This is a genomic window from Mesorhizobium sp. M0195, assembly GCF_040322115.1.
Classification (GTDB): Bacteria; Pseudomonadota; Alphaproteobacteria; order Rhizobiales; family Rhizobiaceae; genus Mesorhizobium.
Genome location: NZ_JAMYSV010000003.1, coordinates 395771 through 453441, shown reverse-complemented (window position 1 = coordinate 453441; position 57671 = coordinate 395771). Strand labels below are relative to the sequence as shown.

Sequence of the window (57671 nt, the reverse complement as noted above, 5' to 3'; positions counted from 1 at the left end):
CAAACCCGCACCAACCCGGACTACCCGCTGGTACTTAACACCGGGCGAGTTCGCGACCATTGGCACACCATGACGCGGACCGGCAAGAGTCCGCGCTTGTCGCAGCACATGGCCGAACCGTTCGTCGAAATCCACCCGGCGGATGCACAGCACTATGGTATCGGCGATGCCGAGATCGTCCGCGTCTCGACTGCCCATGGCGAGGTGCTGGTCCGTGCCCTGGTGACGGTGCGTCAACGCCAGGGCTCTGTATTCGTACCGATGCACTGGACCGATCAGTTCTCCGCCCGCGCGCGCGTCGATGCGTTGGTCGCGCCGACGACCGATGCGATTTCAGGCCAACCGGCCTCGAAGAATGTTGCCGCCCGCATCGAGCGGTTCGCCGCCACAGCCTTCGGCTTCGCCGTGCTTGCCGAACGGCCCGCATCGATCGACGCCGATTACTGGAGCCTCGCCCGCAGCCCCGCCGGCTGGCGGCTTGAAATTGCGCTGCAGGACAGCCGCGACTGGACCGGGTTGGCCGCCGCGCTGTTAGGCATGGAAGGCGAGACGCTCGCCTATCACGACATCGCCGGCGGGCACCATCGCTTCGCCCGTTTCGCAGGCAATCGGCTGGTCGGCGCGCTCTATCTTGCGCCTACGCCGGTAGCGGTGTCGCGCGGCTGGGCGGTCGAACAACTTGGTGCTGACCATGCCGATCGGCAGGCGCGACTGGCGATTGTCGCCGGGCGCCCGGGCGGCAACGGCGTCGACCGCGGTGCCATCGTCTGCGCCTGTTTCGGGGTCGGTGCCAACCAGATCGCGGAAGCGGTACGCGGCGGCTGTACCAGCGTCGCGGCAATCGGCGCCGCCCTTCACGCCGGCACCAATTGCGGCTCTTGCCGCGCCGAGATCAAGATCATTATCGACGGGCGGCGTCTGCAAGCTGCGGAGTGATGCGCCGAGGAACTCTGCCGCGCCGCTGCATGCTGCATGATGCTTACTAGCAATTTACAAACCATGGGCTACCAACGTTCTGACTTCGATTCGCTCGGAACGGGAGCCTCATGAGCAAAGCCCTGACCTCATTCGCGCTTGCCGCCGTGCTGACGGCCTTGCTGATGGCGCTCAGCCTGACGGTGGCCAGGCATGGCTATCCCTATGGCGCGATCGGCGCCAAGCGCCTGAGCGACGTTGCCGATGCGGGGACGTTCATTCCGCTCGCGGCAGTCTATTTTTTCAGCGCACTGCTGATGATGGTTCTGCCGATCAGGCTCGCCGGCGTCGTCCTGACACATGCCGCCGATGCGATCTTCTGGACGGTCATCGTGTTGTTTGCGGTCATCGTTGGATGTCTCGCCGCGAGGTTTGCTTTCGGTCAGCGCGATGTGCTCCCGGCACTGCTGAACTGGCGGTTCCTGTTTGTCGCAGCCGTCGTCGGATGCCATCTCTTCATCAACGAGCTGCGCCGCAACATCCTGTTGCGAAGCCTGTTCTTCGTCGTCTTCGCCGCAGCGACACTGGCCTGCCTGTTTTGGTCCTTCACCGTCTGAGCATGTGCGACGCGTCGGGCCGACGGCCTAATTCTTGTCGACCGGCTTCGAACGCATGCGCGAAACGGTCTCACGCTCGGCCCGCTTCGAACGCATCGGCGGCAGGCCGCGGTCGACCAGGTCCATGTCTTCCAGCACCATGTCGCCCATCCGCTTGAAAGCGATGTCGAGCGCACCGGCCCGGTGGGCGGAGCGCAGGAACCCCGGCAATGTGCGGACCGGGTGATCCTGGGCAAGCGGCTCCTCAGGAAAAACATCGCTGGCGGCGACGATATGGCCGCTGCGGACGGCGTCCATCAGTGCCGGGAAATCGACCACGCCGGCTCGGCTGAGCAGGATGAAAGCGGCTCCCTTGCGCATCCTGGCAAACGCCTCGGCGCCGAGGAAGCCCTGGTTTTCGCTAGTCACCGAAGCGACGACGAAGACGAAATTGCTGTTCGACAGAACGTCGTCGAGAGAGGCCGGCTCGACGCCGTTTTCGGTCAGGATCGACGGCGGCAGCCACGGGTCGAAGACTTTTGTCCGCGTGCGAAAGCCCGACAGCAGCCGGTTGAGCGCACGGCCAAGATCGCCGAAGCCGATGATGCCGACGTCCGCGCCGGAAAGAAGCCGCGCCGTCCGGTTGCCGTCGCCGCCCCAACGCTCCTTGCCCTGTCGAAAGGCGAGGTCGGCGTCGACGATGTCACGGGCGAGGTTGAGCGCCATGGCAAGGCCGAGTTCGGCCACCGGTTCTGCAAACACCAGCCCGGTGGTGACGACATGGATGCCGCGCGAAAACAGCGTCTCGTAGGGCATGTTGTTGATGAGGTTGCTCTCGACATTGAAGATGCAGCGCAGCGCCTTCATTTTTTCCAGCGTCTCCGGCGCGATAGGTGGCTGGCCGACGATGTAGCGCGCCTCGCCAAGGATATCGGCCTGCAGCGCCGCCACCGCTTCGGGCGATGTTTCGACGATGCGGTATTTCGATCGAAAGTTCGCCAGCGCAGCCGGCGTGAAGATCAGGTCGAGCGTGCGCGGTTCGGGTGCGCTGATCACCAGGGGCAAGGCGCTGTCGGACATGATACTTCACCTCCCGTGCGATCCGCGTCGCACCACACTAGAATCGTCTTTTCCCGCCCCCGACACCTATCACATGCCTGTCGAGAAGGAGAAGTTTGCCTTCTTCGGCCTTGCGGTGCGGCGGTCGGTGGTCCAGATAGACGGCGATCGAAGGACGACAAGGAAGACAGCGACATGATCCCGTTTCGAAAGAACCTCATCGATGGCGAGTGGGTAGGCAATGCCGGCTCCCGTAACATCAACCCGTCCAATCTCGACGACGTGGTCGGCGAATATGCATCGGGGGGCGCGGAGCACGCTCGGCAGGCCATCGCGGCGGCGAAAGCGGCATTTCCGGCATGGTCTCGATCGGGCCTGCTGGCCCGCCATGCGGTGCTGAGGAAGACGTCCGACGAGATCACCGCGCGGAAAGATGAAATCGGCCGGGCCTTGGCGCGCGAAGAAGGCAAGACGCTGGTCGAGGGCATCGGCGAGACCGTGCGGGCCGCCCAGATATTCGATTTTTTCGCCGGCGAGGCGTTGCGCCTGTCGGGCGAGCTGGTGCCGAGCGTGCGGCCCGGCGTCGGCGTCGAGATCACCCGCGAAGCGGTCGGCGTCGTCGGCATCATCACGCCGTGGAATTTCCCGATCGCCATTCCGGCTTGGAAAATCGCTCCGGCGCTGGCCTACGGCAACACCATCGTCTTCAAGCCGGCGGAACTCGTTCCGGAGAGCGCCTGGACTATTGTCGACATCCTGCACCGCGCCGGGCTGCCAAAGGGCGTGCTCAACCTGGTGATGGGCAAAGGTTCGGTGGTCGGCCAGGCCATGCTCGACAGTCCTGACCTCAACGCGATCACCTTCACCGGATCGGTCGGCACCGGCAAACGCGTCGCCGCCGCCAGTGTCGAGCACATGCGCAAGTTCCAGCTCGAAATGGGCGGCAAGAACCCGCTTGTAGTGCTCGACGATGCCGACCTTGCCGTCGCCGTCGACTGCGCTATCAACGGTGCCTACTTCTCGACCGGCCAGCGCTGCACGGCGTCGTCCCGGCTGGTGGTGACGGACGGCATCCACGACCGCTTCGTCGAGGCGCTCAAGGACCGCATGGCCAAGCTAGTCGTCGGCGACGCTCTCGACGCCAAGACCCAGATCGGGCCGGTTGTCGACCAGAGCCAGCTCAAACAGGACGAAGACTATATCGCCATCGGCCGTCAGGAAGGTGCGGACCTTGCCTTCGGTGGCCAGCGGCTCGATCGTGAAACCCGCGGCTTCTATTTGCAGCCGGCGCTGTTCACCGAAACCACCAACGCCATGCGCATCTCGCGCGAGGAGATTTTCGGACCGGTCGCCAACGTCATCCGCGTCAAGGATTATGACGAGGCGCTGGCGGTGGCCAACGACACGCCGTTCGGGCTGACGTCCGGTATCTGCACCTCGAGCCTCAAGCATGCCACGCACTTCAAGCGCAATTCGGAAGCCGGCATGGTCATGGTCAACCTGCCGACGGCCGGCGTCGACTTCCACGTGCCTTTCGGCGGACGCAAGGGATCGAGCTACGGCCCGCGCGAGCAGGGCCGCTATGCCGCAGAGTTCTACACCACGGTGAAGACCGCTTACACGTTTGCCGGCTAAGAAAAGGCGGCAGACCAGCCAGGCAGGCGAGCAAATCGATGACATCTGAGAATACGGCCCTGACCTGGCTCAATCCGCCGCCGCACCACGCCTTCGGCAACAATACGGTGCATGTACGGACCGGCAAGGAGACCGACTTCTGGCGCGAGACATTCTACGGCTTCTGGCGCGACAATGGCCATTTCCTCTATCGTGAGGTCGAGGGCGATTTCAGCGCCGAAGTCACGGTCAAGGGGCACTATGAGGTGCTTTACGATCAGGCCGGGCTTATGGTCCGCCTGAGCGAGACGCACTGGATAAAGGCCGGCATCGAATACACCGACGGGCTGACGTATTTTTCCGTCGTCGTCACCAACGATGCCTCCGACTGGTCGCTGGCCAGCATTCCAGCCGACCCCGACGGGGTCAGGATCCGCCTGACCCGCCATGCCGAGACGATCCGCGTCCAGTATCTGGACGCGTCCGACAAGCACTGGAAACCGGTGCGGCTTGCCTATTTCCCGCCGTCGAAAACGGTCGATGTCGGCATGATGTGCTGTTCGCCGCAGCGCGAGGGTTTCGAAGTGACATTCAGCGATTTTTCGATCGGCCCGCCGATCTCGCGGGAGCTTCACGACTGAGGCGCCGCGATGCCGTCGGGCGGTTTGCGTCGGGCCGGCCTCAGTAGGTCGCCCGGCCGCCGGAGACGTCGAAGACGGCAGCCGTCGTGAACGAGCATTCCTCGGAGGCGATCCAGCAAATCAGCGCCGCCACCTCCCCGACCTCGCCGAAGCGCGCCATCGGTATTTTGGACAGCATGAAGTCGATGTGCTGCTGGCTCATCTGCTGGAAGATCGCGGTGCGCACAGCCGCCGGCGTGACGCAGTTCACCGTCACCTTGGTCTTGGCCAGTTCCTTGCCGAGCGATTTGGTCATCCCGATCACCGCCGCCTTGGAGGTGCTGTAGGCCGAGGCGTTCGGGTTACCTTCCTTGCCGGCAATCGAGGCGATGTTGACGATCCTGCCGTAATTGCGTTCGAGCATATGCGGGACCAGCGCCTTGTTGCAGAAGAAGACGCCGTTGATATTGATGTCGATGACCCGGCGCCAATCCTCTACGGAATACTCCCAGGTCGTCATGTTAGGCCCGGTGATGGCAGCACTGGTGACAAGGATGTCGACCGCGCCCAGCGCTTCGATAGTCTCTCCTGCGGCGGCTTCGATCGCTATGGGGTCGGCGACGTCGAGGGTGACGCTGTGCAGGCCTGTAACAATGGCCTTGGCCTGTTCGATCTGAGCGGCATCGCGATCCCAGACCGAAACACGTCCGCCTTCGTCAGTGATCCTTTGCGCGACGGCCAAGCCGATGCCTGAGGCGCCGCCGGTGATAACAGCGGATCGTCCGGCAAATCGTCCCGCGAAACTCATCGGCATGTCGTCTTCCTCCCAATCGGCGGCGAATGTGAAGTCAACGGCGGACAAGTTCAAGCACGGACTCGCAGCCTCAGAACAGCTTGTGATGGGCCAGCACCGGGCAATTGGACGGCACTGCCTCCTGGCCAAATCGTCCCGTCCGGTATTGCGAGAACTGCAGGAACGACGCGCCCAGTTGGCATTCGGGTGACAGGCGGCGCCGGATGCGTTATATTGCACTGCACAATGCGAGCACCTGCAGGCGAGGCTCCCATCGATCCGATGAATCGGCCCATGAAATAGGGCCATGAATCGGCATTGAGCTGCAAGGACGGAAAACCGATACCGAGATGAAGATTCCAAAATCTCTGTTGATCGATCCGGACAAGAACACGGTCTATGGCAGCTTTGCCGTTGCCGTCTCGATCTGGGCGTTCTCCTACTCGACCATTTTCGGCCAGGCCATGATCCTGGCCTACTATGCAGTCTGGCTGCCGCTCATCCTGGTCGACTACCGCAAGATATTAAGGCACGCTTCCAGCGCCTGGCTTCCGCTGGCCTTTGCAACCTATGTCTGCTTCTCGGTGTTCTGGTCGGCAGCTCCCGGCACCACGGCAAGGACGGCCGTCCAATATTGTTCCCATATCGCCTGCGCCTACATTGCCGCACGCACCGTCAGCGTCCGGACCTTGACCATAGGCGCCCTGATCGGGATTTTCATCGTCCTGCTCTACTCGCTCAAGGTCGCGAGTTATTCCTACGACGTTCTCGATGGGACGTACAATTTCGTCGGCGCGTTCAGCTCCAAGAACCAGATCGGCTTTGTCGCATCGCTTGGCATTTATTTCTGCGTTGTCTACCTCGCCTTTCTCAGGCGGGGCCGGACAAGCTTTTTGTTGATCGTACCGATTGTCCTTCTATCAGGCTATCTACTGGTCGTGTCGCATTCGGCCACTTCGATGGCATCGACCCCGGCGGTTCTCGCTCTGGTCGCCCTGCTTTCCATCGGCAAGGTGCTTTCGCTCCGCCATCGCCGGGTGATTTTCATGATCGGTGCGGGCGGGCTGGTCGCCTGCACCGTGATTGCGCTGAATCTCGGGCTGATGGACTTTGTCCTTGGCCTTTTCGGCAAGGATTCGACGCTCACCGGACGAACCTACCTCTGGCAGCAGGGCTGGAATGCCGCGCAGCAATCGCCCATGCTCGGCGTCGGCTACGCCGCCTATTGGGTGCAGGGCTTCTCCGAGGCCGAGCGGCTGTGGAACGAATTCTACATCGCCGCGCGAAGCGGCTTCCACTTCCACAACACCTACATCGAGACCTTGGTGGAACTCGGCTTCGTCGGCGCGACACTGCTTTCGCTGATTATCCTGCGCACGCTCTGGGGTCACGTCTCGGCGCTGATATTCAGGACATGGCAAGCCGACTCCGTGATTCTTGCCGGCGTCATGGTGCTTCTGTTCATCCGATCCTTCGTCGAGGTCGAGACCCTCAATCCCTACATCATGGGATCGTTCCTGCTGTACTATAGCTACTTCAAGCTGGTGAGGGTGCCGGCCGTCGCTGCTTCCCGGTGGAACGCCGTGAATCATCTGGAGGAACCGGACGCCGTGCGAGGTTAGAGCGGGCGGATCCCAAACAGCAAAAACCCCGCAGACCGCTGCCCACGGGGTTGGTGCTTCGCTCCGGTGGAAAGAAGCTACTGGATGGCCAGGGGCGCCGGTTTGACCTTGATCACGTCCCCTGGCAGCACCGGCGTGTCTTCATCGGCGGTGATTTCGCTGGTCTTGCCGTCGACCACCCGCACCAGGGAAAAAGACAAGGCCGCTGGTTCGTTGTTGCCATAGAATTGCGGCATAGGGCTGCCCGACAAGGCTTCGGACATCAGGGCCTTTTCCATGTTCAGCTTCAGCGTCACCTCGTTGAGATCGGCTTCCGTCTGTTGCCGGTCGGTCGCGAGGCTGGAGTTCTGAGTGTTCTCGAGATCGATGGCGTCCTGGGTGGCCTTGCTGATCGACTGCTTGGCCGTGAGAATCGCCGTTTCGTAATCCAGGATCTGGCCCTCAAGGTCGGCGATGGTTTGCTGCGAGTTCAAAACCCGCGTGTTGACGACCAGGCCCTTTTGCGCCAGCGAGCCGATGCCGTTGAGCTGCTCCTTCGCCAGATCAACCTGCTTCTGCTGGTTGACGATCTTTTTCTGCAGCGAATCGATCTCGCTCTGCAGCAGCGCCTTCAAATCGTCGAGCGCCTGCAAGCGCAGCTTGAGTTTCTTCTGGTCGGCTGCCAGGATCGCCGTCTCATCGGCAACGATGCTGGGCAGCTTCGGATCGTCGGCCACCTCTTTCGGCACCGCGAATGTCGGCTTGTCCGCCAGTTCCGCTTCGATGCGGGCGCGCTTGACGGTCAGCCTGACCAATTGGTCTTGTAGTACGTCGAAATTGCCCTTGGCATTGATCAGGTCGCGATCGTAGCGCTGTCCGCTCTCCGGGGTCCGCCGGGCTCCGCCGGCAATGCTCATCGCTTTCAGCACGGTCAACCCAGGCACACAAGGATACTGGCCAGGCGCTTGCACCTCGCCGGAGATGTAGAATGGCCGGTACTGCGCCATTTCGACGGAAGCCTCCGGCCTGTCGGCCAGAGCGAGCTTGCGCTGCAGCGCCTCGCCGAGCGATGCGGCGATCTCCGAAGTCGTCTTGCCGGATGCGGGCATCTCGCCGACGAAGGGAACCGACAAGGTTCCAGCGGGCCCGACCGTGTATTCTCCATTGATGGCCGACCAGTCGCGGAACGTGCCTTCGACGGTCTGCCATTCCGCCACGCGGATGGTCAGCTTGTCCTGTGCTCCAAGCCGATAGTCGTCGGCGAAGGCAAACTGTGGCAGGGCTAGCGACAGCGTCAGGCCGGTCGCCACTGTAAGGCAAGTCGTCAAAAGTCGTACTCGCCGCATGCGTCTGGAGAGAATGCCGGTGCAAAAAATATCGATTATATCTGCTTTCAACTGAGCGTTTCCGATCTGGTTTGCCCCGCCCGATGAACTGCCGATGCCTGAGTTAGGGGCCTGAGTTTCGGGCCCGAATTCTGGACAGCTGCTCCTCGATGTACGGCCAGCAAGCGGCCGTCAGTAGCAGCCTCGCGACATCCAGACCGCAGGTACGGTCTTGATGATGATGCGAATGTCTTCGAACATCGACCAGTTCTCGACATAGTGCCTGTCGAACGCGACGCGGCTGTCGTAGGAAACGTCGTTGCGTCCGCTGACCTGCCATAGCCCGGTCAGGCCGGGGCGCGATTTCAGGTAATAGACGGCCGAATTGCCATAAATCTCCAGCTCGTCGCGCACCACGGGACGAGGCCCGACCAGGCTCATATCCCCCTGCAGGATGTTGATGATCTGCGGCAACTCATCGAGGCTGAGCTTCCTCAGCACCGCTCCGACGCGGGTGATCCGCGGGTCGTTCTTCAGCTTGCGGGTCGCGATCCATTCGGCGCTGGCCTCCGGATTCGCGGCGAGATAGGCAGCAAGCACCCGCTCGCCGTCTGGAACCATGGTGCGGAACTTGAGGCACGGAAAAATCCGTCCTCCGCGGCCGATCCGGCTATGACCATAGAAAATCGGCCCGCCATCGGAAAACTTGACAAGCAGCGCTATCATCACGAACAGCGGGCTGAGAGCGACCAGGCCGATCAGCGAACCGGCAATATCGAAGCTGCGTTTGAGCAGGCCGCCGATCGGTGGCGGAAAATCGACACCGGCCTGCGAAAAATCCGCATCGGCCGGCTTGGCTACGTCCCTCATGCGTAAACTCCATACGTTGAACGGATGGTTTACCGCACGATACCAAAAAAATGCTGCAGCGCAACACACAATTTCCCAGACGGCTGTAATAGTCGCGTCATGAACTGACTAAATAATAAACTCGTCCTGCACAAAATTTCGCCTTTATGTCGCAAAAGAGACGGATTGTGGGCAATTTTGGAAAAGCTAGTCCAATTTTGAGGCTGATTTTAGGCGAATCGCTCATTATACCCTGTTGTGGAGCTTTGTCGTCATTTAGAATTTCGAAATAACGACTGATGTTGTGATAAAATACTAGTCGATATCATAAATCTTACTGGAGCGAGTCGATATCCGGCAATCAGTGGTGATGCCGACGTGTGCATTGCACCATGGCAGAGTCGATCCCGAGGATTCGTTTAAAATTTATTCCGCAGCTGCCCTTGCCGGCTATTGCGCGGCTCAATAGAGTTGCAAATTGTTTCTGTCGGACTAATGGACAGATTGGGCTAGGCCGGAAGCAACCGGCCAGAAGCGGGCAACCTAAATAAGCTCGCAGAGTTTAAGGGAGGTGCTCGGGGTGGGCTTGTCGACATTTTTTCCCGAGCCGGTGGATGGGCTATCGGGTATGTCACTGCCAAAGTTCATTATCGGAATGTGTTTTGCGCTGGCGATCGTGATCGTCTGGTCCTATTTGGGCGGCGCCTCGCTCGGTACGACGCTGTTTCGCGTCATCGGCTGTGCCATAGTCATCCAAATGGGTTATTTTCTACTGGTCTTTGCCATGGTCGCCAGAAATGCCCCGACCCCGGCCGACAAAATTCGCGACGCTGAACGAAAGCTGAGTTCGAACGAGGCGGCCGAAGGCGAGAAATTCAGCGCAAGGAGAGGCCTTCACTGATTTCGGGCCTGGCCGGGTCTGCGATGTCCATGTGACCTATGGTTAAGCTCGCCGGTCCTCTGACGAATTGCTCGCCTCGACAACACCGGCAGTCGGCATTCCTGTTCTTTCGTTTCCTTGACACTGCGGGCCTCGACGCGCTCGCTCCGCCCCGCCGCAGTCCGGTCGGCCAGGACCAGCAACTGGTTTTCCGCCAGTCGAGCGCTCTGATGGAGCGTGTAGGAACGGCTCTGCCAAGCGGCGCATTTCTGGAGCCATCCCGATTGAGGCTCGCCGCCTGCCCAGCCGGGCCATGACACCCAGCAAAATGAAAAACTGGACGGCGCCGATGATTTTGGCGATGCTTGCTTCGCACTTGCAGCATAGGCGTTTGGGCCGATGCATTTCAGGTTGGGCGGTGGGTCATTGAGCTGTCGGGCGAGGAAATCCGCAACGACTTCTGCAATCGAGAGGCATGTCCATGACATCATTCCAGGTCTGCGTGATCATCGCCGCCCGCAATGCGGCGCGGACAATCCCGGCTGCCATTGCATCGGCATTACGCGAACCTGAGGTTGCGGAAGTTGTCGTCGTCGATGACGCGTCCACCGACGATACGGCGAAAGTCGCCCACGCAGCCGGCGACGGCACGGGCCGCCTGTCCGTCATCCGCTTCGACGTCAATCGCGGCCCCTCCTTTGCACGCAACGCCGCGATAGCCGGTTCCAGGTCGCCGTTCATCAGCATTCTGGACGCTGATGATTTCTTTTTCGAAGGCAGGTTTCACAGACTGTTCGCCAGCACCGATTGGGATTTCGCCGCAGACAACATCATGCTTGTCAGGGATGACGCGGCAACCGACGTTTCGAAAATCGTTGCTCCACCGTTCTCGCCCGAGCCGGAATTCCTCGATTTCGAGGGCTTCGTCGATGGCAATATCTCCAGGCGCCGCGTGCAACGAGGGGAACTGGGCTTCCTCAAGCCAGTGATCAGCCGCGCCTTCCTCGATCGGCATGGGCTGCGCTACGACGAGAAGCTGCGCCTGGGTGAAGACTATGAACTCTATGCGCGCGCGGTTGCCCATGGCGCGCGCTTCAAGGTCATCAAATCCTGTGGCTACGGCGCGATCGTGCGCGCCGATTCGCTGAGCGGACTGCACAAGACCCAGGACCTGAAGCATCTGGCCGATGCCGACCTGGCACTGCTTGCGATCGACAGTTTGCCGGAGGCATCGAAGGCTGCGCTGAGAAGGCACGAGCGGCACATCCGCGACAAATACCGGCTGCGGAAGTTTTTAGACGTGAAGGCTGAGCGCGGGTTGGCACCGGCCGCGGCCTACGCCTTGGCCGGCTCGTCCAACCTCACAGCCGTCGTCCGCGGCGTTGCCTCCGACAAGCTGGATGCGCTGTTTCGCCGCGCTGGCCTCGCCGCGAAGCGTCAGCATGTGCCGCCGCTGCGCTTCCTCATGGCCGGAACCAGCACGGCCAGCGATAGCTAGGCCCGTCAACGTGCGATGGCAGTAGCCACTCCGTTACCCTTAGGTCGGCTCGCACCATTTCAACGAGATTCATGAGTTTACGATCTAGGTGGTTGCCTATGGGCGCCGGGAATGGCAATCTATGTTGCGGTGCAGCAATTGTGGACGGCCAACGGAACTGGCCCGAGACATACCCTGTCGGAGGAGCTGGACGATGCAAGAAATGTCTTTTGAATGTGGACGGGCTCTAAGGCCGTTCACCAGCTCGACGATGACGGGGCGCTGACTACATGGCCTCGATCTTTCGCTTCCGATCGAGAGATCCGGCGCGCGACACGCAGACCGACACCTCGCGCCTCGATCGCTTGGCAAAGCTGCTGGACCAGGTCGCGGCCGAAATCGAGGCGGAGAAGAGCGGACTTGAGAACCGCTACAGGACAACGGCCACCAATGCCGCCTTTCTGGTCGAGGCGATGGAGAACGGTTCGGTCTCCTCGCGCAGGTCTTCCGAAGTCGGCGAACTGACCAGGTCGATTCTGAATTGCGAGCGGCGCATCGCAGCGCTGTCGCGCCAGATGCAGATGATGAAGGATCTCCGTCATTCACTGGATGAAATCTTCGAGCCGAAGCGGCAGAACGGTCCCGACATGAGGACTGATTTTGTGAAGCCCGCCGATTCCGGCACAGGCTGAGCGAACACCCGGGTCGGCGCAATGGTTTAGGCACAACACGGAGCTTGGGAGCGACAGAGGTCAAGATCAGGTTGTTTCGTCACGGTTCGAACGATCGCTTTGGGGGCGCATAGCACAAGGTGAGTTTTGATATGAATGCAGATCTTAAAAGCACGTCCGCCCCGGCACCCCGCGGCACCCCGTTCACGCGCCCGATCCCAGGCAAGCTGCGGCCGCTCCGTTCAGACGGCGCGTTTCTGCTGATCGTTCTCGTCAGTCTGGTTGCGGGCCTGGTGCCCGTCCGTGCCCAGGATCTGCCAACCGCGCCGTCTTTTGTCGATGATTTCACCAGCCTCAGTCGCGCGCGCTGGTACATTTCCGACGGCTGGACGAACGGCAAGCATCAGAACTGCACCTGGTCCAAAAGCCTGATCGGGCTTTCCGACGGCATGCTGACGCTCGGTTTCGAGAAGCGCAAGCTGAAGGATCGCGAATTCGCCTGCGCCGAGATCCAGACCAAGCAGCGCTTCGGCTACGGCACCTACGAGGCGCGGATGAAGACCGACACGGGCTCCGGCGTCAACGCGGCATTCTTCAGCTTCGTCGGCGATGCCGACAAGCAGCCGCATGATGAAATCGACTTCGAGGTGCTGACCAAGGACACGTCCAAGGTTCAGGTCAACGCCTACATAGCCGGCAAAGGCAAGAACGAGAAACTGGTCGACGTCGCCGGCGGCACCGACAAGGCCTTCAACGACTACGCCTTCGTCTGGGAAAAGGACCGGCTGCGCTGGTACGTCAACGGCAAGCTTGTCCATGAGATCACCGATCCGGCGAAGCTGCCCACCCATTCGCAAAGGATCTATTTCAGCCTGTGGGGCAGCGATACGATGAAGGGCTGGATGGGGCCGTTCTCGGATCCGGGCCGCAAGCTCACCATGCAGGTGGATCGCGTTGCATTCACCGCACTCGGCCAGCCCTGCCAATTCCCGGAATCGCTGGCATGCAACACAAACTAGAAGCGCATCTGAACCGGCCGGGCCGAAGGTGGTCGGAAAACCGAAGCTTGAACAGGCCCGAAGCCTTGAACAGGAATGAAACCGAATGAATTTGACTGTCTTTGGAATCGGCTATGTCGGTCTTGTACAGGCGGCGGTGCTTGCCGAAGTCGGCCACCAGGTGGTCTGTGTCGACATCGATGCAAAAAAGGTCGAACGGCTCAACCAAGGCCATGTCCCGATCTTCGAGCCCGGTCTCGAAAATATGGTCAAGGAGAACCATGCCGCCGGCCGCATCAAGTTCACCACCGACGCCGCCGCGGCGATCAAGCATGGCCAGATCCAGATGATCGCCGTCGGCACGCCGCCGGGCGAGGATGGTTCGGCAGACCTCAAATATGTGCTGGCCGTCGCCGAGGCCATCGGTCGTGAGATGGACGCGCCCAAGATCGTCGTCGGCAAGTCGACCGTGCCGGTCGGCACCTGCGAAAGAATAAAGGCCAGGATCGCCGAGACGCTGAAGGCGCGCGGGCGCGAGGATCTGGTTTTCGACGTCGCCTCCAATCCGGAATTCCTCAAGGAAGGGTCCGCTGTGAGCGACTGCATGAAGCCCGACCGCATCATCGTCGGCACCAGCAACGAGGACACCGAGGCGGTGATGCGCGAGCTCTACGCGCCGTTCAACCGCAACCACGAAAAGATGATCGTGATGGACGTGCGCAGTGCCGAGTTCACCAAATACGCGGCCAATTGCATGCTGGCGACCAAGATAAGCTTCATGAATGAAATGGCCAACCTGGCCGAGCAACTGGGCGCCGACATCGAGGAGGTCCGCAAGGGCATCGGCAGCGACCCGCGGATCGGCTACCACTTCATCTATCCGGGCCTCGGCTATGGCGGCTCGTGCTTCCCGAAGGATGTGCGTGCCCTGATCAAGACCGCCGAGGCCGTCAAGTTCGACGCCAAGCTGCTGCGTGCCGTCGAGGAGCGCAACAACCAGCAGAAGTCGGTCCTGTTCGAGAAGGTGCACCGCTATTTCAAGGGCAATCTCAAAGGCAAAACCTTTGCGCTGTGGGGCCTCGCCTTCAAACCCAATACCGACGACATGCGCGAGGCCCCGGCCCGCACGCTGATGGAAGCGCTCTGGGCCGCCGGTGCCAATGTCCAGGCCTATGATCCGGAGGCGATGCAGGAATGCCAGGCGATCTACGGGCTGCGCGACGACCTGCAACTGTGCGGCACCAAGGAGGCCGCGCTGCGAGGCGCCGACGCGCTCTTGATCGTGACCGAGTGGAAGAGTTTCAGCGCGCCGTCCTTCGATGCATTGAAGAACGCGCTGACCAGGCCCGTCATCTTCGACGGACGCAATCTCTACGACCCCAAGGTCATCGCCCGCCACGGCATCGAATACCACAGCATCGGCAGAATGGCGGCGTGACGCTAGGGCGGTCCAGCAAGGAGCCAGGTCCATGAAAGTTCTGTTTGCAGGCGGCAACGGCTACACACCGCAGTTCAGCGGTGGCGTTCAGTCGAGCACGCACCATCTGGTCGAGCAGCTGCGCGAGCACGGTCATGACGCCTCGGTGCTGGCGGCGCTGTTCGGTGACGGCATGTTCGGTTTCAAGGCGCGCGCCAAGATGAAGCTCCTTCGCCAGCGCGCGGTCATCGACAGCTATCCCGGCTATCCTGTCGTGCGGGCGTGGTTTCCCTGGGAGGCGGCCCGCTTCGCCGTCGAACGGCTCGATCCCGATGTCGCCGTCGTGCAGTGCCACAAATCGGTGCCGATCGGAAAGGCGCTGCAGGCGCTCGGCGTGCCGCTGGTGGTCTATCTGCGGAACGTCGAATTCCACGAATTGGCCGGCGACCTGCGCGAATTGCATTCGGCGCTTTATATCGCCAACTCCGAATTCACGGCGCGCACCTATAAGGAAAAGTTCGGCATCGACTCGACCGTAATCCCGCCGACCATCAATCCCGGGCTCTACAGCACGCCGACCACCGGCGAATTCGTCACGCTGATCAATCCTTACAATGAAAAAGGGTTCGAACTCGCCGTGCGCATCGCCGGCCAATGCCCCGAAATCCCGTTCCTGTTCGTCGAAAGCTGGAAGCTCGACGACGACCACCGGGCGCAGATCGAACGGATCATCGCGCCGCTACGCAACGTCAGGCTGGAAAGCCGCACCAGCGACATGAAGACCGTCTATGGCCGCACCAAGATCCTGCTGGCGCCCAGCAAATGGGAAGAAGCTTGGGGGCGGGTGGCATCCGAGGCCCATTGCAGCGGCATTCCAGTCGTCGGATCCCGCCGCGGCGGCCTGCCGGAAGCGATTGGCGCCGGCGGCGTTGTGCTCGACTATGACGCACCGCTCGACGACTGGGTCGCCGCGGTCAGGCGACTATGGAGCGACAAGGCCGAGTACGATCGGCTGTCGGCGGCGGCGCAGCTGTTTTCGGAGCGGCCGCAAATGAACCCCGACAGTCAGTTCACGACCTTCCTCGGCGTTCTCGACAACGCCAGGCAAGGCGCGCTGGAGCGTGCCGCCTGATGCATTTCGTCCAAAATCGTTTATGTCGCCCAACAGCCCGCTTTTGCGCCTGACCGGGGTGTGAGCGGCTTTGGGACAACAACATGCACAACACCAGACGCTTGAAGCGCCTCGCACGGCGGCGACGGGCGTCAGCCCTCATCCGCGCGAGCAGATCGCCGACCGGCCTCGAAAGATCGTCCATTCGATGAAGATTTGCTTCGTAGTTGATAAGTTCCCCTCTTTGTCGGAGACCTTCGTCCTTGACCAGATAGAAGGGTGCCTCGAGCGCGGCATGCAAGTCGGCGTCGTCTGCAACGAGACGTCCTTCGGCAAGGACAGCAACATCGACGATCGCCGCTGGCAGGCTCTCCCTGGCAAGGTCGTCTGCTGGTGGGGCGGGCTGGGGCGCTTTCGCCCGACGCTCAGGAAATGGTCGGGCAGGTTCTGGGATAAGCTCTCGACCGCCGTCGACATCGCTTTTGCGCGCAAATTGCAGAACGCCGATGTGATCGTCGCGCATTTCGGCAATAACGGCATGCGCGTCGCCCGCGCCATGAAACGAGGCCGGATTTCCGCTCCTTTGGTGACCATATTCCACGGCCGCGATGTCGGCGAACCGCTGCATGACAACACACTCACGCGCTACAAGGTTGTCTTCGACAAGGGTGTTCTCCAGCTCCCGGTGAACGCGTTTTTCCGCGACGCCCTGATCGGCGTCGGCGCACCCCCGGCGCAAGTCATGGTTCACCATATGGGCGTGCGGCCCGGTGAGATCGGCTACCATTGGCGTTCCTGGGAACGGGACACACTGTCCTTCATCTCGGTCTGCCGGCTGACCGAAAAGAAGGGCATCGAATTCGCCCTTCGGGCGCTCGCCAGCCTGCCGCGGCGCGACTGGGTCTATTCGGTGATTGGCGGCGGCGAATTGCTGCAAGAGTTGAAGAACCTCGCCGCAAATCTCGGCATTGCCGACCGGGTGACTTTCCTCGGGCCGCGTCCGCACGCCGAGGTCAAGCAGCGCCTGCGCGATGCCCACGTATTCCTGTTGCCGAGCGTTACCGCGCGAGACGGCGATCTCGAGGGTATTCCGGTGGCGTTGATGGAGGCTATGGCCGCCGGGCTGATCGTCGTCAGCACCTATCACTCGGGCATTCCCGAACTGATCGAAGATCAGGAGACGGGCTTCCTCGCACCGGAGCGAGACGTTGCGGCGTTGGCCCGCAAGCTTGTCTGGGTGGCCGAAAACCCGGACAAATGCGAGCGCATCGCACGTGCGGCGCGCCGTAAGATCGAGCAGGATTTCAACGCGGACGTGCTCAACGAACGTTTTGCGCAGATCGTTGCCCAGCTGGCCGAAGCCGGGCGCCCGGCATGAACGCCAACCCGCCCCCCCAGTTCGGTCGTGTCGCCCTGCGCGGCGGCGTGGTGACGATCGGCGCGCAAGGCTTCAAGATGGCGATCCAGTTTCTCTCCGTCATCGTGCTTGCGCGTCTGCTCGTGCCCGAGGATTTCGGCCTGGTGGCTTCTGTCGGGCCGATCGTGGCCTTTGTCGGACTGCTTCAAAACCTTGGCCTGCAGCAGGCTGTGGTCCAGCGCAAGGATATCAGCACGGAGCAGCTCAACCAGGTATTCTGGATCAGTGCGTTGGTCGGGCTGGGCAGTGCCGTGATGGTGGCATGCCTGGCGCCCGCCATCGCCGCCTTCTACGGCGATCAACGCATGGTCGGGATCACCATCGGCTCTGCCTTGCCGCTGCTGCTTGGCAGCCTCGCCGCGGTGCCGCTGGCGCTGATGAACCGTCACTTGCGCTTTGGCCAGCTCGCGCTGAACGACATGATAACCGCTGCTGCCGGACTTGCGACTACAGCAGCCGCGGCCTATGCGGGGCTGGGCTACTGGTCGCTGGTCATCGGCCCGGCGGTATCGGCTGTTGTCGCGCTGGCCGCGGCATGGCAGGTGGCGCGCTGGACGCCGTCGCGGCCGGACCTGAAGGTCGATACCGACATATTGTCCTTCGGCGCCAATCTGACCGGCTTCAATCTGGCCAACTTCTTCTCGCGCAATCTCGACAACATCCTGATCGGAAAATATTCGGGCGCGATCGAGCTCGGCTATTATGACCGCGCCTATAAGCTCCTGCTGTTCCCGCTGCAGAACATCAACCAGCCGCTGACACGCGTGATGGTGCCGCTGCTGAGCCGCATCCATGAGGACAAGGCGCGGTTTCGCGACATCTATGTGCGAACCAACTGGATGCTGGCGGCCGTCACCATGCCCGGCATCGCGGCGCTGACGCTAACGTCGGACCAGGTCGTCGGGCTTCTCTTCGGCGAGCGCTGGGCGGCGGTGGCGCCGATTTTCGCCTGGCTGGGCATCGCCAGCCTGATCCAGTCCGTCTCGAGCACCACGGGATGGATCTTCATCTGCCAGGGCAAGACCAAGACCATGTTCCACTGGGGCATCTACTCGTCGCTGACGACGGTCGCCGCCTTCATCATCGGATTGCACTGGGGGGCCGTCGGTGTCGCGGCGGCCTATGCAATCAGCGGCTATGTGCTGCGCGTCCCGGTGCTTGCCGTCCTGGTCCACCGGGTCGGCCCGGTGACCGCAGCCGACTTCCTGATCATGCAGGGGCTTTTCATCGTATCGTCGCTGCTTGCCTGGTCCGTGTACCGCGAGTTGCCGGCATCGCTGACCGGCCAATCAGACCTGCTCGCGGTGGTCCTGGCGGTTGCCCTCAACTATTCGATCGGCCTGATCCTCATGCTTGTCCTTCGCCAGTCGCGCAGCGCCCTGTTCACCACGCTTTCCAGCGCCATGCGCAACGCCCGCTAGGCGAGCGATCACCGGCCTCAAAAGCTCACCTGCCGACATCGCCGACGCATGCTCCTCAAGCACTGCCTGAAGGCTCGTCCTGCGATAGAGGTCGAGATTGGCGGTAAGTCTGCCGAGCTTCTCGCTCGCTTCCTCGGGCGTCACCGTATCGATGTCGAGCAGCAGGTCGGCGACGCCGATCCGCTTGGCAAGCTCCTTGGTCTTGAATTCATAGGCGATCGGCAGCACCGGCGTGCCGACGCAGAGCGACATGATCATCATATGCATGCGTGTTGCGACGACAAAGTCGAAGCCTTTCACCAGGGCCATCAATTGCTCCGGCGTGTGGAACGAAGCGTCCACGCTGACATGCTTGGCGATCTCCGGATCGAGTTCGGCAACGATCGCCCTCGCCGTCTTGGAATCGTCATGGGCGTATTCCGGCACGCCCTGGCAGGTGGAGACGAAGGTGACCTCCTTGGCGTGGTCCCTGACCAGGATAGTCGCGATCTCGCGGATCGAGTCGATGTAGCGGCGCATGCCGCCCTCGCCGTCGCTGACATAGTTCCAGTGACGGACGGAAATGGCGACGCGGCCGGTGACGGTCGCCGACTGGCCGGAGGCCAGAATTTTTCCGATCCTGTCAGTGTCGGCCAGGGCAAAGACGGCGTCGGCCACGACGTGGCATTTGCCGGGGTTTTTCACCATGTCCACAATGTGGCCCCGCGAACGTTCGTCGCGCAGCAGGATGAGCGGGCTCCGGTCGAAGATCGGGCTCAACTCCTGGCGATTGTAACTTTTGTTGAACGGGCCGAGCGATTGTGTGAAGAAGACTGGGTCCTTGCCCAGAATCGCGTCGATCCTGAATTGATTGAGGCGCCGCTCCAGATTGTAGGTCTCGACGAGATAGGTTCCGCCTGTCGTGACCACGAGATCGGCGTCTTTGTAGATCTCGAGACCACGGCGATTGCTTGAGCTGAACAAACGCCCAACAACGCCGCGGATGCCGAACCGCCGCAGGGCATTGAGGACGAGCCGATTGTAGATCGGCTTGAACAGGTTCTTCAGCCCGCTGCCGTATTTGTAGCGGAACAGCGATTCCGACAGCAGCTTGTGGAATTCGAGGTCCGGATAGTCCTTCTTCGTGTAGAGCCTCGCCGCCACCTCCGGCTGGCTGTCGAAGACGTAGAACTGGATATCGTCCTGCACGATCGTCTTGAAAACATGGCGAATCGCCAGGAGAATCGCTGCATCCCCGGTATTCAGGCAGACGGTGTTTTCAACCGCGATCTTCATGGAATGACCTCATTTCGTGAGTAGTCCCGTGCTTCCATCGACGGGCGCGAAGGGGCGAATTGCAGGCGGGTTGGCCGAAAATGCTGCACGCCAAGGATGGTCCTCGCGTCGTGATTATTGGCGCGCAGTCCGATGGCAGGCCAACGCCCGGTCCATGCGGCCCAAGCAGAGCGAGATTAACCCATCGATTTTGCAGTGCAACAAAAAACGTGGATCTTTGCTACGCTGCAACCAAAAATGTTGCGATGCAGCAAGAGGTGTACTAGCATCGTCGCGGGCGGGCCAACAGCGGTCGAGTTTTCATGCTGCATGTCTTGTACTTGGTACACGACGTCTCCGACCCGGCAGTGCGCCGGCGGATCATAATGCTCAAGGCAGGCGGCGCCCAGGTTACGCTGGCGGGCTTTCGTCGTACGGCAAGCGCAGTTGCTGATGTCGAGGGCTTGCAGCCGATCGATCTCGGCCCGACTCGTGATGGCCGATTCGCCCAACGTCTGGCCGCGATCATGAAGGCGGTGGTCTCGACCGGCTCGAAGCTAGGCTCAATGCCACGGCCCGACCTCATTATCGCGCGCAATCTGGAAATGCTGGCGCTTGCCCGCCGCGCCAGGTCGGCTTTCCAGGCAACAGTGCCGATCGTCTACGAGTGCCTGGACATCCATCGCCTGCTGCTTCGCGACGATCCGCTGGGCTGGGCGATGCGCGGTGCAGAACGCTTCCTGGCCAGGGATGTGAAGCTTCTGGTGACCAGCTCTCCGGCCTTCATCGCTAACTATTTCAAGCCGTTCGGACAGGTTGCCGCTCCGGTCGAACTGCTCGAAAACAAGCATTTCGAGCCGGCCGCAGCTTCGCTGGATGACCGCATTACGGCGGAGAATCCCGTTGCGCCGCCGTGGCGGATCGGCTGGTTCGGTGCGCTCCGCTGCCGTCGCTCCCTGGAGCTTCTGGCCGAATTTTCGCGCCGCCTCGACGGCCGCTTTGAAATCGTCCTCAGAGGCCGGCCGGCGCTGTCCGAATTTCCCGATTTCCATGGTTTTGTTCGATCGGAACCCTGGCTGTCGTTTGGCGGGCCCTACCGCAATCCCGAGGATATGGCGGCGATCTACCACGAGGTTCACTTTTCCTGGGCCATAGACTTTTTTGAGCAGGGCCTGAACTCCGAATGGCTGCTGCCGAACCGGCTCTATGAAGGCTGCCGCTTCGGAGCTGTGCCGATTTCGATGGGAACCACCGAAACCGGCCGGTTCCTCGACCGGCAAGGCATCGGGGTTCTATTGTCAGAAGCCACGCCCGAGGCGCTCGAAGCCGCCGTCGGCACGATGGAGCAGCATCGGTTCGAGACATTGAGGGCGCGTGTTCTTGCCCGCAATCCGCGCACCTGGAGCCACGACCGCGCCGATTGCCGGGCGTTTGTCGAAAAGCTCCGCGGGCTGACTGCGGCTCCCGGTCCATATGCTGCCGAAGCATTGGCATAGAAGGACTGCCGATGACGCAAACCGACATTCCATCCTGCATGATCGTGGTTCCGTGCCTGAACGAAGCGGCCCATATCGGCGCATTGCTTCGAGAGCTTCGCCCTGCGGCCGAGAGGCTGGGCGCCGTGATCATCGTTGCCGATGGCGGCAGTACGGACGGCACCAGGACGATCGTCGCGGATATCGCCGCAAAAGATCAGCGGGTTACCCTGCTGCACAATGAAAAGCGCTTGCAGAGCGCGGCGATCAATCTCGCCGTCGCCAGATTCGGGGAAGGCGTCGACTATCTCATTCGCATCGATGCGCACGGCGGCTATCCCGCGGATTATTGCGACCGGCTGATCGAAGAAGCGCAGGCCACCGGCGCGGATTCGGTGGTCGTCTCGATGCTGACCAGTGGCAGCGGCATGGTTCAGAAAGCAGCGGCAGCGGCGCAGAATTCCAGGCTCGGCACCGGCGGCTCCAAGCACCGGCACCTTTCGGCGGGGGAATGGGTCGATCATGGCCACCATGCGCTGATGCGGATATCGGCCTTCACCGCGGTCGGCGGCTATGACGAGACGTTCAGCCACAATGAGGATGCCGAACTCGACTATCGGCTCCGCCAGGCCGGCTACCGCATCTGGATGACCGGCAAGACGCAGATGGTCTACTATCCGCGCTCCTCGCTGAAGGGCCTCTATTTTCAGTATCTCGGCTATGGCCGTGGTCGGGCGAAGAACGTTCTCAAGCACCGCATGATCCCGAAGATCCGGCAAATGGTGCCGCTTCTGGTGTTCCCCGTGGTTCTTCTCGCCGCCTTTTCCTTCGTCCACTGGCTGGCGGCCGTGCCGCTTTTGCTATGGGCGTCGATCTGCCTCGGCTACGGCTTTTGGACCGCCGTCAGCCAGCGCAAACCCGACATTGCGCTTGCCGGGGTCTCGGCAATGGTTATGCATTTCGGCTGGTCGGTCGGTTTCTGGCTGCAACTGCTCGCACCGCGACCGCAGCGCGAGGTAGCGTGATGGAGCCGGTCAGGAAAAATCGAAGCATCGATATCTGCATCTGCACATTTCGCCGGCCGGAGCTTGCCGACACGCTTCGCTCCATAGCGGCCATGGATATGCCCGTGGGATTCGACGTCGGTGTCATCATTGCGGACAACGACGATACGCCGACGGCCGAAACGCTGGTCGCCAGGCTGGCGGGGGAGTTGAAGCTGCCGGTAACCTACCGGCACGCCCCGGCCCGCAACATTTCGATCGCGCGGAACGCTTGCCTCGATGCCAGTGCGAAGGATTTCGTCGCCTTTATCGACGACGACGAGACGGCCACCGCCGGCTGGCTTGCCGAACTGGTGGCTACGGCGGAAGCAACTGGTGCTGCGGCCGTTCTCGGGCCGGTGCAAGCCCGTTACCGGGCGGATGCGCCCGCCTGGATGCGCAAGGGTGATTTCCACTCGACCCTACCGGTCTGGGTCCGCGGCGAGATCCGCACCGGCTATACCTGCAACGTCCTGCTCAGGATTGGGGCTGAGAGCCTGCGCGGCCGGCGCTTCAGCCTGGCACGTGGCCAGACCGGTGGCGAAGATACGGAATTCTTCGACCAGATGGTCAAGGCCGGCGGCCGCATCGCCTTTTCGCCGGACGCTTGGGTCGACGAAGCGGTGCCACCTGCCAGGGCGGCATTCGACTGGCTCGGCCGCCGCCGGTTCCGCGTCGGGCAGACGCACGGTCATCTTCTGGGGCGCAATGTACACGGCCTTGCCCGGCTCAAGCAGGTCGGCATTGCCGCGGCAAAGGCCGCCTACAGTTTCCTGTCGGCAATTCCGGTCGCCATCGACCCCGTGCGCCGGAACCGCAGCCTGCTTCGCGGCATTATGCATGTCGGCGTCGTCAGCGGCCTCGTCGGGGTTCGTGAAATCCGCCAATACGGCCTGTCTTCGCCGCAGCAAGGGGGCAAGCGTGCAGCCTGACGTGAGCTTCGTGATTGCCGCCTACAATGCCGAGGCGACCATCGATCGGGCGATCGCCAGCGCCATTGCCCAGCGCAATGTCAGCGTCGAGGTTATCGTCGTCGACGACAGGTCGGCCGACCGGACGCTCGATTTGGCGAGATCCTACCCCGAAGGCATCGTACGCGTGGTCGCGCTTGAGCAAAACCGTGGCCCCGGCGGCGCCAGGAACGCCGGCCTTGAACTTGCCCGCGGCAGGTGGGTCGCGGTCCTCGATTCCGACGACGCGGTCTATCCCGGGCGAATTTGCACCATGATCGAACGCGCGGAGAAGGCGGGCGCCGAGATCGCGGTCGATAATCTGCAGGTCGTTCGCGAGGATGGCGTTGCCGAAGAGACGATGTTCCCGGCCGACTATCTGGAAGGGCTCGGTGAAATCTCGCTGGCGGATTACATCGCCGGCAATGTGGTCTTCGAATCGAGATTCAATCTCGGCTATCTCAAGCCGATCTTCCAGCGCCGGTTCCTGAACGAAAACGGGCTGCGCTACGATGAAAGCTTGATCATCGGCGAAGACTATATCCTCCTGGCCAATGCTCTGGCCAAAGGCGGCAAATGCGTGGTCGAACCGACGACAGGCTATGTCTACCACATCCGCACCGGCTCCATTTCCCGGGTGCTGGAGCTTCATCACGTCGAGGCGATGCGCAGGGCCGATGCCATCTTCGCCGGAACCCATTCCATGGATGCTGCGGCCGCGGCGGCGTTTGCCAGGCGCGCTCGCAGCCTGCGGCGGGCGGCGTCATTCCTGTCGCTGGTTCAGCACATCAAGGCGCGGTCCCCGCTCAAGGCGATATGGACGGCGCTCAGCGATCCGGCGGCGGTTCGGCATATAAGCATGCCGATCGCCGTCCGGCTGCGAAGGGTAGCGGCACAGTTTGCCGTAGTGGCGGGGAGGTGAAGGGCTGCGGGCGAATGAAGATAGTTTTCGCCGCCTGCGACGGGCTGAAATCGATCAGAAGGAATATGCAATGAAAAAAGTCAGGAAGGCAGTCATACCGGTGGCAGGGCTTGGAACGCGGTTCCTGCCGGCGACCAAATCCATGCCGAAGGAAATGCTGCCGGTGGTCGACAGGCCTGTCGTGCAATATGCGGTGGATGAGGCGTTCGAGGCAGGCATCGAGCACATCGTCTTCGTTACCGGCCGCAACAAGGCGGTGATCGAGGACTATTTCGACCTGCATCCTGAACTGATCGGAACCCTGGAGCAGAGCGGCAAGAAGGCGCAGCTTGAAGCGCTCGAAAGCCTGCTTCCCGTCGCCGGCGCGACGAGTTTCATCCGCCAGCAGTCGCCGCAGGGCCTCGGCCATGCCGTGTGGTGCGCGCGCGAAGTCATCGGCGACGAGCCCTTTGCATTGCTTTTGCCGGACATGGTGTCCTTTGGCGGGCGCGGCTGTCTCGCCGAAGTCGCCGATCTTTATGCACAGACCGGCGCAAACGTCATCGCCGTCGAGCGTTGCGACCCGACCGAGACCAGCAAATACGGCATTGTCGGCCGCGGCGCGGATGTCGGCACTGGCTTCGAGGTGACGGCCATGGTCGAAAAGCCGGCTCCGGCCAACGCCCCGTCGAACTTTTACATCAACGGGCGCTACATCCTGCAGCCCGAGATATTCTCGCTGCTGGGCAGCCAGCAACGCGGCGCCGGCAACGAGATCCAGCTGACCGACGCGATGGTGCGCCTCGCACAGACGCAAGCCTTCTTCGCCCAGCCTTTCGACGGCCGCATGTTCGACTGCGGTTCGAAGGAGGGCTTTATCCAGGCCAATATCGCTTTCGCTCTGGCGCGGGAGGACATGAAGGGCCAGATCTTCGATATGCTGCAGGAATTCGTCCGGTCGCACCAGCGTCGGGAAGAAGCCGCATAATGTCCATTTTTTTGAGGCATTGTGGGTGCGGCTGATGACGCAGGACAGGCCGTTGCGCCGCGCGTAACGCGCACTGTCCGGCGCAAGGTTTGCACCCTATGTCCCGACCTTCGAGGCGGTAGCGCCTGCAAACTAGAATTGGACCGAAGATGAACTATGCCAATTTTCCTGTCGAGAAGAGGACGCCATTGCCGGCTTCGAGTGCGGCAAACGCCGAAGACTTCATCGACATCGAGCGCCTGCTTGGCATGGCCGCGCGGCAGGCGAAAGTGGTTGCCGCCTGTGCCGTCATCGGTCTCTTTCTCGGCGTGCTCTATTTGCAGACCACGCCTCCAACCTATGTGGCGACGAGCAGCGTGCTGATCGACGAAGGATTGAACAAGGTCGTCGACGACATTTCGGCGGCGTCGGTCAGCATGCAGACCGACTCCGCCGTTCTGAGCCAGATCGAAATTCTGCAGTCGGCCAGGCTGGCGGGGGTGGTCGTCGACAAGCTGAAGCTCGATCAGAACGACGCTTTCATGAACCCTCCGACGTCGGCTCTGTCGAAGGTCGCAGGCTTTGTACGCGGTATCATCCAGTCTGTCCGCCCCAAGCGCGCCGCTAGCACGACCGACGTCACTCAGCTTGATGCTGCGACGCGTGACGCGATCACCGCATCGTCGTCGCCCCGCGACTACGCAATCTTCAAACTGCAGAACCAACTCGACGCCGAGCGGATCGGCCGAAGCTTTGTCATCAGCATCTCCTTCCAGGCGACGGATCCGGCGCTTGCGACCGCCATCACCAAGGCCTATGCCGACGCCTATCTCGCCGACCAGCTCGATGCCAGCTTCGACGCGACCGAGCGGGCGGCGGTCTGGCTGCAAGGCCGGCTGACCGAGCTTCGTGAGAGCTCCCAGGCGGCCGCACTGGCGGTCGAAAAGTTCAGGGCCGAACATGGATTGGCTGTCAATGACGGCCAGCTGATCAGCGACAAGCAACTGTCCGATCTCAACACCCAGCTGATCGTCGCGCAGGCCGATACCGCACGTGCCGGCGCCCGCTATCAGCAGTACAAGTCGATCGTCGAAAGCGGCTCGGACAATGCGTTCAAGGACGCTGCGATATCGAACGACCAGCCGAGCAGCTCGGTCATCACGACGCTCAAGAACCGCTATCTCACCGTCGCCAAGCGGCAGCAGGATGTCGAAGCCAATTTCGGCCCGCAACATCCGCAGGCCGTCGCGCTCGCCAAGGAGAAGGCCGACATATCGGCGCAGATTTTCGGCGAGCTGAAGCAGCTCACCGAAAGCTACCGCAACGAATACGAGGTCGCTCTGGCGCGCGAGACCGCGCTCCGCGCAAATGTCGCCTTGGCGGCAGGCAAGAGCTCCATCGATAACCAGTCGCAGGTCAAGCTGCGTGAACTGGACCAGAAGGCGACGGCGCTCTCGACGCTCTATCAGACATTCCTGAACCGCTATGAGGAGGCTGCACAGCAGCAATCCTTCCCGGTCGGCAAGATCCGGGTCATCTCTGATGCGACGATGCCGCAGTCGGCCGCAACCCCGCGGACGGCCATCGTGCTGGGGCTTTCGCTGGCGCTTGGCATAATGATGGGGGCCGGGGTTGGCGGCCTGAATGAATTCAGGGAACGGTTCTTCAGGACCGGCGAGGATGTGCGCGACCGCGTCGGCCTCAAATTCCTCGGCTACCTGCCGGTCATCGGCAAGGCTGGGAAGGACGATCAGCGCGACGACGGTCAGCCCGACGTCAAGGCCGCCGAAACCAGGACCGCCAAGTCCTCCAAATCCCAGTCCTCCAAAACATTGTCGGCAGCCGAAAAACGTGCGCGCATGCGGGTAACCGTCGATGCACCGGCGTCAATGTTCTCCGAGACGCTGCGCAACGCCAAGATCGCCTTCGATGTCGTGATGGAAGGCCAGGGCAGCCGGGTCATTGGTGTGATCTCGGTGCTGCCCGGCGAAGGCAAGTCGACGGTTGCCGCCAATCTTGCCGGGCTGCTTGCGGCCAACGGATCGAAAACGCTGCTGATCGACGGTGACCTGCGCAACCCCGGCCTCAGCCGCAGCCTTGGCATGGAGGCCGAGCAAGGCCTGATGGAAGCGGTGGTGAGCGGGCGGACCTGGCAGTCGGTCGGCAAGATCGACCGGCAGACCAAGCTGGCGATCATCCCGGCCGTCCTGCGTGGCCATTTTTCGCACACCAGCGAGCTTCTGTCTTCGGCCGGCATGCGGCGCTTCATTGACAATGCCAAGGAAACTTTCGAATACATCATCGTCGATCTGCCGCCGCTCGGGCCAGTCGTCGACGCCAAGGCCTTCGCCCCGCTTGTCGACGGTTTCGTGCTGGTCGCCGAGTGGGGACGCACGCCGCGGGCAATGGTGCAGTCCGTGCTGAGCTCAGAACCCTATATCGCCAAGAAGATCGTCGGCGCGGTTCTGAACAAGGTCGAATTGAAGAAACTGGCCAAGTATGGCTCGATCGGCGGCTCCGAAAGATTCTTCGACAAATATTCGAGCTATTATCTGGAAAAATCGGAAGCGCGCACAAACGCGGCCGCCTGAGCGACGATATCGCGCTCAGGAAAATATCAGCCTGGCGCGTTTGTCGGCGATCCTGACTGCGGTCAGCCGGCCGCTTTGGAAGGCGCCCGTGTCGATGCCAAGCCGGCGTCCCTCGAGCTTCGGACACTCGACCGGCGTATGCCCGTGCACCACATAGCGGTCAAGAAGATGCGCGGCTTCGAAGAACTCCGAGCGGATGTTGAGCAGGTCGTCCTCGTCTTGTGCGGCGAGGTCGATGCCCGGCCTGATGCCGGCATGAACGAATACGAATTTCGCCGAACAGACCATGACCGGCAGCGCACGCATGAAACTGACGTGGTCGGCGGGAATGATCTCCCGAATGCGCCCGTCGACCTCCTCGTTTGAACCGTAGAGATCGGCCATGCGGTCCGGGTCGACGCCGTAGGAAAACAGCGTTTGCAGGCCGCCTATCGCCAGCCACGACTCTCTCGAAATGATCCCGTCGAGATAGTTCAGCATCACGACTTCGTGGTTACCGGCAAGGCAGATACGCTGGAAGCCTTGGAGTGGCGGCGCCAGCAGATGATCGAGCACGCGCGCCGACTGCGGGCCACGATCGACGTAGTCGCCAAGCATGATGATGAGCTTGCGCCCCTCGAAAGACGCAGAATCGAGCAGGATGTTCTGCTCCAGGGAGCGAAGCTCCTTATAGCAGCCATGCACGTCGCCGATCGCATAGACGACTGAGTCCCGGATATCGATCTCGAGCCGCTGGCGCGCCGCGGTCCGGGTGTTTCTCGATCGCTGGAACAAGGTCACGAATGGCGTCCCGTATGGCTGTGAATGCGCCTCGATCTCGAAACAACATGGCGACGCAGCGCCTGGATACCATGTCTGGCACCGGTCGTTCCATACCGGAGCTTCGAACGCAACTCGGCTTCGGCGTTCTTACAGGCCGATCCCGCGGCCCTTCAGTGCTGCGGTGATCTCGTCGAGGATGGCGGGGTCGTCGATCGTCGCCGGCATGGCCCATTCCTCCTTGTCGGCGATCTTCTGCATGGTGCCGCGCAGGATCTTGCCGGAGCGCGTCTTCGGCAGGCGCTTGATCGTCACTACCGTCTTGAAGGCTGCGACAGGGCCGATCCGTTCGCGCACCAGCGTGACCACCTCGCTCTCGATGATCCCTGCATCGCGGTCGACGCCCGCATTCAGCACGACGAAGCCGAGTGGAACCTGCCCCTTCATCGCATCGGCAATGCCGACGACGGCGCATTCGGCAACGTCGGGATGCGCGGCCAGCACCTCCTCCATGGCGCCGGTCGAGAGCCGGTGGCCGGCGACATTGATGATGTCGTCAGTGCGGGCCATGACATAAAGATAACCGTCCTCGTCCATCATGCCCGCATCCGCGGTCTTGTAGAAGCCGGGGAATTCCTCGAGATAGGCTTGGCGAAACCGCTCGTCGGCATTCCACAGCGTCGGCAGGCAGCCGGGGGGCAGCGGCAATTTCACCACGACATTGCCAAGCGTACCACGCTTGACCTCATGCCCGGCATCGTCGAGCACGCGGATGTCATAGCCGGGCATCGGCACGCCGGGCGAGCCGTATTTGACCGGCAGCAGGCCCAGTCCGGCGGGGTTGATGGTCATCGGCGAGCCGGTCTCGGTTTGCCACCAATGGTCGATCACGGGCACGTTCAATTTCTGCTCCGCCCATTTGATGGTTTCCGGATCGGCGCGCTCGCCGGCCAGGAACAAAGTACGGAATTTGGACAGGTCGTATTTCGGGACGAATTCGCCCTTCGGGTCCTGTCCTTTGATGGCGCGGAAGGCGGTTGGCGCGGTGAACAGCGCGACGACGCCGTGCTCGGCAATCACCCGCCAATAGGTGCCGGCATCGGGCGTGCCGACCGGCTTGCCCTCGAACAGCACGGTCGTGCAGCCATGCAGCAGCGGGCCGTAGACGATGTAGGAATGGCCGACCACCCAGCCGACGTCGGAAGCCGCCCAAAACACTTCGCCCGGCTTGACGCCGAACTCGTTTTCCATCGACCATTTCAGCGCGACCATATGGCCGCCATTGTCGCGCACGATGCCTTTCGGCTGGCCGGTCGTGCCCGACGTGTAGATGATGTAGAGCGGATCGGTGGCAAGCACCGGAACACAGTCGACATTGGCGCCGGCGGCCCGCTCACGCGCCACGGCGTCGGCATAGTCGATATCGTGATTTTCCCTGAACTCGCAGCGCAATTGGTCGCGCTGCAGGATGAGGCAGGCTTCGGGCTGGTGCCGCGACATCTCGATCGCTTTGTCAAGCAGCGGTTTATAGGCAACGACGCGCCCTGGCTCCACGCCGCAGGAAGCGGAGATGATCAGCTTCGGCTTGGCGTCGTCGATGCGGGTGGCGAGCTCATGCGAGGCAAAGCCGCCGAAGACCACCGAATGTACGGCGCCGATCCGCGCACAGGCAAGCATGGCGAAGGCTGCTTCCGGCACCATCGGCATGTAGATGATGACGCGATCGCTCTTTTGGATGCCACGATTCTTGAGCACCGACGTCAGCGCGACCACCTCGCGCTTCAACTCGGCATAGGTGAATTTTCTGATTGTGCCCGAAATCGCGCTGTCATGGATCAACGCGATCTGGTCGGCACGGCCGCCCGCCACGTGGCGGTCGACGGCATTGAAGCAGGTGTTGCAGGAAGCGCCGTTGAACCACCGGCCATAGACACCGGCATTGGCGTCGAACACGGTCTCGAAGGGCGAGAACCATTCGATAGCGCCCGCGGCATCGGCCCAGAACTTTTCCGGGTCGCGTTTCCAGCCGTCATAAACCTCGTGGTAGCGTGACGCCATCCAGCTTCCTCCCCAGGAATGTTGGCTGTCCTTGAAATAGCGTATGCTGGTTTGTGTAACCATGTATTTGTGCGTTTCGTTTGCCGTCGTTCTAATTCGGCCGCAAACGCAAGGCCGTCGTGGTCTGCGGGGCTGGTATCGGCCGCATTTTCGACATTGGGGGCAGGGCGCGATGAGATTGCGGTATGAGCTTGGGTTTGCCGCGGTTGCGACGCTGGCGGTGGGGCTCGCCTCAGCTGCTCAGGCCGGCGATGCGGCGGCACGGCGTATCATCGGCTTTTCGCCCGACGGCAACTATTTCGCCTTCGAGCAGTATGGCACGCTCGACGCTGGTGCTTCGGATTCGGGCTGGTCGGAGATCGACATCATCGACACCCGCACCGATCAGTTCGTCGGCGGCAAGCCGATCCTCATCGTCGACGAGACGGAGGATTCGACGCTGACACTTGCGCAGGCGAGGGCACAGGCCGCGGAGCAGGCGGCGCCCTTGCTGGCCAAATATTACATAGCGCCGCGTGGCGAACGGACTGGCTTCGACAAGTTCACCTTTCCCGAGGACATGGTCGCCTACAACGACATTGCGCGCCTCGAGCAGGTTTCGCAACAATGGCTTTCACCGACCTATGACGAGCTTGGCATCTCGACCATTCAGCTTGAGCAGATTCTTGCCGATAGCACGGCGGATTGTTCAGCGAGTTTCGACGGGGCGCAGCAGGGCGAGACGACCGGCAAGGCGCTCGGCTTTCGCCTGACGCTGCAGGGCCAGGACGGCCATCCGATCAAGGTGTTGCACGAGGACAAGACCGTACCCAGTTCGAGAAATTGCCCGACCTCCTATAGCCTGTCGGAATCCTACACCTTCGCCCCAGACGGCAAAGCGGGCGTGGTTGTCGTGCTCGTGCAGCGCTTCAGCCAGGGATTTGAAGGGCGTGACCGCCGTTTTCTCGCCGTGACAGGCCAGCTGCACTGAGGCAACGCGCTGAGAAGTAGTCCGCTACCCGAGTTGTTGTCCCTAAAGCGGGAGGGCAGCGAGCATAAGGCCGACCCCGCCGACGATCAGCAAGGCAGCTGCCAGCATCTTTCCATGGCGCTCGAAACCCGTCGGCGCCCGATCCCAATTGTAACGCATGCTCGAACTCCCCAAACCCGCAGATTCTTTATCTTACGCAGGGTGAGGAGGGCAACTGTCTGACGATACGCGGCGTTGCCGATGTCGGTCCTATCACCGGCTATTTCTGGGGCATTCTCCGCCGCTACATGCCCCAGCGCAGTGCGGCCGTATGTACCGGTGCATCCCACCAAACAGCCGCCTCGTCGTCGAGCATGCTCAGCGTGATCGAACAGCCGGCCATGTCGAGCGAGGTCACATAGGACCCGACCAGCGACCGGGTCACTGTGACGCCGTGCTTCTCGAAGATTTTGCGGGCGCTGTTGTACATCAGGTAAAGCTCCATCAACGGTGTGCCGCCAAAGCCGTTGACGAAGAGCAGCGCCTGGCCTCTGGCACCGTCGCCCAGGTCACCCAGGATTGCGGTACAGATCTCGTCGGTGATGGCGTCGGCGCTTTTCAATGTGTCGCGCCGCCTTCCGGGCTCGCCATGGATGCCGACCCCGAACTCCATCTCGCCGTCGCCGATATCGAAGGTCGGCTTGCCCGCCGCCGGCACGGTGCAACTGGTCAGCGCCACGCCCATCGAGCGCGTCGCGCCGTTGACGCGCTCGCCGAGCGCCTTCAACGGCTCCAGTGCCATGCCTTCTTCGGCCGCCGCGCCGACGATTTTCTCGACCACCAGCGTACCGGCGACGCCGCGCCGGCCGGTGGTGTAGGACGAGTTTTCGACCGCGACGTCGTCATTGGTCACGATTTGCATCACGCCTTCCGACATTTCAGCGGCCATGTCGAAATTCATTACGTCGCCCTCGTAGTTCTTGACGAGGAACAGGCAGCCGGCGCCCGTATTGACGACTTCGGCCGCCGCCATCATCTGGTCAGGCGTTGGCGAGGTGAATACCTGGCCGGGGCAGGCCGCATCCAGCATGCCGTGCCCGACGAACCCGCCATGTAGCGGCTCGTGACCCGAGCCGCCGCCGGAGATCAGCGCCACCTTGCCCGGTGTGAGCAGCTTGCGGCGGACAAATTTGTGTTCCTCGCCAAGCGCCAGGATATCGGCATGCGCGGCAACGAAGCCGTCGAGGCTCTCGGTCAGCACCGTATCGACCGAATTCAAAAATTTCTTCATGGCCGTCCTCCCGAAATAGCCCAGCGTCAGCTGCCCTTGCCGGCGATGCTGGTGATCTTCTGGATGAAATCGTTAACCGCCCGGTCGAGCGCCGCGTTCTGCTTGTCGTCGCCGAAATCGGGAACGATCAGCGAGACATGGCGTGTCTTGCGCAAGCCTGCGGCCAGCGACATCTTTCCCGGATGTGCCCGATGGTAGGCCTCAAGGAAATGATCGCGTTCGGCAGGGCTGAAATGGCAGACGGAGAAGATAGCCGGCAAATGCTTCGACGGGATCGGCGTCGAATAGGCCGGGCTGGAAATCTGCGTGACGAAGCTGCGATGCTTGCCCAGCGCATCAGCGAGGCGCTGGCGCATGCCGGACGGGCGCTGGTCGATCACCTGCGACAGGATCGTCTTGTAGGCGCGGATCGCCTCTTCGGGGCCGGATTGCGACGCCTTGTCTGCCATACCGGGGCCTAGATCGAAACGTCCGCGATGGCCGCCTTGGCTATCGCGAGTTGGGCGGGAGCGACGGAGAGGTCACGCAGGCCGGTTTCGAGCAGCGCCGGGATCGAGGCGGGGTCGCCGCCGGCATCGCCACACAGGCTGACCGGGATATTATGCTCGCGGCCGAAGGCGGCAACCGAGGCGATCAGCCGGAGCACGGCCGGGTGCCTGACGGAATTCAGATGTGCGACCGACGCATTGTCGCGCGCGGCGGCCATCACGTATTGGGTCAAATCATTCGAACCGATCGAGAAGAAGGCGGCCTTGGCGAATGCCTCCGGTGCGATGGCCACCGACGGCACCTCGACCATAATGCCAAGCGGCGGCATTTTGTGCGCGATGCCGCGCGCCAAAAGGTCAGCCTGCTCCTCAGCGAACAGCGCGGTGGCGTGTTCATACTCTTCCTGAACGGCGATCATCGGGAACATCACCTTCAGATTGCCGTGCATGGCGGCACGTAGCAAGGCGCGGATCTGCACACGAAAGACCTCCGGACGCATCAGCGACAGCCTGATCCCGCGCAGGCCAAGGAATGGATTACCTTCCTCGACGGTCAGGCCCGGCACAGGTTTATCGCCGCCCGCATCGACAGTACGGATCGTCACCGGCCTGTCGCCTGCCCATTCCAGCACTCTACGGTAGGCGCGATATTGCGTCTCCTCGTCCGGCAGCGTCTTGCCGAACAGGAATTCGGTCCGCATCAGCCCGATACCGTCGCACGCCGCAGCATCGATGCGGTCGACATCGGACGGATCGGCAATATTCACCTGCACGTGGATCGCTATGCCGGTCTTCGTTGCTGCCGGCCTTGTCAAATAGGCTGCCGCTTTGTCGCGATGCGCCGCGAAAGACGATGACGATCGCCGGAATGCGTCGATCTCCGCTTTCGAAGGCGCCAATACGATGCCGCCATGTTCGGCATCGAGCAGTGCGATTCCGGCAGGGTGAGCCGGCGAAGCACCGGGCCCGGCTACCCCACGCGCTACGAGCCCCAACCCCACCACCATTGGCACGCCGCGTGAGCGTGCCAGCATTGCGACATGACTTGCGGCACTTCCGGCCGTAAGTGCTATGCCGCCGCCGGCACTCCAGTCGGTTTCGAGGAAGCGCGTCGGTGCGATATCCTCGCCGTAGAAGATCGCACCTGCTGGCGCGGCAATGTCGCCGCCCCCGGCAAGCGCGCGTAGCACCTGGTCGCGTATGTCGCGCATGTCGGCGGCGCGCGCCCGGAAATAGTCCTGCTCGGATGTTTCATAGCCGGCTATCTCGGCGTCGAGCGCTTTTCGCCAAGCCACATCAGCAGCCATGCCCTCGGCAATTCGCGCAAAGGCCGGGCCGGTCAGCGCGTCGTCCTCCAGCATGGCGAGCTGGAATTCGAGGATGGCGGCCGCCTCGCTGTCGCTGCTTTCGATCAATGTCGCGAGCCGGCCCGCGGCAATGGAGATGGCGGCCTCAAGCGCCGCCTTCTCGCCCGCGGCAGTCGCCTTGCGGACATAACGCACAGCAGCCTGGTCCAGATCGAACAGCGGCCCCTCGGCATAGCCGGCCGATGCCGAAATGCCCTGCAGCCTAAGCGGTTCGGGCATGGTCCTTGCCTTCGTCGAAATCGCGGCGCACCAGCTCGACCAGTGCTCCGACCGCCTCGCCGGCGCCGTCCCCTTTGGCTCTGATGTGCAGGACAGTGCCTTTCGGCGCTTTCGCACCCATCACCTTGACGATGCTCTTGGCGTCGAACCATGGCCCGTTGGCGGCGAGCGCAATCTCGACGTCGGCCGAAAACGTCTTGGCAAGCTTGGTGAACTTCACCGAAGGACGCGCATGCAGCCCCACCTCATGGGTGATCAGGACGCTGGCTTCGGCTGCTGCGGACATGCTTGTCAAAATTCCCGTTCGTTCACGACGGCGACAATTCGTGCGCCGTCGCCACCACTTCCCTGAGCGAGGCGCCGCCGGAAGCCTCGGTCGCCGCCATCACCGCGCCTTCGACGATCGGCGCATTGCAGACGACGATCTTCTGGGCGCGTGGTTCGCCGATCATCTCGATCGCCATCTCGCTATTGGTCTCGGCACCTCCGAGATCAACGAGGATCGCGACACCCGCCTCCGACCAGGCCTTGTCGATGGCACCTATGATCGCCTCGACATTGGTTCCCAGCCCGCCATGGCCGTTTCCGCCGCACCATGCAAGCGGCACTTCGTTGCCGACCATCTGCCGCACCATGTCGGCGGTGCCTTCGGCGACCAGCGGCGAATGCGAGACGATGACGATGCCGACATTGCTCATGCGCGCCTCTCGATTGCTTCGGCTACGGCCCGCACCAGAAGCGCGGTCGAGCGTGCGCCGGCATCCATATGACCGATCGAACGGTCGCCAAGGAAGGAGGCGCGCCCACGCAGCGCCTTCATCGGCACAGTCGCGTCGGCTGCGTTGTCGGCGATCTCGGCGATGTCCGCTGCCGCCTTTCCCTGCAGCAGGGCCTCGTGCACCGGCTGCAGCACGTCGAGCATGGTTTTTTGCCCGGCCTGCGACTTGCCTCTGGCGGCCACTGCTTCAATCGCCTTGCCGAAGGCCGCCGCCAGATCGGCGCGATCCGGCGCCGCGGGAATCTCCTTGCCGAGCACCATGAACAGCGTGCCGAACAAGGGACCGGAGGCTCCGCCGACGGTCATCACCAGTTTGGTGCCGATCGCCTTCAGCGCCTCGGGCAACGGCTTTGCCGCAAACACGCCGGCCTCGGCCCGCACGGCCTCGAAGCCGCGTTTCATGTTGAGCCCATGGTCGCCGTCGCCGATGGCCTGGTCGAGCCTGGTCAGCTCTTCGGCATGGGCGGCGATGGTGTTTGCCGCCGCCTCGATCAGCCTGGAAATATCCGCTGCCGCCATATCACCCATGCTCCTGGCCCCTACGCTGCCGGCAGTACGAGAAAATTGCATATCCGGCAATTGAAGCATTCTTTTCCCCAGTCAAGCGGGTTCGAGCAACGCAGCGAGGGCCGTGAAGACCTCGGCGACGGCAAAGGCGCCGGGGTCGACCACGCCGTCGAGCTGGCTGCCAATATAGGCGGACCGCCCGGCCTTGGCCTTGCGCATGGCAGCGGTGGCCTCGGCGCCGCGTCGCGCCGCGACCGCCGCATCCTCCAGACTGCCGCTATCCAGCGCCTTCAAGGCGGGTTCCAAGGCATCGACCATCGTGCGATCGCCCATCCTCGCTCCACCATAGAAGGACATCCGATCGAGGCCGGCGAGAAGCGCCTTGGGAAGCGTTTCGCCAGACTCCAGCGCCTGCCCGGCGGCGGTGAAGAAGATCGACAACAGCACGCCGCTGGAGCCGCCCATGCTGGCACTCAGGATGTCGCCCACGGCGGCCAGCGTGGCGGCAGGGTCGGCGAGCGGCAGCGCCGCAAGGCGGCCAAGCACGCTGCGCGCACCGGCCGCCACAGTCGATCCGGTGTCGCCGTCTCCCGCCTTGGCGTCCAGTCCGTTCAACGCGCCTTCAAGCGAGATCAGCCGTTCGCAGATGGCGACCACCAGCCGCTCGGTGCGTGCGTCCGGGCTGGCTTTCGACGCGTTGCCCCGGCCGGCGGCTTTGGCCATCGGCACGACGCTGGCTTGGCGAACGGCTCTTGCCGGCAGCCAGGCGTGAGGGCCTACCGGCGCCCTCAACGCCGCTTCGCGCGGCGCATCGAGCCGGATCAGCGACAAGGAAAAGCCGTTCATGTTGAGCGCGGTCATAAGCTGCCCGGGTCCGATCGTCAGCGTCACCTTTCGTGCCAGCGGTGATGTCAACACCGCATTGGCGACAAGCAACATTTCCAGCGGTGGCACCGAACCGAGATTGTTGATCAGCAAGGCGTAGTCGCTGGCGGGATCGAGCCGCGCGGCAAGGCGCTCCGACATGATCGCAACCAGCCTTTCGGCACTTTGCACCGCAATCCGCTCAACGCCCGGTTCGCCATGGATGCCGAGGCCGAGTTCAGCGTCGTCGGCGCCAAATCTTTCGTCATGGCTCTGACCGGGGATCGAGCAGGATGACAGCGATATGCCGAGGGAAACGATATCCGCCGCCGCGGCCCGCGCAGCAGCGGCAACCGTCGACAGATCGTTGCCGGCTTCCGACATGTGGCCGGCGATCTTGTGCACGAACAAGGTGCCGGCAACGCCGCGCGGCTGGGCAATATCAGGCAGGGCGATGTCGTCGGCGACGATCACCATCTCGACGCGGAAGCCTTCGGCGCGCGCCTTCTCGGCGGCCAAGCCGAAGTTGAGGCGATCGCCGGTATAGTTCTTGACGATCAGCAGGCACCCGGCGGGACCGGTCACCGCGCGGATGGCCGTCAATACTGCTTCCACGCTCGGCGAAGCAAAGATCTCGCCTGATACCGCCGCCGTGAGCATGCCCATGCCGACGAAGCCGGCATGCGCGGGTTCGTGCCCGGCCCCGCCGCCGGAGATGATGCTGACCTTGCTCTTGTCCCAGTCTGCACGGAGGACGACCTTGATTTCGGGATAGCCGTCGAGGCGGGCGAGATCGCCGGTGCCGGTCGTGCCGAGAAAGCCGTCCAGGGCCTCAGTTACGATCGTATCCCTGCGATTGAAAAAATGCTTCATCGAATTGGTCCACTCCGGTGCCCGAAATTGCCGGTTGAAAGGTGCCAGGAAAACACTCGCGCAGCGCTCACAGCAGCCGTCGCCCATCGGCGCCGAAATACAGCGGCGAGCGATAGCGGATCATGATCCTGTCGCCCTGCGCCAGGTCGGTGTCGGGGTCGGTCAGCGTCACCAGCTTCCTGGTCCCCACCGTCACATGCAGATGGTTCTGGTCGCCGAGATGCTCGACCCAATCGACGACGCCGTCGGCATGGCCGTTCGCCGCCTTCGCGATCGAAAGATGTTCGGTCCGCGCACCGATTGTCCTGGTCCCCGCCGGCGCTCCGCCATCCGGCAGCAGTCCGACCGGCAACAAATTGATTGCCGGTTGGCCGAGCCTGGCCGCGACGTGAAGGTTTGCCGGCTCAGAATAGATCGTGCGCGGCGAACCGATTTGGACCAGCACGCCGTCGGCGAGGATGCCGATGCGGTCGGCCATGGTCATCGCTTCGATCTGGTCATGGGTGACGTAGAGCATGGTGGCGCCGAGTTCGGCCTGTATACGCTTCAGCTCGAGCCTGAGATCGGCGCGCAGCTTGGCGTCGAGCGACGACAGCGGCTCGTCCATCAGGTAGATCGACGGCTTGCGCACCAAAGCGCGGCCGATGGCGACGCGCTGCATTTCGCCGCCCGAGAGTTTGGTCGAGCGATTATTCAGCTTGTGGTGGATGCGCACCATCTTGGCCACGTCCTCGACGCGGCGGCGAATCTGATCCTCCGGCATTTTCCTCGCCGGCGAGCGCAGCGGAAAGGCGAGGTTGTCGTAAACCGACAGATGCGGATAGAGCGAATATTGCTGGAACACGAAAGCGGTGTCGCGCTCGGCCGGCGACAGCGTCGTCGTGTCGTGGCCGGCAATATGGATCGAGCCCGCTTCCGGACGCTCAAGCCCGGCGATCAGCCTGAGCGTTGTCGTCTTGCCGGCGCCGGTCGGCCCGAGCAGCACGACGAATTCCCCGTCGGCGATATGCAAATCGAGATTGTCGACGGCGACATGCTCGCCAAAAGCCTTTGTCACGCCTTTGATGTGAACGTCAGCCATGATGCGCTCTCCCCTGGGAGGCCGAGTCATGGATTTCGGTGCGCACCGCACGGCCGGATCCTTTTGCGAACAGCGACAGCCGCGCGCTGTTCAGCGCCAGGCCCACATGATCGCCCGGATTGAGCCGGATTTCGGCCGGCACCCTGGCCTTGATGATGCCGTCTGCCGTCTCCACCGCCACGATCTGGGTGGTGCCGAGATATTCCGTGCCGTAAACAGCTCCGCGCAGCTTCGAAGCGTCGTCGAAGCGGATGTGCTCCGGTCGGATGCCAAGCGCCATCTCGGCCGGCGCGACATCCTCGCGCACCTCCGGCACGGCCACCGTCGCGCCCTGCACAACAACTTCCCTGGCGCCCTTTGAAAGGCCGCCGTCGAAGCCGAGGAAATTCATCGGCGGCGAGCCGATGAAGTCGGCGACGAACATCGTCGCCGGCCGGTCGTAGATCTCACGCGGCGTGCCGAACTGCTCGATGACGCCATGGTTCATCACCGCGATCTTGTCGGCCATCGACATCGCTTCCATCTGGTCGTGCGTGACATAGACGGTGGTGGCGTGGATGCGGTTGTGCAATTCGCGCAGCTCATGGACCATCAGATCGCGGAATTCGGTGTCGAGCGTGCCGAGCGGTTCGTCCATCAGGAAACATTTTGGCCGCCGCACGATGGCGCGGCCGAGCGCCACGCGCTGGCGATCGCCGCCGGCTAGCCCGGAGACCGATTTGTTGAGCAGATGGTCGATCCGCAACAGCTTCGCCGTCTCTTCCACCCTGGCCCGAATTTCAGCGCCTGGCATGCCTTGCGCCAGCAGCGGGAAACCGATGTTCTTTCTCACATTCATGTGCGGATAGAGCGCGAACAGCTGGAACACAAAAGCGATGTCGCGCTCGCGGGCACGCCGCATGGTGACGTCCTCGCCGCCAAGCAGGATCTTGCCGCCGGTCGGCAGTTCGAGCCCGGCGATCATACGAAGCGTCGTCGTCTTGCCGCAACCCGACGGCCCCAGCATGACGAAGAATTCGCCGTCCTCGACGACGAAGTTGGAATCCTGCACGGCGACGAAATCGCCGAATGCCTTTCTCAGATGTTCGACCCTGATCTCAGCCATCGTCTACTCCGGAAATTTCGAGACGATGATGAACATCGCCGTGCCGGCCAGCATGGTGACGAACGAATAGGTGTAGAGCGCCAGCGCGAAGGGCTGGAACAGCATCAGGAAGCCGATGGCGATGATCGCCGTGGCGACGTTTTCCATCAGTCCGCGCCTGGCCCAGACGGGCCAGCGCGATTTGCGTTTTACGGTCAGGCTCATTTGCGCACCGCGCCGAAGGTGATGCCGCGCAGCAATTGCTTGCGAAGCAGGATAGTGAAGACCAGGATCGGCACCAGGAAGATCGTCGTGCCGGCCGCGACCGCCGGCCAGTCCTGGCCGCCTTCGCCGATGATGGTCGGGATGAAGGGCGGCGCGGTCTGCGCCGTGCCCGAGGTCAGCAGCGCAGCGAAGGCGTATTCGTTCCAGGCAAAGATCAGACAGAAGATGGCGGTCGCGGCAATGCCCGTGGTCGCCTGCGGCAGCACGGTGCGCCAGAACGCCTGCAGCCTGGTGTAGCCGTCGATCATCGCCGCCTCTTCATATTCGCGCGGGATCTCGTCGATGAAGCCTTTCAGCAGCCAGACTGCCAGCGACACGTTGACCGCCGTGTAGAGCAGGATCATGCCGAGCGCGGTGTCCGACAGTCCGAGCTCCCGATACATCAGGTAGATGGGAATCGCGACCGCGATCGGCGGCATCATGCGCGTCGACAGGATGAAGAACAGAAGGTCGTCGGCGAGCGGCACCTTGAAGCGCGAAAAACCATAGGCCGACAGCGTGCCGAGGAACACCGCGCAAAACGTCGAGCCGAAGGCGATGATCAGCGAATTGACGAAGCGCGGCATGAAGTTCGACGGGCCGGCGATCACCATATTGCGCTTGCGCACCGTCTCGTCGCAGACCCCCGTCGCCGGTCCCAGGGAGTTGATGTATTCCGGGGTTTGCCGAGTCCGGGTCGAGAACAAGTTGCAGTAGCCCTCGAGGCTCGGCTGGAACAGGATCTTCGGCGGATAGGCGATCGAATCCGGCGGCGTCTTGAAGCTGGTGGCGAAGATCCACAGCAGCGGCACGATCGAGATCAGCGCGTAGGCAACGATGATCGTGCCGGCGACGCGCTTCGACGTGGCCGAGGGTGCGACAACGGAATGGGCTGACGTCAGGCTCATCTCTGCTTCACCTTGTTCAGTGCCTTGACGTAGATGTTGGCCAGGCCGAACACCGCGACGAACAGGATGATGGCGAAGGCCGAGGAATAGCCCGTCCGCCAGCTTTCGAAGGCCTGCCGCTTCAGCGTGATCGAGGCCACTTCGGTGGTCGATCCCGGCCCGCCGCCAGTGAGCAAATTGACCATGTCGAACATCTTGAAGTTCTCGATGCCGCGGAACAGCACCGCCAGCATGATGAAGGGCAGCGCCATCGGCAGCGTGATCGACCAGAACTGCCGCCAGTTGGAGGCGCGGTCGACCTCGGCCGCTTCGTAGATGTATTCGGGGATCGAGCGCAGGCCGGCGAGGCAGATCAGCATCACGTAAGGCGTCCACATCCAGGTGTCGACGATGATGATCGACCATGGCGCCAGCGACACGTTGGAGAGCATGCTGATCTGCGTTGCCGGAATGCCGGTGACGAACGAGACGGCGTAGGCGAACAACCCGATCTGCGGCTCGTAGAGAAAGCGCCAGAAATTGCCGACCACCGCCGGCGACAGCATCATCGGCACCAGGATGATGGTCGTCCAGAAGGCGTGCCCGCGGAACTTGCGGTCGATCAGCCAGGCCAGCGTAAAGCCGATCAGCGTCTGCAGCAGGATGGTCCAGAACACGAAATGCGCTGTCGTTTGCATGGCGATCCAGATGTCCTGGTCGGCGAGGATGCGCTTGTAGTTCGCGAGCCCAAGGTTCTTCACCACCTCATTGGGACGATTGGCGCGAAAATTGGTGAAGGACAGATAGATCGCCCAGAACAGCGGGAAGATGTTGATGGCTAAAAGCAACAGGATCGTCGGCGAGATGAACAGCCAGGCGAGGCCCTTGTCGCTGATGCCCCGGACCTTGCGGGCCAACGGCTCGGGCGTAGCCCGGGCAACGCTGTCCGCAGTCCGATTGAGCATGGTCAGTCCTGCTTCGGTCACTTGGATCGTCTCGACAATGGAATTTATCTGAACTGTGTCCCGTGCCAAGGGCGGCACGGGACGGTTCGGTCATGGGCTCGGGAGGAGCCGGTTACATCTTGCCCCGGTTACATCTTGCCATCGTCCTGGAAGACCTCGGTCCAGTCCTTGACGAGGCCGTCGAGCGCATCCTTGGCCGAGCCTTGCCCGGCAACGACATAGTCGTGGAAGCGCTTCTGCGAGGCCTGCAACAGCGGGGCATAGCTCGGCTCGGCCCAGAAGTCCTTCACGATGGCCATCGAGTCGAGGAAGGTCTGCGCGTAGGGCTGGCTGGCCGGGAAGGCCGGGTCCTTGACGACCGCGTTGAGGCAGGAATAGCCGCCGAGCGACCACCATTTGGACTGCACGTCCTTGTTGGCGAACCATTTGATGTATTTGAGCGCGGCTTCCTGCTTGTCGGAATAGGAGACCACCGAGATGCCCTGGCCGCCGAGCTGGGCGAACTGGTCGCCGTCCGGACCTTTGGGATTGACGAAATAGCCTATCTTGTCGCCGCCGACATTCTCGTCCTTCTGCAGGCCTGGCCAGGTGAAGGCGAAGTTCATGTGCATCGCCACCTGGCCGGATTTGAAGGCATCGACGCCTTCGCCCATGTAGCTGTTCGAGGCGCCGGGAGGGGTGCAGCAGTCATAGAGCGCCTTGTAGAACTCCAGGCCCTTCACCGACTTATCGGAGTTGACGAAGCCTTCCATCTCGTAGGGCTTTTTCGGGTTTTCGTACTGGAAGCCGAAGCTGTAGAGTACGTCCATGGCGCCCATGGTGATGCCTTCCGAGCCGCGCTCGGTATAGATCGACGCGCCATAGACGGTTTTGCCGTCGATCTCGCGTTTCTGGAAGAATTCGGCGATCTGCTTCAGCTGGTCGAAGGTCGTCGGCGGGCCGAGATCCCAGCCATACTTTTCCTTGAATTCCTTCTGCAGCTCCGGCTTGGAGAACCAGTCCTTGCGGTAGGTCCAGCCGACGACATCGCCCATGGCCGGCAGCGCCCAGTAATTTGGCGAGTTCTTCGGCCATTCCGAATAGCCGACCACGGTCGCCGGCACGAAATCGTCCATGCTGATCTTCTCCTTGTCGAAGAAGTCGTTCAGCTTGACGTAATGGCCGTTCTCGGCGGCGCCGCCGATCCACTGGCTGTCGCCTATGATCAAGTCGCACAGCTTGCCGTGCGAATTCAGCTCATTGAGAAAGCGGTCGGCATAGTTGGTCCACGGCACGAATTCGAATTTCATGCCGATGCCGGTTTCCTTGGTGAAGTCCTTGGATAATTCCACAAGCGCGTTGGCCGGGTCCCAGGCTGCCCAGCAAAGCGTCAGATCTTCTGCCTGCGCGACGTTCGAAACGGCTGTCGACGCAACGAGTGCCGAGGCCAGACCCAACGCCAATTTAAAGGTCGATTTCATGCCTTCCTCCCATTTGCGAAACGCGTCCGGATGACGGTTTCAAAAGCCCGCTAAACCCCTCTCCTCCGGGGCCTAAACACAGTGGCGGCAACGCCCGGATGTTTAGTAATTTGTTTAGTGATGCAATTTTTACTAAACAACGCAAGCGAATTCGTTGCTGCACCGCAGCATGCTGGATAGGAACCAACGTGAGAAGTTGCGGCGGCCTGCCTAGGTCACCGTCTTGTTGCTGACCGTCACCGGTCGGATCACTGGGGCCGGCGGCAGCAGCGCGCGGATATCGGCGAAGGGGAAGACCGGCTCGAAGCGGAAGGCCTCGGCGAATGATCCGGCTAGGCCGTTGCACTGGCCGGCGCGGAAGGCGTTCTGCGTGCGCGCCGCGTCGACGAAACGCTCGGGATCCTGCGACTGGTGCGCCCGGATCGCCTCCGCCTTGAGATCGAAATGCCCGGAGGTATCGACGTAATGCGTTGGCGAAAACCCGGTGCCGCCGAACGTGTCGGCATGCAGCACCGGCACCGAGAATGATGCGGCGATGCGCATGCCATCCGACAGCGCGCGGTGGTCGCCATGATAGTCGTTCGGCGCATGGGTGATCGCCAGATCCGGCCCTATCTCGCCGATCAGCGCTTTCAGCGCTCCGATCAGGGCGGCGTCCGCCACCAGTGCGCCATCGGGAAAGTCGAGGAAGCGCGGCGTCACGCCAAGCAGACCGGCCGCCGCGGTCGCCTCCTTGCGGCGCGTGCGGGCAAGCGCGGCCGGATCGCCATAGCCGCCCCTGGTGCCATCCGTGGCTATGGCAAAAAAGAGTTCTGCGCCTTGCGCGGCATAGGCCGCCATCGTACCGAACATGAAGATCTCGATGTCGTCCGGATGCGCGCCAAGCGCCAATATCTTCACTCTCATCTCTCCCGGAAACGGAAAAACGTGCCCAACGGAATTCTGCTCGCTCTCATCGCCTATGCAAGCTATTCGTGCAGCGACGCCGTTGTCAAAAGCCTGGGCGGGCAGTTCAACGTCTTCGAGATCGGCTTCTTCTCGACATTGTTTGCCGGCTGCTTTCTGCTCTTTGCCAGGCCGCCAGGCGAGCGCTGGCGCGATTTCTGGCGCACGACCCGGCCCTGGGCGGTACAGGCCCGCGCCTTGGCCGGCATCGCGTCGGGCGTGCTCAGCGTCTATGCCTTCACCACCATCCCGCTGGCGGAAGTCTATGCGCTGATCTTCCTGGCGCCGCTGTTCGTCACCATCCTGGCCACGCTGGTCCTCAAGGAGAAGGTCGGCCCCTGGCGGTGGCTTGCGGTCGTCGCTGGCTTTGCCGGGGTCATGCTGGTCGTCAGGCCTGGTTTTCGCGAGTTGCATCTTGGTCATCTGGCGGCGTTCATCATCGCTTTCCTAGCCGCCACCAATGTCATCCTGATGCGTTCGCTCGCCGCTCAGGAAAAGCGCACGACGATGCTCGGCGTGCTGATCGGCTACGGCCTGTTCTTCAACGGCGTCGGTGTGGCGGCCACCTCGTTCTCGCTGCCGGATGGCAGGCAATGGGCCTGGCTGGTGCTGGCCGGCGCCTTCACCGCCGGCGGCCAGCTGCTGCATCTGCTGGCGGTCAAATACGCACCGGCCAACCGCATCGCGCCGACGCATTATTCGCAGATCGTCTGGGCGGTGCTTCTAGGTGCGTTGTTCTTCAGGGAATATCCGGATTTTCTGTCGCTGGTCGGGCTCGCCGTGGTCGGCGGTTCCGGCCTGCTGACGATGGTGCGCGAGGAGGTGCGGCTCGGCACGGTGCGCTGGAACCCGTTTTCGCGGACCAGGCTTTGAATCGGCGCCGAGGTTGCGCCGCGACCGTCACCGCTGATACGCGATCGGCGCCAACTGGCTGCACAGCATTAGCACAATGACCACAAAACTCTTGCCGGACCTGCCGGTCTCCGCTGTCTTGCCGGCGCTCGATGAAGCGCTGAGCCATGGTAACAGCGCCGTGCTGGTGGCGCCGCCCGGCGCCGGCAAGACGACTTTGGTTCCACTGGCACTGCTCGACGCTGAATGGCTAGGCGCCGGAAAAATCATTCTGCTCGAGCCTCGCCGCCTCGCGGCCCGCGCTGCCGCCCGCCGCATGGCCGAATTGCTTGGCCAAGAGCCCGGCGAAACTGTCGGCTATGCCATGCGCATGGAAAACCGCACGTCCGCGAAGACCAGGATTCTCGTCGTCACCGAAGGCGTGCTGTCCCGCATGATCCTCGACGATCCCGAGTTGCCCGGTGTCGCGGCGGTGTTGTTCGACGAGTTCCACGAACGCTCGCTCGACGGCGATTTCGGGCTGGCGCTGGCGCTCGACGTGCAAAGTGCGCTGAGGCTCGACCTCAGATTGCTGGTGATGTCGGCGACGCTCGATGGCGCGCGTGTCGCAAAATTGCTGTCCGGCGCGCCGGTGATCGAGAGCGCAGGCCGCGCCTTTCCGGTCGACATCCGCTATGACGAGCGGCCGGCCGGCATCGCCATCGAGGACGCGATGGCCAGGGCGATCCGCTCGGCGCTTGCCGGGGAGGTGGGCAGCGTGCTCGCTTTCCTGCCCGGCCAGCGCGAGATCGAGCGCACCGCGGAGCGGCTGGCCGGCAAGGTCGGTGCCGACACCGATATCGTGCCGCTCTACGGCATGCTCGACAACAAGAGGCAGGATGCGGCGATCAAGCCTGCGCCGCCCGGCCGCCGCAAGGTGGTGCTGGCGACGTCGATCGCCGAAACCTCCATCACCATCGATGGCGTGCGCGTCGTCATCGATTCCGGCCTGTCGCGGCTGCCGCGCTATGAGCCGGCGAGCGGCCTGACGCGGCTGGAGACGGTGCGTGCTTCGCGCGCTTCCGCCGACCAGCGCGCCGGCCGTGCCGGGCGCACGCAGCCCGGCGTCGCCATCCGGTTGTGGCGGGCCGAGCAGACGACGGCACTGCCGGCCTTCACGCCGCCGGAAATCCTCGAGGCCGATCTTTCCGGCCTGTTGCTCGATTGCGCCGCGTTCGGCGTCGCCGATCCGACCAGCCTGTCCTTCCTCGATCCCCCGCCGGCTGCGGCGCTCACCGAGGCGAGGGCGCTGCTGCGTGCGCTCGATGCGGTCGATGCAGCAGGACGCCTGACGGATGCCGGTGCCGCGATGCGCAGGCTGGCGCTACCGGTGCGGCTCGCCCACATGGTCGCCGAGGCGGCAAGGACCGGACAGGCGCTCGAGGCGGCGATGCTCGCCGTGCTATTGACCGAGCGTGGCCTTGGCGGCGAGGGTGCCGATCTCGAACGGCAGCTAATGCGCTTTCACGCCGACAGATCGCCGCGTTCCACCGCTGCCCGGCAGTTGGCCGAGAGGTTGGCAAAGCAGGCTTCGTCGTCCCCCTCCAGGGGAGGGTCGGCGAACGAGCCAAGCGCAGCGAGACGAGGGAGACGGGGCGGGGTCGCCGATGGCGTGCCCGAATCGACCCCGCCCCGATCCGCTACGCGGATCAACCCTCCCCTCAAGGAGAAGGGCAGCACTGCCGGCTCGCTCCTCATCCATGCCTGGCCGGATCGGGTCGCCAAAGCGCGCGGCGAGCGTGGCCGCTTCGTGCTTGCCAACGGCTCGGGCGCCACGCTCGACGCCTCCGATCCGCTGGCCGGCGAGACATGGCTCGTCGTCGCCGACCTGCAGGGCAAGGCGCAGAACGCCCGCATCACCGCGGCGGCAGCCATCGATGAGACCGATATCCGTGCCGCGCTGGCGGAAAGGATCGAGACGCGCCGCGAGGTCAGCTTCGACCGCGACAGGCGCGCCGTGCGGGTGCGCGAAACGGTTCGCCTTGGGGCCATCACGTTGTCCGAACGCATGCTGCCGGCGCCGACCGGTGCCGACGCGGATCGCGCCATCCTCGACGCCTTGCGCGAACACGGTCTGTCCCTGTTGCCGTGGACCAGGGAGGCGGAGACGTTGCGGCAGCGGCTCGGCTGGCTGCATCGCGGCCTCGGCGCGCCATGGCCCGATGTCTCCGATGCCGCGCTCGTCGAGCGCCTCGACGACTGGCTGCTGCCATTCCTTTCCGGTGCCACAGCCTTTACGGCGATTGATCCTAGCGTGCTTTCGCAAGGCCTGATGACGCTGGTGCCGCACGAATTGCAGCGCAAGATCGACACATTGGCGCCGACCCATTTCGACGCGCCGTCGGGCAGCCGGCTACCGATCCGCTATGACGGCGAATGGCCGGTGCTGGCGGCGCGCGTGCAGGAACTGTTCGGCCTCGACCGGCATCCGGCGATCGCCAACGGCACTGTGCCGCTGACCCTCGAATTGCTGTCGCCGGCGCACCGGCCGATCCAGACGACGCGCGACCTGCCCGGCTTCTGGCGCGGCTCCTGGGCCGATGTGCGGGCAGAGATGCGTGGCCGCTATCCCAGGCATGTCTGGCCGGAGAACCCGCTTCTCGCCGCCGCCACGAGCCGCGCGAAGCCGCGCGGTACCTGATGCTTCCCGGACCATGATCACAACCCGAAGGTCCGCGTCAGCGGAAGGTGGTCCCGGTTTTCGGAAAGACCTCCAGCGGTTTCCCCTCTATAATCCCGCCATGATAAACATTCTGCACGCGCCCGACTTCCAGCAAAGCCAGCGGCTGCGCCTCAACACGCTGATCAGGCTGCGCTGGCTTGCCATTGTCGGCCAGAGCCTGACTGTGCTTGTCGTCGCCTACGGGCTGAAATTTCCGCTGCCGGTCAGCATGTGTTTTGCGCTGATCGCCTGTTCGGCCTGGATGAACCTGTTGCTGACCTTCCGCTATCCGGCGGCGCATCGGCTTACCCCGTTCTCGGCCTTTGCCATCCTGACCTTCGATAGCCTGCAGCTTGCCGGCCTGCTCTACATGACCGGCGGCCTTACCAATCCGTTTTCGCTGCTGATGACCGTGCCCGTCGTCGTCTCGGCGACGTCGCTGCCGCTGCGATTGACGGCTCTGCTCGGCGCGCTGGTGATCGTGGCGGCGACGCTGCTGGTCTTCTACCACCTGCCGCTGCCCTGGCATGAGGGGGCGCCATTGGCGATGCCCTTCATCTATGTCGCCGGCATGTGGATGGCGGTGTTCTGCTCCATCGCCTTTACCGCGATCTATGCCTTCCGGGTGGCAGAGGAGGCGCGGCTGCTTGCCAACGCGCTTGCCGCCACGGAATTGGTGCTTCAGCGAGAACAGCATCTCTCGGCCCTCGACGGCCTCGCCGCGGCCGCCGCGCACGAACTCGGCACGCCGCTCGCCACCATCACGCTTGTCGCCAAGGAGATGGAGAAGGCGCTTGGCGAAGATCCGAAATACGGCGAGGACGTGAAGCTGCTGCGTTCGCAGAGCGAGCGCTGCCGCGAAATCCTGAAGCGCCTGACCAGCCTTTCCTCCGAGAGCGAAGTGCACCTCTCGCGCCTGCCGCTGACCTCGCTGGTCGAGGAAGTGACGGCACCGCACCGCGATTTCGGCATTTCGATCAAGCTTCGGCCGGGCGAGCGCATCGGCCCGGAACCGGTGGGCCGGCGCAATCCGGGCGTCATTTACGGCCTCGGCAATTTGGTCGAGAACGCCGTCGACTTCGCCCGCAAGAACGTCACCATACGCTGGAGGTGGAACGAGGCCGCCGTCAGCTTCTCGATCATCGACGACGGGCCGGGCTTTCCACCGGAGATCATCGACCGTATCGGCGAACCCTATATGTCGACCCGCCAGGGCACCGAAGCCGGCGGCGGCCTCGGCCTCGGCCTATTCATCGCCAAGACCTTGCTCGAACGCTCCGGCGCGACGCTCGATTTCCGCAATTCGAGCGAGCCCGGCGAGGGCGCTATCGTGCAGATATCGTGGCCGCGCAGCGTCTTCCTTAATCCCGAGCAGGCTTCGGCCACCATGTTCGACACGGCCTAAATTGGACAATAGCGTTGCGAAACTATATTTGCGTAAAAATCAGGCAGCAGGATTTTCAGCACGATGAGTACTGACGAAACGATTGGCGCAATGGTCGAAGGCGAGGACACCTCGTTGCTGATCGTGGACGACGACAAGCCGTTCCTGACGCGGCTTGCCCGCGCCATGGAAACCAGGGGTTTCGTGGTCGAGACGGCGGAGAGCGTCGAGGAGGCGGTTGCCAAGGCGCGCGCCAATCCGCCGGCCTATGCGGTGGTCGACATGCGGCTGGCCGACGGCAACGGCCTCGACGTCGTCGCTGCCATTCGCGAGAAGCGCGACGATGCTCGCGCCATAATCCTTACAGGCTATGGCAACATCGCCACCGCGGTGACGGCGGTAAAGCTCGGCGCCATCGACTATCTATCGAAGCCGGCCGATGCCGACGACATCTTTGCAGCCCTGACCCGCACGGCGGGCGAACGTGCCGCGCCGCCGGAAAATCCAATGTCGGCTGATCGCGTGCGCTGGGAACACATCCAGCGCGTCTACGAAATGTGCGACCGCAATGTCTCGGAAACCGCACGCCGCCTGAACATGCATCGCCGCACGCTGCAACGCATCCTCGCCAAGCGCGCGCCGCGCTAAAAGGTTCTGACTGCCGGCTTGCCCGGCCAGCGCCGTTTGCGCATCATCGCTGGGCGGTGCGTCGGACCTTGCCGCTGATACGACGGAGGCGACATGCAGGACGAAAAGCGGCTGGTCTCCATGCTGCGCGAATTCCTCGACAGCGAGGCGGCCGGCGGCCTCATCCTGATGGCTGCGGCGGCCCTGGCCCTGATCGTCGCCAATTCGCCGCTGGCCGAAGCTTATTTCTCCGCCCTCCATGCCTATCTCGGACCGCTCAGCGTCTCGCACTGGATCAATGACGGCCTGATGGCGGTGTTCTTCCTGCTGGTTGGCCTCGAGATCAAGCGCGAGATGCTCGACGGCCAGCTCTCGACCTGGCCGCGCCGCGTGCTGCCCGGCATCGCCGCCGCCGGTGGCATGGCGGTGCCAGCACTGGTCTACGTCGCCATCAACCGCAACAATCCAGCCGCTCTGTCCGGCTGGGCGATCCCGACCGCCACCGATATCGCCTTTGCGCTCGGCGTGCTGTCGCTGCTCGGCAGCCGCGTGCCGGGCTCGTTGAAGATATTCCTTACCGCGCTCGCCATCATCGACGATCTCGGCGCCGTGCTCATCATCGCGGTGTTCTATACCAGCGGCCTGTCGCTCGCCTATCTCGGCGCCGCCTTCGCCGTCATCGCGCTGCTGGTGGTGCTCAACCGCATGCGGGTGCTGACGCTGCTGCCTTATATCGTGCTTGGTGTCGTGCTGTGGGTTTTGGTTTTGAAATCGGGCGTCCATGCGACGCTCGCCGGGGTCGCGCTGGCTCTCACCATACCGCTGAAGATCTCGTCGGGCAGCGGCCACGATCTCGACCATTCGCCGCTGCACCGGCTCGAACACGGCCTGCACACAATCGTACCCTTTTTCGTCATCCCGATCTTCGGTTTTGCCAACGCCGGCGTCTCACTCGGCGGTCTCAGCGCTGCCGCCTTGATCGAGCCGCTGACGCTCGGCGTCGCCGCAGGCCTCGTCGCCGGCAAGCTGGTCGGCGTGTTCGGGTCTTCCGCGCTTGCCATCCGGCTCGGATTTGCCGATCTGCCGGTCAATGCCGGCTGGCTGCACATGATCGGTATTTCACTGCTCTGCGGCATCGGCTTCACCATGAGCCTGTTCATCGGCCTGCTCGCCTTCGCCAGCGACGTCGCTCTGCAGGACGCGGTCAAGGTCGGCATCCTCGCCGGCTCTTTCATCGCAGCGATCCTCGGCGCCGCTGTGCTGCTGGTTGCGCCGGCCGCGAGCGGGGCGGAGGAGGCGGAAGAATAATCGCGTGGCGCCTTCGGCCTGAGGCCACCGTCTCCCCGAGGGCGCTATCCGTGCGCAATCATGACGTGGCGGACTGCGGTATAGTCCTCCAGCGCATATAGCGACATGTCCTTGCCGTAGCCGGATTGTTTCAACCCGCCATGCGGCATCTCGTTGGTCAGCATGAAATGGGTGTTGATCCAGGTGCAGCCATATTGCAGGCGGGCGGCCGTCGCCATGGCGCGCGAAACATCCTTGGTCCACACCGACGACGCCAGGCCGTAGTCAGAATCATTGGCCCAGTTCACCGCTTCGTCGACTTCGGAAAAGCGGGTGACCGAGACCACCGGGCCGAACACTTCGCGGCGCACGATCTCGTCCTCCTGCAGCGCGCCGGCGACGACGGTCGGCTGGTAGAAGAAGCCGGAGCCCTCGCCCGGCTTGCCGCCCGTAGTGATCTCGATGTGCTTGAGCTCCGAGGCGCGCTCGACGAAGCTCGAGACGCGGTCACGCTGGCGACGCGAAATCAGCGGGCCGATCTCGTTCTCGGTATCATCTGGGCGATCATACTTGATGGTCGAGACCGCAGCGGAGAGGTCCGCGACGAGTTTGTCATAGATCTTCTTGCCGGCATAGATGCGGCAGGCAGCGGTGCAATCCTGGCCGGCATTGTAATAGCCGAAGGCGCGCAGGCCGTTGACCACCGCACCGAGATCGGCGTCGTCGAAGACGATGACCGGCGCCTTGCCGCCGAGCTCGAGATGTGTGCGCTTGACCGATTTAGCGGCGGCCTGCAGCACCTTCTTGCCGGTGGCGACGTCGCCGGTGATCGAGATCATGTTGACCTTCGGATGGTTGATCAGCGTGTTGCCGACGCTGTCGCCGCGGCCGAGCACGACGTTGACGACGCCTTCCGGCAGGATCTCGACAAGGATTTTCGCCAGCTTCAGCGCGGTCAGCGGCGTCTGTTCCGACGGCTTGAAGACGACCGTGTTGCCGCCGGCAATCGCCGGCGCCAGCTTCCAGGCCATCATCATCAGCGGATAGTTCCACGGCGCAATCGACGCCACAACGCCGATGGCGTCGCGGCGGACCATCGAGGTGTGGCCGGGAATGTATTCGCCGGCGACCTGGCCAGGCATCGAGCGGACCGCGCCGGCAAAGAAACGGTAGCAGTCGACGATCGCCGGGATCTCGTCATTGAGCACGGCATTGATCGGCTTGCCGCAGTTCAGCGCCTCGAGCGCCGCGAAATCCTGTGCCGCGGCCTCGATGCGATCGGCGATCTTCAGGAGATAGCCGGCGCGCTGCGCCGGCGTGGTGCGCGACCAGGTGACGAAGGCTTTTTCGGCGGCAAGCACTGCCGCCTCGATCTGCGCCGGGCTGGCCTCGGGCAGATTGAGGATGGTCGCCCCGGTCTTCGGGTTGAGGATCGGTTCCTCGGTCTCGGTGCCTTTTTCGAATTTCGCGCCGATCAGCATCTGCGTGTCCATGGAAGTCTCTCCCTTATGAACGAGATCATTTGCCCGAACCGGCGATCTGGTCGCCGTCGCGGGTCAGGTAATAGGCAGCGAGGATGGGAAGCAGCGTCACCAGCACCACGACCATCGCCACGACATTGGTGACCGGACGCTGGCGCGGACGGATCAGCTCTTCGAGCATCCAGATCGGCACCGTTTGCTGCTGGCCGGCGGTGAAAGTGGTGACGATGACCTCGTCGAAGGACAGCGCAAAGGCGAGCATGCCGCCGGCCAGCAGCGCGGTTGCGATGTTGGGCAGCACGACATGCCGAAAGGTCTGGAAACCGTCGGCGCCGAGGTCCATCGACGCCTCGATCATCGAGCCGGACGTGCGGCGGAAACGGGCGACCGCATTGTTGTAGACGACGACCACGCAGAAGGTCGCGTGGCCGAGCACGATCGTCCAGAACGAGAACGGGATTTCGGCCAGCGCGAAGGCCGAGCGCAGCGCAATGCCGGTGATGATGCCGGGTAGCGCGATCGGCAGGATCACCAGCAGCGAGATGGTTTCGCGGCCGAAGAATTTTGTGCGGGACACGGCGGCGGCGCACAGCGTGCCGAGGACCAGCGCGATGGCGGTCGAGATCGCCGCGACCCGCACCGACAGCGACAGCGCCTGCCAGACGTCGGGGCGGTTCCAGGTGACGGCGAACCATTGCGTCGTCAGCCCCGGCGGCGGCCAGACGAAGCTCTTCTCCTCCGTGGTGAAGGCATAGACGAAGATCAGCACAATCGGCAAATGCAGGAAAAGCAGGCCGCCGGTGGCAGCGAGCTTCAGGCCGATCGGCGCCGATGGGCCACGGTCAGAGCGCATCGAAAGCCCCCATGCGCTTGGCGCCCCAGAGGTAGAAGCCCATGATGACGATGGGCACCACGGTAAAGGCGGCGGCGAGCGGGATGTTGCCGGCGGTGCCTTGCTGCGAATAGACGGCCTGGCCGATGAACAGCCGCGAGGTACCGATGATCTGCGGGATGATGTAGTCGCCGAGCGTCAGCGAGAAGGTGAAGATCGAGCCGGCGACGATGCCGGGCAGCGTCAGCGGGAACAGCACGTTGCGGAAGGTCTGGCCGGGCGAGGCGCCCAGATCGGACGAGGCCTCGACCAAATTGCCCGGCACGCGCTCGAGTGCGGCCTGCACCGGCAGGATCATGAAGGGCAGCCAGACATAGACGAAGACGATGAAGGTGCCGGTTGACGAGACCGACAGCGAGTTGCCGCCGACGATCGGCAGCGATAGCCATGCATCGAGCAGCCATAGAAGATGCAATTTGGCCAGCAGCCACGTCAGGATGCCTTCCTTGGCGAGGATCAGCTTCCAGGCATAGATCTTGACCAGGTAGCTCGACCACAGCGGCAGCATGACGCCGAGATAAAACAACGCCTTCCAACGGGCGCGCGCATAGCGCGCCGCGTAATAGGCGATGGGAAAGGCAATGACCGCCGACGCAAACGTCACCAGCGCCGCCATCGTCACCGTGCGCAGGATGATGTCGAGATTGGCGGCCTGCAGCAGGTCGCCATAAGTCTTCAGCGTGAACTCGCGGTTGATGAGGCCGGAGAACTCGTCGATCGAAAAGAAACTCTGCAAAAGCAGCGCGAAGAGCGAGCCGATATAGACGATGCCGAGCCACAGAACCGGCGGCAGCAGCATGAGCAGGAGCAGGAGTTGCGGCCGGCGCCAGAAGATGTCGGAGAGCGCGCCGCGTACGCCGCCGCTGCCCGGCAGGATGGCAGGCGCCGTGGCCCGCGGCATGGCAGCGTCCAGGCTCATCCCAGTTCGTCCATCAAATGCAAATGCTCGCGGTTGAAGGTGAGCACCACCGCCTCGCCTTCCCGGGGCAAGGCTGCACCCGCCGGGACGATGGCATGCAGCCGCAAGCCCTCTGCATCGAGCGCCAGTCTAGTCGTGGCGCCGAGATAATTGGTCGAGACAAGGCGGGCGGCAACGCCTTCGCCGTTGGCCCGGCCAATACGGATGGATTCGGGCCGCAGGCTGCCCCAGCGATGCTGGCCGGCATAGCGCTGGACGAAATCCGGCGGCAGCACGTTGGACGAGCCGACGAAATCGGCGACGAAGCGGGTCTTGGGGCGCTGGTAGATGTCTTCCGGCGTGCCGATCTGCATGATCTTGCCATCATTGAAGACGGCGACGCGGTCGGCCATCGACAGCGCTTCGCCCTGGTCGTGGGTGACGAACACGAAGGTGATGCCGAGCGCCTTCTGCAGCGATTTCAACTCCTCCTGCATGTTTTCGCGAAGCTTGAGGTCGAGCGCGCCGAGCGGCTCGTCGAGCAGCAGCACCTTGGGCTGGTTGACCAGCGCCCGGGCGAGCGCGACGCGCTGGCGCTGGCCGCCGGAAAGTTGGCCAGGGCGACGCGCGCCGTAGCCGGGAAGCCGTACCAGCGCCAGCGCCTCTTCCGCCGCCTTTTGCCGCTCCGGTCTGCCGACGCCCTTGACCATCAGCCCATAGGCGACGTTGTCGAGCACGTTGAGATGCGGGAACAGCGCATAGTCCTGGAACACGGTGTTGACGTTGCGGCGATAGGGCGGCACGCCCTCGGCGCGTTCGCCGAAGATCGAGATCGAGCCGGCCGTCGGCTGCTCGAAACCGGCGATGAGGCGCAGGCACGTCGTCTTGCCCGAGCCGGAAGGCCCGAGCATGGCGAAGAACTCGCCCGGCACGATGTCGAGATCGACCGCGTCGACGGCACGCACGCTGCCGAAATGGCGGGAGACTTTTTGGAAGGAAACGGCGGAGGTCATGGGTCGTCCTGATCTGTCAGGCTCATCAAATTTCAGGCGGTCGCGCCGCCCCTCATCCGCCTGCTGGCACCTTCTCCCCGTATATAGTGGACGGCGAGAAGGGAGGCGCTCCAACGCTGGCGACCCCCCGTTTCTTCACCGGGAGAGGGTAAGGGTGAGGGGCAGCGCCGGGCTTCGTAGGTGAGGCGAACTCACCGCCCGCCGATGACGCCGATATAGTCCGACACCCAGCGGTAGTAGGGTACGCACTGGTCGTTCTGGGTGGCGCATTTCGAGACCGGCGTCTTCCAGAACTTGATCTTGTCGAAATTGTCGTAGCCGTTGGTCTTGCAGCCTTCTTCGCCGAGCAGTTCGTTGCCCTTGCAGGCGGCAGGTACCACCGGCAGCGAGCCGAACCAGGCGGAGACGTCGCCCTGCACTTTCGGCGACAGCGAATGCTCCATCCACATGTAGGCGCAGTTCGGGTGGGCAGCATCGGCCTCCATCATCGTGGTGTCGGCCCAGCCGGTAACGCCCTCCTCGGGGATGGTCGAGGCGACCGGCTTCTTGGCCGCGATCAGCGTGTTGACCTGGTAGGGCCAGGAGCCGGAGGCGACGACGCCTTCGTTCTGGAAATCGTCGACCTGGATGGCGGCGTCGTGCCAATACCGTCCGACCAGCGTACGCTGGACCCGCAGAAGGTCGAGCGCGGCCTTGTACTGGTCTTCGGTCAGTTCGTACGGATCCTTGATGCCGAGCTCCGGCTTGTGGGCCATCAGGTAATTGGCGGCATCGGCGATGTGGATGGGCCCGTCATAGGCCTGGACGCGGCCCTTGTTCGACTTGCCGTCGGGAAGCTTCATTTCCTCGAAGACCACGTTCCAGCTCTTCGGCGCCTCCTTGAACACTTCGGTGTTGTACATCAGCACGTTCGGCCCCCACTGATAGGGGACGCCGTAATGGACGCCGCCGACGGTGAACCAGGGTGCATCCTTCAGCCGGTCGTCAACCGTCTTCCAGCTCGGGATGAGATCGGTGTTGATCGGCTGGACACGCTTGCCGGCGACAAGGCGCAGGGAGGCATCGCCCGAGGCGGTGACGAGATCGAAGCCGCCCTCGTTCATCAGCGAGACCATCTCGTCGGAGGTGTTGGCGGTCTTGACGTTGACCTTGCAGCCGGTTTCCTTCTCGAACGAAGTGACCCAATCATAGGCCTTGTCGGTTTCGCCGCGCTCGATATAGCCCGGCCAGGCGACGATATTGACCTCGCCTTCGCCTTTGCCGAGCTCCTTGACCTGGGCGATGGCCTGGCCGGAGAAGCTCAGCGCGACCGTCAAGGCAGTGCATGATTTCAGCAATGAATTCATCGTCGATCTCCCATTTTTGCATGACCTCGAAACCGGTTTCGGTTTTCGGAAGAAGATCATGCGCCCGTTCAAAGACGTTGGATGCGCGGCTCTGAGGGCCGTGCTCCGGCGGCAGCTTTGTTCCCTGACCGAAAAGTGCTGCGAAATTTCCGGTTTCGCAAATTCATTTATCAGAAAGCCGATATCGATTTTTCCGATAGGTCAGCGGCCAATCTTCTCAGGCCGTTGGCGCACCATGCGCTGCGACTGGGCAAGTCCGATGAAGTCGCGCGCCGCCTGCGGCAGACCGGAGCCGCGCCGCCAGACCATGCCGACCTGGACGACCGGCAACGACCCCGAAATATCGCGCGATTCGATGCGGTCGCCTTCCAGCGACCATGGCCGGTAGACGAGGTCGGGCAGCAGC

General features: G+C 62.9%; 51 protein-coding genes and 1 pseudogene (2 of these 52 running past the window's edge). 25 read left to right on the top strand and 27 right to left on the bottom strand.

Annotated elements, in window-relative coordinates; all coding sequences use genetic code 11:
- Window positions 1–936, top strand: the final stretch of a protein-coding gene (locus NKJ12_RS10340) for a nitrate reductase (RefSeq protein ID WP_352702502.1). Its footprint begins 1926 nt before the window's first position; only the last 936 of its 2862 coding nucleotides appear in the window; the start codon falls outside the window, past its left edge; the stop codon is at window positions 934–936.
- A 110-nt stretch (window positions 937–1046) separates the two neighbouring features.
- Window positions 1047–1532 (top strand): hypothetical protein, encoded by a 486-nt coding sequence (locus NKJ12_RS10335; protein WP_352702500.1) that lies wholly within the window; start codon window positions 1047–1049, stop codon window positions 1530–1532.
- Window positions 1533–1559: 27 nt separating this feature from the next.
- On the opposite strand, the gene NKJ12_RS10330 is transcribed toward NKJ12_RS10335, so the two are convergent.
- Window positions 1560–2591: a hydroxyacid dehydrogenase gene (locus NKJ12_RS10330; protein WP_352702498.1), complete on the bottom strand. Its 1032-nt coding sequence runs from the start codon at window positions 2589–2591 to the stop codon at window positions 1560–1562.
- A 177-nt stretch (window positions 2592–2768) separates the two neighbouring features.
- On the opposite strand from NKJ12_RS10330, the gene NKJ12_RS10325 reads away from it, so the two are divergent.
- A complete protein-coding gene (locus NKJ12_RS10325) occupies window positions 2769–4205 on the top strand; it encodes an aldehyde dehydrogenase family protein (protein ID WP_352702555.1) in 1437 nt (478 codons plus the stop codon).
- Window positions 4206–4243: 38 nt separating this feature from the next.
- Window positions 4244–4825: a DUF1349 domain-containing protein gene (locus NKJ12_RS10320; RefSeq protein ID WP_352506985.1), complete on the top strand. Its 582-nt coding sequence runs from the start codon at window positions 4244–4246 to the stop codon at window positions 4823–4825.
- A gap of 40 nt (window positions 4826–4865) precedes the next feature.
- On the opposite strand, the gene NKJ12_RS10315 is transcribed toward NKJ12_RS10320, so the two are convergent.
- The gene (locus tag NKJ12_RS10315; protein WP_352506984.1) at window positions 4866–5618 is read right to left on the bottom strand and encodes an SDR family NAD(P)-dependent oxidoreductase; all 753 of its coding nucleotides are present in this window, start codon (window positions 5616–5618) and stop codon (window positions 4866–4868) included.
- A 329-nt stretch (window positions 5619–5947) separates the two neighbouring features.
- Between NKJ12_RS10315 and NKJ12_RS10310 the strand changes: the two genes are divergently transcribed.
- Window positions 5948–7219 carry an O-antigen ligase family protein gene (locus tag NKJ12_RS10310; protein WP_352506983.1) on the top strand — a complete coding sequence of 424 codons (1272 nt, stop codon included), beginning with the start codon at window positions 5948–5950 and terminating at the stop codon, window positions 7217–7219.
- A 77-nt stretch (window positions 7220–7296) separates the two neighbouring features.
- Here NKJ12_RS10310 and NKJ12_RS10305 read toward each other — a convergent pair whose 3' ends face one another.
- The gene (locus NKJ12_RS10305) at window positions 7297–8544 is read right to left on the bottom strand and encodes a polysaccharide biosynthesis/export family protein (protein WP_254816387.1); all 1248 of its coding nucleotides are present in this window, start codon (window positions 8542–8544) and stop codon (window positions 7297–7299) included.
- A 171-nt stretch (window positions 8545–8715) separates the two neighbouring features.
- A complete protein-coding gene (locus NKJ12_RS10300) occupies window positions 8716–9393 on the bottom strand; it encodes a sugar transferase (protein ID WP_352479827.1) in 678 nt (225 codons plus the stop codon).
- A 559-nt stretch (window positions 9394–9952) separates the two neighbouring features.
- Between NKJ12_RS10300 and NKJ12_RS10295 the strand changes: the two genes are divergently transcribed.
- The 8 genes from NKJ12_RS10295 (at window position 9953) to NKJ12_RS10260 (ending at window position 18764) form a co-directional block, all read left to right on the top strand.
- Complete coding sequence (locus NKJ12_RS10295; RefSeq protein WP_352506982.1) at window positions 9953–10273, top strand: exopolysaccharide production repressor protein; 321 nt, start codon at window positions 9953–9955, stop codon at window positions 10271–10273.
- A gap of 454 nt (window positions 10274–10727) precedes the next feature.
- Complete coding sequence (locus NKJ12_RS10290; protein ID WP_352702495.1) at window positions 10728–11750, top strand: glycosyltransferase family 2 protein; 1023 nt, start codon at window positions 10728–10730, stop codon at window positions 11748–11750.
- 269 nt (window positions 11751–12019) lie between these two features.
- The gene (locus NKJ12_RS10285) at window positions 12020–12421 is read left to right on the top strand and encodes a hypothetical protein (RefSeq protein ID WP_352702493.1); all 402 of its coding nucleotides are present in this window, start codon (window positions 12020–12022) and stop codon (window positions 12419–12421) included.
- A gap of 131 nt (window positions 12422–12552) precedes the next feature.
- Window positions 12553–13419: an endo-1,3-1,4-beta-glycanase ExoK gene (gene exoK / locus NKJ12_RS10280; protein ID WP_352702491.1), complete on the top strand. Its 867-nt coding sequence runs from the start codon at window positions 12553–12555 to the stop codon at window positions 13417–13419.
- A gap of 85 nt (window positions 13420–13504) precedes the next feature.
- Window positions 13505–14836, top strand: coding sequence for a UDP-glucose dehydrogenase family protein (locus NKJ12_RS10275; RefSeq protein ID WP_254816094.1), 1332 nt, complete (start codon window positions 13505–13507; stop codon window positions 14834–14836).
- 31 nt (window positions 14837–14867) lie between these two features.
- Complete coding sequence (locus NKJ12_RS10270) at window positions 14868–15947, top strand: glycosyltransferase (protein ID WP_352479830.1); 1080 nt, start codon at window positions 14868–14870, stop codon at window positions 15945–15947.
- 187 nt (window positions 15948–16134) lie between these two features.
- Window positions 16135–17304 carry a glycosyltransferase gene (locus NKJ12_RS10265; protein WP_352506978.1) on the top strand — a complete coding sequence of 390 codons (1170 nt, stop codon included), beginning with the start codon at window positions 16135–16137 and terminating at the stop codon, window positions 17302–17304.
- Entirely contained in the window at window positions 17301–18764 is a 1464-nt protein-coding gene (locus tag NKJ12_RS10260; RefSeq protein WP_352702487.1) for a lipopolysaccharide biosynthesis protein, read from the top strand. Before NKJ12_RS10265 ends, NKJ12_RS10260 begins: the two co-directional genes overlap by 4 nt.
- Window positions 18765–18986: 222 nt before the next feature.
- On the opposite strand, the pseudogene NKJ12_RS10255 reads toward NKJ12_RS10260, so the two are convergent.
- Window positions 18987–20039 (bottom strand): annotated as a pseudogene (locus tag NKJ12_RS10255) (polysaccharide pyruvyl transferase family protein); the annotation flags it as partial.
- 302 nt (window positions 20040–20341) lie between these two features.
- On the opposite strand from NKJ12_RS10255, the gene NKJ12_RS10250 reads away from it, so the two are divergent.
- The 6 genes from NKJ12_RS10250 to NKJ12_RS10225 all read left to right on the top strand — a co-directional run bounded on the left by NKJ12_RS10250 (window position 20342) and on the right by NKJ12_RS10225 (window position 27945).
- Entirely contained in the window at window positions 20342–21514 is a 1173-nt protein-coding gene (locus tag NKJ12_RS10250; protein WP_352702485.1) for a glycosyltransferase family protein, read from the top strand.
- A gap of 11 nt (window positions 21515–21525) precedes the next feature.
- Window positions 21526–22518, top strand: coding sequence for a glycosyltransferase family 2 protein (locus NKJ12_RS10245; protein WP_352649784.1), 993 nt, complete (start codon window positions 21526–21528; stop codon window positions 22516–22518).
- Window positions 22518–23468: a glycosyltransferase family 2 protein gene (locus NKJ12_RS10240; RefSeq protein ID WP_352649815.1), complete on the top strand. Its 951-nt coding sequence runs from the start codon at window positions 22518–22520 to the stop codon at window positions 23466–23468. Before NKJ12_RS10245 ends, NKJ12_RS10240 begins: the two co-directional genes overlap by 1 nt.
- Window positions 23458–24408, top strand: a complete 951-nt coding sequence (locus tag NKJ12_RS10235) for a glycosyltransferase family 2 protein (protein ID WP_352702483.1) — start codon at window positions 23458–23460, stop codon at window positions 24406–24408. The genes NKJ12_RS10240 and NKJ12_RS10235 overlap by 11 nt, the downstream gene beginning before the upstream one ends.
- A gap of 70 nt (window positions 24409–24478) precedes the next feature.
- Window positions 24479–25375: a UTP--glucose-1-phosphate uridylyltransferase gene (locus NKJ12_RS10230; protein ID WP_352649782.1), complete on the top strand. Its 897-nt coding sequence runs from the start codon at window positions 24479–24481 to the stop codon at window positions 25373–25375.
- Between the two features lie 149 nt (window positions 25376–25524).
- Window positions 25525–27945 (top strand): polysaccharide biosynthesis tyrosine autokinase, encoded by a 2421-nt coding sequence (locus NKJ12_RS10225; protein ID WP_352702481.1) that lies wholly within the window; start codon window positions 25525–25527, stop codon window positions 27943–27945.
- A gap of 15 nt (window positions 27946–27960) precedes the next feature.
- On the opposite strand, the gene NKJ12_RS10220 is transcribed toward NKJ12_RS10225, so the two are convergent.
- Entirely contained in the window at window positions 27961–28725 is a 765-nt protein-coding gene (locus NKJ12_RS10220) for a metallophosphoesterase family protein (protein WP_352702478.1), read from the bottom strand.
- A 129-nt stretch (window positions 28726–28854) separates the two neighbouring features.
- On the bottom strand, window positions 28855–30762 hold the full coding sequence (locus NKJ12_RS10215; protein WP_352702476.1) for a propionyl-CoA synthetase: 1908 nt from the start codon (window positions 30760–30762) through the stop codon (window positions 28855–28857).
- 172 nt (window positions 30763–30934) lie between these two features.
- On the opposite strand from NKJ12_RS10215, the gene NKJ12_RS10210 reads away from it, so the two are divergent.
- Window positions 30935–31732 carry a DUF2259 domain-containing protein gene (locus NKJ12_RS10210; protein ID WP_352702474.1) on the top strand — a complete coding sequence of 266 codons (798 nt, stop codon included), beginning with the start codon at window positions 30935–30937 and terminating at the stop codon, window positions 31730–31732.
- Window positions 31733–32015: 283 nt separating this feature from the next.
- On the opposite strand, the gene dhaK is transcribed toward NKJ12_RS10210, so the two are convergent.
- The 14 genes from dhaK to NKJ12_RS10140 form a co-directional block, all read right to left on the bottom strand.
- Window positions 32016–33002: a dihydroxyacetone kinase subunit DhaK gene (dhaK, locus tag NKJ12_RS10205; RefSeq protein WP_352702472.1), complete on the bottom strand. Its 987-nt coding sequence runs from the start codon at window positions 33000–33002 to the stop codon at window positions 32016–32018.
- A 26-nt stretch (window positions 33003–33028) separates the two neighbouring features.
- The gene (locus tag NKJ12_RS10200; RefSeq protein WP_023676327.1) at window positions 33029–33451 is read right to left on the bottom strand and encodes a hypothetical protein; all 423 of its coding nucleotides are present in this window, start codon (window positions 33449–33451) and stop codon (window positions 33029–33031) included.
- An 8-nt stretch (window positions 33452–33459) separates the two neighbouring features.
- Window positions 33460–35076: a phosphoenolpyruvate--protein phosphotransferase gene (ptsP, locus tag NKJ12_RS10195; protein ID WP_352702470.1), complete on the bottom strand. Its 1617-nt coding sequence runs from the start codon at window positions 35074–35076 to the stop codon at window positions 33460–33462.
- Window positions 35060–35362, bottom strand: coding sequence for an HPr family phosphocarrier protein (locus NKJ12_RS10190; RefSeq protein ID WP_352702468.1), 303 nt, complete (start codon window positions 35360–35362; stop codon window positions 35060–35062). The genes ptsP and NKJ12_RS10190 overlap by 17 nt, the downstream gene beginning before the upstream one ends.
- A 22-nt stretch (window positions 35363–35384) precedes the next feature.
- A complete protein-coding gene (dhaM, locus tag NKJ12_RS10185) occupies window positions 35385–35774 on the bottom strand; it encodes a dihydroxyacetone kinase phosphoryl donor subunit DhaM (protein WP_352506968.1) in 390 nt (129 codons plus the stop codon).
- Entirely contained in the window at window positions 35771–36373 is a 603-nt protein-coding gene (gene dhaL, locus NKJ12_RS10180) for a dihydroxyacetone kinase subunit DhaL (protein ID WP_352506967.1), read from the bottom strand. The genes dhaM and dhaL overlap by 4 nt, the downstream gene beginning before the upstream one ends.
- A gap of 81 nt (window positions 36374–36454) precedes the next feature.
- The gene (locus NKJ12_RS10175) at window positions 36455–38098 is read right to left on the bottom strand and encodes a dihydroxyacetone kinase subunit DhaK (RefSeq protein ID WP_352506965.1); all 1644 of its coding nucleotides are present in this window, start codon (window positions 38096–38098) and stop codon (window positions 36455–36457) included.
- Between the two features lie 67 nt (window positions 38099–38165).
- The gene (locus NKJ12_RS10170; RefSeq protein WP_352506964.1) at window positions 38166–39179 is read right to left on the bottom strand and encodes an ABC transporter ATP-binding protein; all 1014 of its coding nucleotides are present in this window, start codon (window positions 39177–39179) and stop codon (window positions 38166–38168) included.
- On the bottom strand, window positions 39172–40284 hold the full coding sequence (locus NKJ12_RS10165; protein WP_352506963.1) for an ABC transporter ATP-binding protein: 1113 nt from the start codon (window positions 40282–40284) through the stop codon (window positions 39172–39174). The genes NKJ12_RS10170 and NKJ12_RS10165 overlap by 8 nt, the downstream gene beginning before the upstream one ends.
- Before the next feature lie 3 nt (window positions 40285–40287).
- Window positions 40288–40488: a hypothetical protein gene (locus NKJ12_RS10160; RefSeq protein WP_352479849.1), complete on the bottom strand. Its 201-nt coding sequence runs from the start codon at window positions 40486–40488 to the stop codon at window positions 40288–40290.
- On the bottom strand, window positions 40485–41435 hold the full coding sequence (locus NKJ12_RS10155) for a carbohydrate ABC transporter permease (protein WP_254816115.1): 951 nt from the start codon (window positions 41433–41435) through the stop codon (window positions 40485–40487). The genes NKJ12_RS10160 and NKJ12_RS10155 overlap by 4 nt, the downstream gene beginning before the upstream one ends.
- On the bottom strand, window positions 41432–42379 hold the full coding sequence (locus tag NKJ12_RS10150) for a carbohydrate ABC transporter permease (protein WP_302893612.1): 948 nt from the start codon (window positions 42377–42379) through the stop codon (window positions 41432–41434). The genes NKJ12_RS10155 and NKJ12_RS10150 overlap by 4 nt, the downstream gene beginning before the upstream one ends.
- A gap of 128 nt (window positions 42380–42507) precedes the next feature.
- Window positions 42508–43839: an ABC transporter substrate-binding protein gene (locus NKJ12_RS10145; RefSeq protein WP_254816117.1), complete on the bottom strand. Its 1332-nt coding sequence runs from the start codon at window positions 43837–43839 to the stop codon at window positions 42508–42510.
- A gap of 210 nt (window positions 43840–44049) precedes the next feature.
- On the bottom strand, window positions 44050–44739 hold the full coding sequence (locus NKJ12_RS10140; RefSeq protein WP_352506962.1) for a PIG-L deacetylase family protein: 690 nt from the start codon (window positions 44737–44739) through the stop codon (window positions 44050–44052).
- A gap of 27 nt (window positions 44740–44766) precedes the next feature.
- On the opposite strand from NKJ12_RS10140, the gene NKJ12_RS10135 reads away from it, so the two are divergent.
- The 5 genes from NKJ12_RS10135 (at window position 44767) to nhaA (ending at window position 51656) form a co-directional block, all read left to right on the top strand.
- Window positions 44767–45657: a DMT family transporter gene (locus NKJ12_RS10135; protein ID WP_352506961.1), complete on the top strand. Its 891-nt coding sequence runs from the start codon at window positions 44767–44769 to the stop codon at window positions 45655–45657.
- Window positions 45658–45733: 76 nt separating this feature from the next.
- A complete protein-coding gene (gene hrpB / locus NKJ12_RS10130) occupies window positions 45734–48316 on the top strand; it encodes an ATP-dependent helicase HrpB (RefSeq protein ID WP_352506960.1) in 2583 nt (860 codons plus the stop codon).
- A 100-nt stretch (window positions 48317–48416) separates the two neighbouring features.
- Window positions 48417–49742, top strand: a complete 1326-nt coding sequence (locus NKJ12_RS10125; RefSeq protein ID WP_352506958.1) for an ActS/PrrB/RegB family redox-sensitive histidine kinase — start codon at window positions 48417–48419, stop codon at window positions 49740–49742.
- 63 nt (window positions 49743–49805) lie between these two features.
- Window positions 49806–50369 carry an ActR/PrrA/RegA family redox response regulator transcription factor gene (locus NKJ12_RS10120; protein WP_023676342.1) on the top strand — a complete coding sequence of 188 codons (564 nt, stop codon included), beginning with the start codon at window positions 49806–49808 and terminating at the stop codon, window positions 50367–50369.
- A 93-nt stretch (window positions 50370–50462) separates the two neighbouring features.
- Window positions 50463–51656 carry a Na+/H+ antiporter NhaA gene (gene nhaA, locus NKJ12_RS10115; RefSeq protein ID WP_352686959.1) on the top strand — a complete coding sequence of 398 codons (1194 nt, stop codon included), beginning with the start codon at window positions 50463–50465 and terminating at the stop codon, window positions 51654–51656.
- Window positions 51657–51700: 44 nt separating this feature from the next.
- Here nhaA and NKJ12_RS10110 read toward each other — a convergent pair whose 3' ends face one another.
- From NKJ12_RS10110 to NKJ12_RS10085, 6 genes are all read right to left on the bottom strand, one after another.
- A complete protein-coding gene (locus NKJ12_RS10110) occupies window positions 51701–53128 on the bottom strand; it encodes a gamma-aminobutyraldehyde dehydrogenase (RefSeq protein ID WP_352686956.1) in 1428 nt (475 codons plus the stop codon).
- A gap of 25 nt (window positions 53129–53153) precedes the next feature.
- The gene (locus tag NKJ12_RS10105) at window positions 53154–53969 is read right to left on the bottom strand and encodes an ABC transporter permease (protein ID WP_352506955.1); all 816 of its coding nucleotides are present in this window, start codon (window positions 53967–53969) and stop codon (window positions 53154–53156) included.
- Window positions 53959–54909, bottom strand: a complete 951-nt coding sequence (locus NKJ12_RS10100) for an ABC transporter permease (protein WP_352507003.1) — start codon at window positions 54907–54909, stop codon at window positions 53959–53961. Before NKJ12_RS10100 ends, NKJ12_RS10105 begins: the two co-directional genes overlap by 11 nt.
- Before the next feature lie 14 nt (window positions 54910–54923).
- On the bottom strand, window positions 54924–55919 hold the full coding sequence (locus tag NKJ12_RS10095; protein ID WP_352506954.1) for an ABC transporter ATP-binding protein: 996 nt from the start codon (window positions 55917–55919) through the stop codon (window positions 54924–54926).
- Window positions 55920–56110: 191 nt separating this feature from the next.
- Window positions 56111–57265, bottom strand: a complete 1155-nt coding sequence (locus NKJ12_RS10090; protein ID WP_352506953.1) for an ABC transporter substrate-binding protein — start codon at window positions 57263–57265, stop codon at window positions 56111–56113.
- Between the two features lie 201 nt (window positions 57266–57466).
- Window positions 57467–57671, bottom strand: the 3' end of a protein-coding gene (locus NKJ12_RS10085) for a LysR family transcriptional regulator (RefSeq protein WP_254816127.1). The gene runs 722 nt beyond the window's last position; only the last 205 of its 927 coding nucleotides appear in the window; the start codon falls outside the window, past its right edge — the gene reads right to left on this strand; the stop codon is at window positions 57467–57469.

Bases quoted from the DNA above. Each gene is read 5' to 3' on its own strand.
- NKJ12_RS10100 (WP_352507003.1), bottom strand. From the start codon at position 54,909: ATGCCGCGGGCCACGGCGCCTGCCATCCTGCCGGGCAGCGGCGGCGTA.
- NKJ12_RS10150 (WP_302893612.1), bottom strand. From the start codon at position 42,379: ATGCTCAATCGGACTGCGGACAGCGTTGCCCGGGCTACGCCCGAGCCG.
- NKJ12_RS10090 (WP_352506953.1), bottom strand. From the start codon at position 57,265: ATGAATTCATTGCTGAAATCATGCACTGCCTTGACGGTCGCGCTGAGC.
- NKJ12_RS10190 (WP_352702468.1), bottom strand. From the start codon at position 35,362: ATGTCCGCAGCAGCCGAAGCCAGCGTCCTGATCACCCATGAGGTGGGG.
- NKJ12_RS10285 (WP_352702493.1), top strand. From the start codon at position 12,020: ATGGCCTCGATCTTTCGCTTCCGATCGAGAGATCCGGCGCGCGACACG.
- hrpB (WP_352506960.1), top strand. From the start codon at position 45,734: ATGACCACAAAACTCTTGCCGGACCTGCCGGTCTCCGCTGTCTTGCCG.
- NKJ12_RS10250 (WP_352702485.1), top strand. From the start codon at position 20,342: ATGCTGCATGTCTTGTACTTGGTACACGACGTCTCCGACCCGGCAGTG.
- NKJ12_RS10240 (WP_352649815.1), top strand. From the start codon at position 22,518: ATGGAGCCGGTCAGGAAAAATCGAAGCATCGATATCTGCATCTGCACA.
- NKJ12_RS10160 (WP_352479849.1), bottom strand. From the start codon at position 40,488: ATGAGCCTGACCGTAAAACGCAAATCGCGCTGGCCCGTCTGGGCCAGG.
- NKJ12_RS10225 (WP_352702481.1), top strand. From the start codon at position 25,525: ATGAACTATGCCAATTTTCCTGTCGAGAAGAGGACGCCATTGCCGGCT.
- NKJ12_RS10155 (WP_254816115.1), bottom strand. From the start codon at position 41,435: ATGAGCCTGACGTCAGCCCATTCCGTTGTCGCACCCTCGGCCACGTCG.
- NKJ12_RS10275 (WP_254816094.1), top strand. From the start codon at position 13,505: ATGAATTTGACTGTCTTTGGAATCGGCTATGTCGGTCTTGTACAGGCG.
- NKJ12_RS10260 (WP_352702487.1), top strand. From the start codon at position 17,301: ATGAACGCCAACCCGCCCCCCCAGTTCGGTCGTGTCGCCCTGCGCGGC.
- NKJ12_RS10165 (WP_352506963.1), bottom strand. From the start codon at position 40,284: ATGGCTGAGATCAGGGTCGAACATCTGAGAAAGGCATTCGGCGATTTC.
- NKJ12_RS10105 (WP_352506955.1), bottom strand. From the start codon at position 53,969: ATGCGCTCTGACCGTGGCCCATCGGCGCCGATCGGCCTGAAGCTCGCT.
- NKJ12_RS10175 (WP_352506965.1), bottom strand. From the start codon at position 38,098: ATGAAGCATTTTTTCAATCGCAGGGATACGATCGTAACTGAGGCCCTG.
- NKJ12_RS10310 (WP_352506983.1), top strand. From the start codon at position 5,948: ATGAAGATTCCAAAATCTCTGTTGATCGATCCGGACAAGAACACGGTC.
- NKJ12_RS10215 (WP_352702476.1), bottom strand. From the start codon at position 30,762: ATGGCGTCACGCTACCACGAGGTTTATGACGGCTGGAAACGCGACCCG.
- NKJ12_RS10270 (WP_352479830.1), top strand. From the start codon at position 14,868: ATGAAAGTTCTGTTTGCAGGCGGCAACGGCTACACACCGCAGTTCAGC.
- dhaL (WP_352506967.1), bottom strand. From the start codon at position 36,373: ATGGCGGCAGCGGATATTTCCAGGCTGATCGAGGCGGCGGCAAACACC.
- NKJ12_RS10245 (WP_352649784.1), top strand. From the start codon at position 21,526: ATGACGCAAACCGACATTCCATCCTGCATGATCGTGGTTCCGTGCCTG.
- NKJ12_RS10315 (WP_352506984.1), bottom strand. From the start codon at position 5,618: ATGCCGATGAGTTTCGCGGGACGATTTGCCGGACGATCCGCTGTTATC.
- NKJ12_RS10335 (WP_352702500.1), top strand. From the start codon at position 1,047: ATGAGCAAAGCCCTGACCTCATTCGCGCTTGCCGCCGTGCTGACGGCC.
- NKJ12_RS10305 (WP_254816387.1), bottom strand. From the start codon at position 8,544: ATGCGGCGAGTACGACTTTTGACGACTTGCCTTACAGTGGCGACCGGC.
- exoK (WP_352702491.1), top strand. From the start codon at position 12,553: ATGAATGCAGATCTTAAAAGCACGTCCGCCCCGGCACCCCGCGGCACC.
- NKJ12_RS10330 (WP_352702498.1), bottom strand. From the start codon at position 2,591: ATGTCCGACAGCGCCTTGCCCCTGGTGATCAGCGCACCCGAACCGCGC.
- NKJ12_RS10145 (WP_254816117.1), bottom strand. From the start codon at position 43,839: ATGAAATCGACCTTTAAATTGGCGTTGGGTCTGGCCTCGGCACTCGTT.
- NKJ12_RS10320 (WP_352506985.1), top strand. From the start codon at position 4,244: ATGACATCTGAGAATACGGCCCTGACCTGGCTCAATCCGCCGCCGCAC.
- dhaK (WP_352702472.1), bottom strand. From the start codon at position 33,002: ATGAAGAAATTTTTGAATTCGGTCGATACGGTGCTGACCGAGAGCCTC.
- NKJ12_RS10230 (WP_352649782.1), top strand. From the start codon at position 24,479: ATGAAAAAAGTCAGGAAGGCAGTCATACCGGTGGCAGGGCTTGGAACG.
- NKJ12_RS10300 (WP_352479827.1), bottom strand. From the start codon at position 9,393: ATGAGGGACGTAGCCAAGCCGGCCGATGCGGATTTTTCGCAGGCCGGT.
- nhaA (WP_352686959.1), top strand. From the start codon at position 50,463: ATGCAGGACGAAAAGCGGCTGGTCTCCATGCTGCGCGAATTCCTCGAC.
- NKJ12_RS10290 (WP_352702495.1), top strand. From the start codon at position 10,728: ATGTCCATGACATCATTCCAGGTCTGCGTGATCATCGCCGCCCGCAAT.
- NKJ12_RS10200 (WP_023676327.1), bottom strand. From the start codon at position 33,451: ATGGCAGACAAGGCGTCGCAATCCGGCCCCGAAGAGGCGATCCGCGCC.
- NKJ12_RS10125 (WP_352506958.1), top strand. From the start codon at position 48,417: ATGATAAACATTCTGCACGCGCCCGACTTCCAGCAAAGCCAGCGGCTG.
- NKJ12_RS10095 (WP_352506954.1), bottom strand. From the start codon at position 55,919: ATGACCTCCGCCGTTTCCTTCCAAAAAGTCTCCCGCCATTTCGGCAGC.
- ptsP (WP_352702470.1), bottom strand. From the start codon at position 35,076: ATGCCCGAACCGCTTAGGCTGCAGGGCATTTCGGCATCGGCCGGCTAT.
- dhaM (WP_352506968.1), bottom strand. From the start codon at position 35,774: ATGAGCAATGTCGGCATCGTCATCGTCTCGCATTCGCCGCTGGTCGCC.
- NKJ12_RS10120 (WP_023676342.1), top strand. From the start codon at position 49,806: ATGAGTACTGACGAAACGATTGGCGCAATGGTCGAAGGCGAGGACACC.
- NKJ12_RS10170 (WP_352506964.1), bottom strand. From the start codon at position 39,179: ATGGCTGACGTTCACATCAAAGGCGTGACAAAGGCTTTTGGCGAGCAT.
- NKJ12_RS10210 (WP_352702474.1), top strand. From the start codon at position 30,935: ATGAGATTGCGGTATGAGCTTGGGTTTGCCGCGGTTGCGACGCTGGCG.
- NKJ12_RS10110 (WP_352686956.1), bottom strand. From the start codon at position 53,128: ATGGACACGCAGATGCTGATCGGCGCGAAATTCGAAAAAGGCACCGAG.
- NKJ12_RS10265 (WP_352506978.1), top strand. From the start codon at position 16,135: ATGAAGATTTGCTTCGTAGTTGATAAGTTCCCCTCTTTGTCGGAGACC.